The organism is Oceanisphaera pacifica (genome assembly GCF_017498065.1).
Taxonomy (GTDB): domain Bacteria; phylum Pseudomonadota; class Gammaproteobacteria; order Enterobacterales; family Aeromonadaceae; genus Oceanimonas; species Oceanimonas pacifica.
In genome coordinates, this window is record NZ_JAGDFX010000009.1 from 1 (window position 1) to 57,671 (window position 57,671).

Genomic DNA, 57,671 nt, shown 5'->3' on the forward strand with positions numbered 1-57,671 from the left:
AATTTACTTCGGCAAGAAACGAGTCTTAAATTAAGCATTAAGAAAAAGCGTTTAAAAGCAGCATTGAACGAACAGTATCTTTCAAAAGTGATTGAAATGTAAGAGTTTCCTTCATGCTCTTGCCCTGAGGTCTAAAAGAGGTTTTTATTGTAAAAGCAGGTAACAGCCTACAGGTATGTAGGTTTGCTCTTAACCATTAAAATTTCCGTTCTTAATATTGATCTTTTCGTGGATTTAGCGGGTTTTGTTGCAAAAGAGTAGTATGGGTTTGTCTTAAAAAAGAAAGTTCTTGGCAACGAAACCCGCTAAAAAATAGAGTACAGGTCTAAAAGAGATTTTTATTGTAAAAGCAGGTAACAGTCTACAGGTATGTAGGTTTGCTCTTAACCATTAAAATTTCCGTTCTTAATATTGATCTTTTCGTGGATTTAGCGGATTTCGTTGCAAAAGGCTAGTGTTTGTTTTTCTTAAAAATCTTGGTTTTATTGATTGCGCACTATTCGTTTAACGGATGCCTTAGGCCAGCTGAAGTTGATAAGCAAACCAAGCTTTAAGCCAGTGATTTTCAAGTAGTTGATTACTTGTGCTTCAGATGATTTGTGTAGGTTATTCTGAGCCTTTAATTCTAGTAGAATTTTTCCTTCGACTATTAAATCAGCCCTAAATTCGCCTACAGCATGATGTTTATAATAAACAACAAGTGATGACTCAGACGCGACGGCTAAGTCTCGTAATCCTAGTTCATGTATCAATGCATTATGATAAACGCTTTCTAAAAGCCCACAGCCTAGTTGACGGTAAACCTCAAATACAGCACCTGTGATTTTATAGACAAGTTCTTTTTCGTACATAGCAGCCTCCATGCTCTTATAGAACTATAGAAGCTAGACGCAAAAGCACAAACTTAGATACAAGCGAAGCTGCTAAAAATAGAGACTAAACCTAAACAGATTTTGCAACGAAATCAGCGAAACCCACTAAAAAATAGGGAGCAGGTCTAAAGACATTTTTGATAGTAAGAGCAGACACAAAGCTTACAGGTATGTGTTTAGCTCTTAACCATTAAAAGATTTCGCTCTTAATATTGATTTTTTCGTGGGTTTGGCGGATTTCGTTGCAAGAAAGTCTTAAATCTAACTGAAAGCTCGAAGTCAGCAGCTGGAAGGAGAGACATTAAGTCAACAAATATATGTCTTGCTCTGTACCATCAAAAATTTGTTCTTATGTTGATCTTTTCGTGGATTTAGCGGGTTTCGTTGCAAGAAAGTCTTAAATCTAACTGAAAGCTCGAAGTCAGCAGCTGGAAGGAGAGAAATTAAGTCAACAAATATATGTCTTGCTCTTACCATCAAAAATTTGTTCTTATGTTGATTTTTTCGTGAATTTAGCGGGTTTCGTTGCAAGAAAGTCTTAAATCTAACTGAAAGCTCGAAGTCAGCAGCTGGAAGGAGAGACATTAAGTCAACAAATATATGTCTTGCTCTTACCATCAAAAATTTTGCTCTTATGTTGATCTTTTTGTGGATTTAGCGGATTTCGTTGCAAAAAATTCTTTTAATCTTTTTAACTTTGAGATGTAGTAATGACACAACAAGCTAACACTCCTCCGGTTAACACCAGCCAAACACAAGAAGATGAAATAGATCTTGGCCGTTTACTTGGCCTCTTGCTTGAGGGCAAGTGGATCATTATCGCCATCACTTTTGTCGCTGCCGTCTTGGGTGTTAGCTATGCATTACTAGCCACTCCCGAATACAAAGCAAATGCCCTACTACAAGTAGAAGAAAAGTCCGGCGGCATGGCCGCTTTAGGCGATATGGGTGAGATGTTCTCCCAAAGCAGTAACGCCGAGGCAGAAATTAATATCATTAGCTCTCGCCACATACTGGGTGCGGCTATTGATGAAGTAAAACGCGACATACAAGTAGCCCCCAAGCGTTTTCCAATCGTCGGTGGCTTTGTAGCTCGTCGCCATAGCGAACCACAAGTAGCCGATGCCAGCCTATTTACCAGCTATGCTTGGGGTGGCGAGCAAATTAACGTCAGCCAATTTAACGTACCCAACAGCTTATTAGACAAAGGCCTTACCTTACGCACCACAGAGCAAGGCTTTGAATTATTAGACGAAGATGAAGAGGTTCTAGTAGAAGGCGAGCCTAATCAGTTAGCCAATAACAATGGTATAACTATTCTAGTGACCGACTTACAAGCTCGCCCCAATACTGAATTTACTATTACTAAGGTCAGCACCTTAAGAGCCATTAACAGTTTAAACTCAGCTCTGAGTGTTAGTGAAAAAGGTAAAGCGTCAGGTATTTTAGAATTAGCTCTAACTGGTACCGACCAAAAAGATATTGCCAATACCCTGAATGCCGTAGCACAGCAATATCTGTTACAAAACGTACGCAGACAATCTGCCGAAGCAGAAAAGAGCCTAGAGTTTTTATCACAACAACAACCCGAGCTTAAAGCCAAGCTAGACCAAGCAGAAGAGCGCCTTAATCAATATCGTCAGCAAAATAAATCGGTCGACTTAGGGTTAGAAACACAAAGCGTACTCACTCGACTAGTTGATCTAGAAAAACAGCTTAACGAGTTATCTTTTAAAGAATCTGAACTTAGCCGTTTATACACGCGCTCTCATCCTAGTTACCAAGCATTACTAGAGAAAAAGCAATCGCTGTTGCGTGATAAGAATGAGCTATCTGACAAAGTAGAAAACTTGCCTAACACTCAGCAAGAGATTTTGCGCTTAACTCGCGACATGGAAGTAAGCCAAGAGATTTACATTCAGTTACTTAACAAAGTACAAGAGCTAAATATTGTTAAAGCGGGCACAGTGGGTAATGTACGCATTATTGACGATGCAGTAACTGCCCTTGCTCCTGTTAAGCCGAAAAAGCCCCTTATTGCGATATTGGCCACTCTGTTAGGCGGTATGCTCGGTGTGGGTATAGTGCTGCTACGCGGCCTGCTGAATCGCGGTGTAGAAAACCCGGAAGACTTTGAACAAGTGGGCATTAACGTATATGCCAGTGTGCCTTTAAGTGTTGCACACGAAAAGAAAATGCTCAGCTTTCGTAAGCGCAAGGCTAAGCAGCAGAGCGATATGTTACTTGCAGACTACAACCCGACCGACTTGGCAATAGAGTCGTTACGTGCTCTGCGCACCAGTCTGCATTTTGCTATGTTAGAAGCCAGCAATAATATTATCGCCATTGGTGGCCCAAGCCCAAGTGTAGGTAAGTCATTTATTAGTGCTAACCTAGCGGCTATTTGTGCACAGTCTGGTCAAAAAGTATTAGTCATAGACGCCGACTTACGTAAAGGCTATATGCACACCATATTTGAGCAAACCGTAGACAGTGGTTTATCTAGCTTGCTGAGTGGCAAAAATACTTTGCCAGAAGTGATAAAGCCCACTCAGGTGGGTAATTTACACTTTATGGCTCGTGGCCAAGTACCCCCTAATCCGTCTGAGCTGTTAATGCATAGCAACTTTAAGCAGTTATTAGATAAAGTAAGCCAAGACTATGATTTGGTGATTGTTGATACACCGCCTATTTTGGCTGTAACTGATCCTGTAATTGTGAGTGCCCAAGCGGGAACCACCTTAATGGTCAGTCGCTTTGCGAAAAACCCACTTAAAGAAGTAGAAGTGGCCCAGCGCCGTTATGAGCAAAACGGCATCACTGTAAAAGGCATTGTATTTAACGCCGTAGAGCGCAAGGCTTCGAGTTACGGCTATGGTAACTACGGTTACTATAACTACGAGTATAAGTCTTAAATTCAATGTTGAATGTTGGGTGTTGAATGAAGTTCAAAAGATCAAGATGAGATCCTTTTGCCACGGAAGAACACGGAAACCACGGAAAAATAGGGATAAGATCTGAAAAAAATGTTCATGGTAAGAGCAGATACAAAGATTATAAGACAGTGTGTCTGGCCTTTATTATGATAATTTTCGCTCTTTTCGTATATTCCGTGGCAGATTTAGGTCTTAAAGACTCTTAGCAACGAAACCCATGAAAGCTGCTAAAAAGTAGGGGTAAGATCTAAAAAAGACTGTTGATGGGTAAGAGCAGACACAAAGCTTATAAGGCTGTATATTCGTTAAGTAAGTTTGTTACAAATTAATAGTCTTTAGTGTATCTAGCTATTAATCCAACATTATTTAAAGTTATCATGTAAATAACACCAAGGTCGTTTCAATGAACTTTAGAAAGCTATTAAAGTGAATAAATTTAAAAGTGGCAGTTTTATTGGTGGTGCTGGTATTTATTTGTTCTCAAATATACTTAATGCCACTATTCCTTTTGTCTTGCTCCCCATACTTACACGTTACTTAAGCCCTGAAGAATATGGCGAAGTCGCTATGTTTCAGACCTTGCTAGGTGCTCTAGGTGCGTTCGTTGGCATGACCTTTGTTGGTGCAGCCGGTAGAAAGTATTATGATGCCAACTTAGATAAGAAAGAGCTTGCTGAATTTATAGGCTCTTGTGTTCAGCTCACTATTATATTTTCACTAACTGTTTTTTTTATTATATTTTTATTTAAAGATAGTTTTTCTGGGTGGTTGTCACTAAAATCAAATTATATATTATCCGCTGTGTTTGTTGCAGCTAGTTTAGTTATCGTTAGGTTAAGATTAGGTCAGTGGCAAGTAGAAAAAAAAGCTATAAAGTACGGCACATTACAAATATCGCAAAGCATCTTTAATATGCTACTTTCATTACTATTAGTAGTAGTGTTTCTTAAAGGGGCTGAAGGTCGTATCAACGCTCAAATAATAATGAGTTTAGTTTTTTTAGCTGTTGCATTGATTTTACTAAAAAAAGATAATTTGTTAAAAGTGTTTTCTTTACGAAAAGATTATCTTACTGAAGCGTTACGATTTGGTGTTCCGCTAATCCCTCATGTAGCAGGAGCATTTTTACTAATATCAGTAGATCGATTTATTATAGGGAAAAAAATTGGACTTACTGAAGTTGGTGTTTATATGGTGGCGGTACAGCTCGTCAGTATAATGAGTTTGATTTTTGATGCAATAAATAAAGCTTATGTACCCCATTTATATGAAGTGTTAAAGAGAAATGATTTCTATGAAAAACGAAAAATAATAATATTTACTTATCTATGGTTTATTTTTATTTTATTAGGTGTAGGTTTGGTTTTTATTATAGGACCTTGGTTTGTTGTGTTTTTTGCTGGTGAAAAGTATGCTCAAGCAGGTGATGTGATTGGTTTGTTAGCTTTAGGGCAAGGATTTCGTGGTATGTACTTAACTGTAACTAATTTTATATTTTATAGTAAGAGAACAAGTGTTCTATCCACTATTACTATGGGGACTGGAGTGCTTAATGTTTTCTTGTTGATTGTGTTAATTAAGTTCTTTGGCCTTGTTGGTGCTGCAGTTGCATACTCTTTATCTATGGCTCTATTTTTCTTTTTAACATGGTGGTACTCAACTCAGTTAGTAAGTATGCCTTGGAGTTTAAGATGATCTTGAATGCTATTAAGTTTATTAGACGAGTTTTAAAAAAAATGCAACGTAAAGCTAGAGTTGTAATTGTAAAAAAGCGTTGTGGCGGTTATACCGATAGAGTTCAAGTTGGTGGTCCTACATCTCTAACGAAGAACACATTTTTAGGTGATAATGCAAACTTTAATGGCTTAGTTATTAGTGGTGAGGGTAATGTTATTATTGGAGATAACTTCCACTCTGGGCCTGATTGCTTATTTATTTGTCAAAATCATAATTTTGATAATGGAAGTGCAGTTCCATATGACTCAACTTATATTCTAAAAGATATTACTATTGAAGATAATGTTTGGTTAGGGAGTCGAGTTATAGTTCTTGGTGGAGCTACTATAGGTGAAGGGGCTATTATACAAGCAGGTAGTGTTGTTGTGTCTGATATTCCCAAATACGCTATTGCGGGTGGTCATCCAGCAAAGGTATTCAGTAGTCGAGATGTAACTCACTATGAAAAACTTAAAGCTGAGGGCAAATTTCACTAGTGTTGTATGAGCCTTGTAAAAAACTGTTTTTTTTTTGTGGTGTTTGAAATCATTAATTTTGTTAACTATATTTTTGGGACTCTATTATGAATTCTATTCTCAGTTTAATTGGTAGGGAGCAAGCGCTGTTTACTACTGATATAGAAAAAAGCGAAGAGGATTTATCTACTAAGGTAGAGGCTTCGCGATTTCTAGTATTAGGCGGTGCAGGCTCTATCGGCCAAGCAGTCACCAAAGAAATCTTCAAACGGAACCCTCAAAAGATACATGTAGTAGATATCAGTGAAAATAATCTAGTTGAGCTAGTTCGAGATCTGCGCAGTTCGTTTGGTTATATCAATGGTGACTTTCAAACATTTGCTTTAGATATTGGCTCCACTGAATACGATGCCTTCTTTAAGGCTGATGGACAGTTTGACTATGTACTTAACCTATCCGCCCTCAAACATGTGCGCAGCGAAAAAGACCCATATACTCTGATGCGTATGATTGATGTTAACGTGTTTAACACCGATAAAACTTTACAGCAGGCAATTGAAGCTGGTGCAAAAAAATACTTCTGTGTTTCCACTGATAAGGCAGCTAACCCAGTCAATATGATGGGTGCTTCAAAGCGCATAATGGAAATGTTTTTAATGCGTCGCAGCCTAGATATCAATATCTCAACTGCTAGGTTTGCCAACGTGGCTTTCTCTGATGGCTCACTTCTGCATGGCTTCAATCAACGTTTAGAAAAACGCCAACCAATAGTGGCCCCCAATGACATAAAACGTTACTTCGTGACGCCTCAAGAGGCGGGTGAATTATGTTTGATGTCATGTGTTTTTGGTGAAAATCGTGATATTTTCTTCCCTAAGCTTAGTGAAAGCTTACATCTCATCTCTTTCGCCGATATAGCAGTAAAGTACCTTAAACAAAAAGGCTATGAGCCAGTACTTTGTGCCGATGAAGATGAAGCGCGTGAATTGGCGAAAACACTACCGGAGCAAGGTAAGTGGCCTTGTTTATTCACAGGGAGCGACACCACCGGTGAAAAAGATTTTGAAGAGTTTTTTACTGACCAAGAAGTCCTTGATATGGAGCGCTTCCACAGCCTCGGCATTATAAAAAATGAAGCTGAATTTGATCAAGATTTGCTCACTGAATTTGAGGTGAGCATCAAGGCAATGAAATCTGATTTGGCCTGGGAAAAACAAGATATTGTTGAGCTTTTCTTTAACATGATTCCCGACTTTGGACATAAAGAGACCGGAAAATATCTCGATAGCAAGATGTGAGGTAATGATGCACCAGCAACTGATTAATTTTATTCGAGATACTTACGCGACCCAAGATTTTGTTCCTTTGCATGCGCCTACTTTTTTAGGTAATGAGAAAGATTATCTAGCTGAAACCATCGACAGTACCTTTGTTTCGAGTGTAGGCAAATTTGTTGATGAATTTGAGCACAGCATGCAAACGTTTACTGGCTCAACGAGGGCCGTTGCTACCGTTAATGGTACTGCTGCGTTACATGCCGCCTTACATCTGGCTGACGTTAATGCAGGAGACCTCGTTATTACGCAGGCATTAACGTTTGTAGCCACCTGTAATGCCCTTCATCATATGGGTGCTAAGCCAGTATTTATTGATATTGAACCTACGGCTTTTGGCTTGTGTCCGCAAGCTACGTCTATTTGGCTGGCTGAACATGCTGAGCTGGATGATGCGGGCTACTGTAGACATAAAGTAAGCGGAGCGGCTATTAAAGCGATAATGCCGATGCACACTTTTGGCCATCCAGTTCAATTAGATGAATTTGTGGCTATTTGTAAACTGTGGAATTTAAACTTAGTTGAAGATGCAGCCGAGAGTTTGGGAGCTTTCTATAAAGGGCAACATACTGGGACTGTGGGGCGTTTTGGTGCACTAAGCTTTAATGGCAATAAGGTAATTACTACAGGCGGTGGCGGCATGCTGCTGTGTAAAGAGACTGAAGATGGGCTACGAGCCAAGCACATAACGACTACAGCTAAAGTGCCACACTCCTATGAGTTTTACCATGATGAGCCTGCGTTCAACTATCGTATGCCTAACATAAATGCGGCGTTAGGTTGTGCGCAAATGGAACGACTTGAATTAATGCTCAATAGCAAGCGCATTTTGGCTGTTCGTTATGCTGATTTTTTTAAAGGCAGTGAATTTCGCTTTGTAAAAGAGCCTGATTATGCGCATTCTAACTATTGGTTAAATGCTGTGGTTTGCCCTAATTTAGCTAGTCGTAATGCCTTGCTCGAAACCACCAATGCTCAGGGAGTTATGACGCGCCCGGTGTGGCAGTTGATGCACCGGTTGCCCATGTTTTCCGATGCCTTACGTGGAGACTTAATACATTCAGAATGGGCCGAGGCGAGATTGGTTAACTTGCCTAGCTCACCCATTTTAGAGATTGCATGAGTAGAGATAGCATGAGAAAAATAGCAGTATTTACTGGCACTCGAGCTGAATACGGTTTGTTGTATTGGATTATTAAAGCATTAAATGAGTCTAAACAAGCTCAACTACAACTATTAGTTGGTGGCATGCATCTCTCACCAGAGTTTGGCTATACCATCAGTCAGATTGAGAAAGACGATTTTCCTATTGCCGAACGGATGGAATTTTTACTTTCATCAGACTCCCCCGTAGCTATTAGCAAGTCGATGGGGCTTGCATTAATAGGTGCTGCTGAAGCATTACAACGTCATCAACCTGATCTTGTGGTTATTTTAGGTGACCGCTTTGAATCAATGGCGGTAGCACAAGCAGCGATGGTGGCTCAGATACCAATTGCCCATCTGCATGGCGGGGAAAAAACGGAGGGCCTCATCGATGAGGCAGTTCGTCACTCCATAACTAAAATGGCCCATCTGCATTTTACTGCGACTGAAGAATACCGACAGCGCGTGATCCAATTAGGTGAACAACCGCATCGAGTATTTAACTTCGGGGCTCCCGGTATAGATAGCATTGTTCGCTTGCCATTACTTGCGAGAGCAGAGCTTTCCAACGCCATCAATTTTAAGTTAGACAGGCCTTATTTTCTCGTGACCTACCACCCGGTGACGCTGGCTAGCGACGGTGCTGCAGGCTCATTAAAAAACTTGCTAGCAGTCCTAGATGCATACCCTAATCATCAGGTTATTATTTCTTATCCAAATGCGGACACTAATGGGCGACAGCTAATAGAAATCCTTGAAGCCTATCGTGATAAGCACCCTCAACGAGTGCACTTAGTGCAATCACTAGGGCAACTGCGTTACTTGAGTGTAATGAAGCACTGCGAAGCTGTACTAGGAAACTCTTCTAGCGGCTTGATTGAAGCACCTACATTTGGAATACCCACCCTGAACATTGGCAATCGTCAAAAAGGACGGTTGTCTGGGAAAACCATCGTTCACTGTGAAGAAAGCCGGAACGCAATTAAAACTGCGATGGAGCTCATCATGGATCCTTATTTCAAAAAATGTTGTCGTCAGGCTGAAAATCCTTACGGCAAAGGAAATAGTTCAGAGAAAATTGTTGAGAGAATATTAGTTCATCCCTTGAAAGGGATAGTTTCAAAGTCTTTTTTTGATATGGTACAGAGTTAATGAAAGTTGGATTCATTGGGTGTGTTCAATCGAGCTATAGGATATTACAGACTTTACTCAACCAAAAGGTTGAAGGAATCGAAGTTGTGGCCGTAATTACAAAGTCAGAGTCTTCGGTTAATTCTGACTTTGTAGATCTTGCGCCTTTGTGCCGAGCACATGATATACCCTTTCATTATGAACAAAGCCGTGAACGGCTGGATAGTTTGGAATTTCTCCGACGATACCAGCCCGATGTTATCTACTGTTTTGGCTGGAGTTATCTACTCGATAAAGAAATGCTGAATCTGGCGCCTCTAGGTGCTATCGGTTTTCATCCTGCGCCGTTGCCTCTAGCTCGTGGACGGCACCCTATTATTTGGGCTTTGGCGTTAGGGCTGGAGCAGACGGCAGTAACCTTTTTTCGTATGGATGAGGGAGCGGATTCGGGGCCTATTATTATTCAAGAGCCAGTGACTATTGTTGCAGAAGATAATGCGGCCACTTTATATGAGAAAATACTGGATACAGCTTCATTACAAATCATTGACGTCAGCCAACAGCTGGCTACGGGTAAAGCTACATTTGTGAACCAAGATCACTCTAAAGCCACCTACTGGCGAAAACGCTCTCGTAAAGATGGGTTAATCGATTGGCGTATGCATGCTGAAGACATACACAATTTAATCCGGGCTCTGACTTATCCTTACCCAGGAGCAGAGTTTCTCTATGGTGAGAGCCCAATTAGCGTATGGCGAAGCAAGTTATCACAGAAATTATTTCCTCATTATATTGAGCCTGGTCGAATTTTGGTGGCTGAGAAAGAAAAGATGCTAATAAAGTGTGGTGGTGACAGCGCTATTTGGCTATATGACATACAACTGAACTTTCTACCCCAAAATGGAGAGTGCTTATGAAAGACGTATTGATAGTAGCCCCTCATGCTGACGATGAATCTTTGGGTTGTGGTGGTACCTTGTTGCGTCATTATGCTGAAGGAGATCGAATTCATTGGTTGTTAGTCACAGGGATGAGCCCAGAAAGCGGCTTTAGTGAAGAGAAGATTGCCATACGAAAACAAGAAATAGAAGCAGCCGCAGACCGTTACCATTTTTCATCGGTACATGAATTAAAATTACCCCCAGCTGCATTAGAAACATTACCAATGGGCAAGGTCATTGCTGGTATTAGTGATGTAATTTCTAAAATACAACCACAGCTAGTTTATACTGTGTATCGTAATGATGCTCATAGTGACCACGAAATAGTATTTGATGCCGTGATGTCGGCAACCAAAAGCTTTCGTTATCCTTTTATAAAAAGAGTTTTGGCTTACGAAACTTTATCTGAAACTGACTTTGGTATGAAACCGGAGGATGGTGGTTTTCGACCCAATGTATACATAAATATCTCAGACTATATCGAAGATAAACTAAATATTTTAGAAATTTTTGAGTCTGAAATGGGGAAGTTTCCTTTTCCTCGCAGTCGTAAAGCGCTAGAAGCCTTGGCTACTTTGCGAGGTGCTCAGAGTAACTGCCATGCTGCCGAAGCTTTTATGCTTATTAAGGAAATATTATGAGTATCAAGATTATTGCTGAAGCGGGTGTTAACCATAATGGCAGTGCCGAGCTCGCTTTCAAACTCGTGGATGCAGCTCATTCTGCTGGCGCTGATGTCGTCAAGTTTCAGACGTTTAAAGCGAAAAATTTAGTGACTCAAGAGGCTAAACAAGCTGAATATCAGACTCGCAACTCTGGTATCGCTGAGTCTCAATTCGCCATGCTTAGCCGTTTAGAATTGGACTATGATGCCCATAAAGACTTAATTGCTCACTGCAATGAACTGGGTATTGAGTTTCTTTCTACGGCATTTGATACTGAGAGTTTAGGTTTTTTAGTGACTGATCTTGGGTTAACAACGCTCAAGATTCCTTCCGGTGAGCTAACTAATGCGCCTTTTTTGTTGGAGCATGCTCGAACCGGTTGTAACTTAATTGTCTCTACTGGTATGGCTACGTTAGCTGAAGTAGAAGCGGCTTTAGGCGTGATTGCATTTGGTCTTACTGCTAACGCTGATGCACAGCCTAGTGAAATAGCTTTTGCCGAGGCTTATGCAAGTGAAGATGGCCATAAAGCGCTTAAGGAAAAAGTGACATTGTTGCATTGCACTACCGAGTACCCCGCCCCTGTTGGCGAAATTAACTTGCGAGCGATGCAGACCATGCATACTGCCTTTGGATTAACGCCAGGATATTCTGACCACAGTGCGGGCATCACAATACCTATCGCTGCCACAGCCTTAGGTGCTCAACTTATCGAAAAACACTTTACGTTAGATAAAACAATGGCGGGGCCAGATCATAAGGCATCACTAGAGCCAAATGAGTTAGCGGCTATGGTTCAAGGTATCCGCGATGTAGAACTAGCCTTGGGGCACGGTATTAAAAGCCCACAACCCTCAGAAGTTAAGAATAAACCAATAGCCCGTAAGAGCTTAGTCGCCGCTGATACGATTCAAGCTGGCGAAGCCTTTACTGTCAACAACCTGACAGTTAAGCGTCCTGGTGACGGTTTATCACCTTACTTATATTGGTCGTTATTAAATAGCACGGCGACAAAAAGCTATAAAGAAGGGGAGCAAATCAGTGACTAAACCGCTGATTATGTTGGGCGCCGGTGGGCATGCTGCTGGGTTGGCAGAAATTCTCTACGCACAGGGGCGTGTAATAACAGCTCTAGTAGCCCCCGAACCAGTGAACTCTAAAAGCCTATTAGTTGGTATTAAGCGACTCCAAAATGATGAAGACTTATTATTGCAATATTGCCCGAAAGACGTTGAGTTAGTTAATGGCTTAGGCTCATTGCCTGGTAAGGACTTGCAGTGGCAATTGTTTCAGTTTTTTAAAACTAAAGGATATAGTTTTTCTCAGGTTATATCTCATAATGCTATTCTTTCTAATAATATCGAGTTGGGAGAAGGAGCACAGATAATGGCCGGAGTTATTGTTCAGGCAGGTGTGACTATTGGAGATAACACATTACTAAATAGTGGTTGCATTGTCGAACATGACTGCAGTATTGGTCAACATAATCATATAGCACCTAGTGCAACTTTATGTGGTGGGGTGAATACAGGGATCCACGTTCATATTGGTGCTGGAGCTAATGTTATTCAATATCTGAACATTGGCGATCATGCGGTGATAGGCGCGGGTACAACTATCGCCAGAGATGTACTTGCACATCAGACGCTTATACCTGCTTGTAGTCGTAATCTTAGTTAAGGATTTGTAATGCTAGAATGGAAAAACGTCGTCTTGAATTCGGGCGCTACAATTCGTGAAGCTATGCGTATTATCGATCAAGCAGCGTTACGTATCGCATTAATCTGTGATGAAAAAGGTCATTTGCAAGGGACGATTACGGATGGTGACATACGCCGAGGCTTATTACTCGAGTGTGGTATGGAAGACTCTGCAGCCAAAGTAATGAACACTAAACCTAAAGTTGCCAAAGTGACTCATTCACGTCAGCAACGTTTAGAGCTGATGGAGAAGTGTGATCTCTTGTCTTTACCTATTGTCGATGATTTAGGTCACTTGATAGGTTTAGAAACGCTGCATACTGCTTTACAACCGGTGAAGAGAGATAATCCTATTTTTATTATGGCCGGTGGTTTTGGCACCAGATTACGACCATTAACCGATCATTGTCCAAAACCAATGTTACGAGTGGGTGATAAGCCAATGTTAGCGCATCTTATTCACCAGTTTATTGCATTTGGCTTTCATCAATTTTATATCTCAACTCATTATATGCCAGAGCAAATACGTGACTATTTTGGTGATGGCAGCGAGTGGAACGTAAGCATTAATTACGTCCATGAAGACTCTCCCCTAGGTACCGGTGGAGCATTGGGGTTATTACCTAAGACTCTGCCTCAGCTGCCATTAATTATGATGAACGGTGATGTGTTAACTAAAGTCGACTTCGTTCGTTTACTCGAACATCATGAACAGCAAAAATTTGATGCCACTATGTGTGTGCGTGAGTTAGAGCATCAGGTGCCGTTCGGCGTAATTGAAAGTAAAGATGAGCTCATTACTGATATGGTAGAGAAGCCAACTTATCGCTATAGTATTAATACAGGTATTTATGTACTCAGCCCCGAATGCGTTGCTTCTGTAAAGGCAGATACTAAAATAGATCTGCCTACCTTATTAGGACAGCGAATGGCACAACAAGAAAAAGTAGGCATCTATACTAGCTATGATTACTGGTTAGATATTGGGCGCATGAGTGATTATCAAAAAGCACAACAAGACATCAAAGGATTCTTACAGTGAATATCGCTATTATACCTGCACGAGGTGGAAGTAAGCGCCTACCAGGGAAAAATATAAAGCCACTGGCAGGTAAGCCCATGATTGCGTGGACTATTGAAGCTGCACTAGATAGTGGTGTTTTCGATCATGTGTTCGTTAGCACCGATTGTGAGAATATTGCTGCTATGTCTATGGATTTTGGTGCTGCTGTTCCTTTCCTTAGACCCCAACACTTAGCTACAGATACAGCTACAACCAATGATGTGGTTACCCACTTAGTTGAATGGTTTGAGTGTGAATATAAGAATGATGTCAGTAAAATCGCTATTCTTCAGCCAACATCTCCATTAAGAAGTGCTCAGCATATCAAAGAGGCTGTTCAGTTGATGAAAGATAAATCAGCTAGAGCCATCGTATCTGTTTGTGAGTTAGAGCATCCTATCCAGTTTTGTAATCAACTTGGTCCTAACGGCTCTATGGCTGGTTTTATTAAACCAACCGAAATCAAGCGCACACAAGATTTTGAACCTTACTATCGGTTGAATGGTGCTCTATATATTTTTGTTCGTGAGTATGTAAAAAAATTAAGTGAAATATATAGTGAAGGAACTTACTCCTATGTAATGAATGCAGCATCGTCGATAGATATAGATACAGAAGATGACTTTATTTTGGCGGAATACTACAAAACAGAGAAGTGAGCTGTTGTTTTGAATAATCTTTATATTGTTGAATCTCCACTACAAGCATTATGTGCGCTTGAAGTTTCACTAGAAAATGACAGTGAAAGCAATAGTGTTGTTGTTAGAACCTCTGGTGGTGTACGCCCTAGAAATGATAAGCAACTGTTAAGCATCATTAACAAAAGAGAGTGGCAAAAAAAGATAGTAATAGAACATCCTATATCTAAAAATCCGCTTTCTCATCATTGTAGAAATAGAGCTTTTTTATCAAGTATTGAATCTATATTTGGAAGTAAAGTAACTTCGCTTTATATCGGTGAGTTTCGATCTTCTTTTATGCACATGGTGCGAGTCGCATTGAATGCTTCAAATGTATATTTACTTGATGATGGCGCAGCTAGTATCAAAGCGATTAATAATTATATCAAGCTAGGGTATAACTACCCTTATGATAATTTTTATCCTAAAAATCTTATAAAGAAAATTATTTTTTATGTGATCTATAATAAATATATAGATGAGCATTTTTTTAATAAAAGGTTAAGAGTAGTGACTGCTTTTTCAAATGATGAGCATGTCTTTCAGCGTAAAATTAGTTTTGATAATATAAAAAAATTATTAATGAAGGATAAGTTTATTAATAGTCAGTCTGTATATTATTATGGTTCTAAGTATAGTGAGGCAGGGATCATATCTCTAGAATATGAAATGTATTTCTTAGGGCGTATACGAGACTTTTATGATAAAAGAGGTAAGAAGGTAACTTATTTTGCGCATCGTGATGAATCCGAACAGAAATTAAATTATATATCTAATACGTTAATGTTTAATGTGATAGTTCCTGATGTGACAGCTGAAGTTTATCTTCTTGAATCTGACTCACTACCTTCTGAAGTGTCGGGAGCTTATACAAGCGTATTAAATAATATAAAAGTGATATTGCCAGAAGTTCCTTTGCGTAGTTTTAAGCTTAATTCTGATGATGTTGGATTACAGTGGAGAGATGACATCGAAAACGTATATCAATATTTTAAGAAGTTAAATATTCATGTAGAAGTTTAACAAAGTTGAATATACTTCTTTGAAATGTATGATCTACTCTCAGGGCAAGAGCATGAGTGTCTACTTTACGAACACCCTACTAGTTTATTAATCGCTTAGAGCTTAAAAACCTAAGTATTAGATAAATAATAATCAAGAAATGACTATTTTTTTGTTCTTTTTTTGATTGAAAAACGTTCATGTTCTTGCCCTGTCGGCGCAGTTGATTTTATAAAAAGTGATGAATTTTTACGTGTTTTAGATTGCCAGAAAATATTTCATTAGGTAGTACTAATGCTACTAATGTAAGGCCGCTTAATCGTGTTGGTATGACACCTATTTTAGAAATGATTCAGTCAGGTGATCCTATAGATGCTAGTAAGGTTGCAGATAAACTTTTCCCCCCAAGGCTCACCTGATATATTTTTATCACATTCATTTGTTGATAGAAAAAAAGCATTATTACTGGCTAATAAAATACAGCAAACTCATGGTTTAACTGTATTTATAGACTCTGAGATTTGGGGGGCTGTATATGACTTGCTAAAAGAGGTTGACGATGAGTATTGCTTTCAAAAAATAAGCGGAACTTACTCTTATGACAAAAGAAATCAATCTACTGCTCATGTGTATATGATTTTGAGTTCAGCCCTACATGAGGTAATTGATCGTTCTGAAGCATTTATCTTCTTAGAATCTGAGAATTCATTGGTTCCTAGTATCAAAAGTACTATATCGGAAGATGATCAAGCTAAAACCTATTCACCCTGGATCCATTCAGAGTTACTGCTGAGCTCAATGATAGAAAGAAAAAAGCCTAAGCGTTATGAGCGGGTAAAAGCATTAGATTCAGCTATTGGGACCGAACATCTAACTGAGGGGAAACAGCTTAAAGTTAAACATAGTGCACCAATGGGGCACTTAATAAAAATATCACAGGATATTTTTAATGATTGGCTAGATGCCCCTGGCAGAACAGAGCATGGCTTAGATGCTTTGTATAAACTATTATCAGAAGATAACTATGGTTAAAATAACAGAATTATCAATTCATAAACATTTACAAATGCAGCAAGATATTATTAATAGAATGTCTGCAAAGAGCAGTGCAATAAAAAATTGTGCATTACTTTAGTTGCAGCAATTGTGGTTCTTGTCTTGAATAAAGATAGCAGCGTTTCTTTACTTATTGTTTTAGCGCCAATATTAATTTTCGCAGTGTTGAATGCATATTACCTTGCTCAAGAAAAACGTTTTAGAAAAAATTACAATGATTTTGTAAAAGATATATTGGGTGAGGTTCAAGAGGAGAACGGGACAGAACTACAATTTAATTCTGATTTAGTTAGTAAACTATTTAGATTGTCACCGGAAGATGATTTAAAAATATACTATTTACAGGCTTGTAGATCTTCTTCTTTGCTTGCATTTTATGGTGGTCTGATAGTAATAGTATTCCTTGTTAACTGTATTGTTTAGTACATGTAAAGTAATGAATTAGATAAAGGTTAATATGAAGTGATTGATGCTAATAAATCGAAAAGGCCGAGATAGTAGTATTAGATTAATTTAATGAAAATTATTGTAGACTCGTATGATAAACTCTTTAGCCATCTTTTTATAATAACTAGAGCTGACGGAACTTCACAGATAAAATATTTATGTTGAAAGCAGTTTTTATATCCACTTTTTTGTGGCACTTTCTAACAGCAGCAAGGCAATTTCGGCGGGAATAAATTCACTAGAGCGATAACTAGCAAATAGAATATTATCTTATTTTTAAATTGGTTTAATGGTTTTTTTCAACTTTAAGTATGCTTGAAGATAACAAGCTTACTTTCATGTTTAATACATAAAGGTTAGTTATGAAAATAACAGTAGTAGGCACAGGGTATGTAGGGCTTTCTAATGCTATGTTGTTAGCACAACATAATGAAGTAGCAGCGCTAGATATTGATCCTGAAAAAATATCCTTATTAAATAATAAGCAATCACCGATTGCCGATACTGAAATAGAAGATTTTTTAGCTAACAAATCGCTTAACTTTACAGCCATCCTAGATTCAAAAAAAGCTTATACCAATGCTGATTTTGTAATAATTGCGACCCCCACGGACTATGATCCTAAAACTAACTACTTTGATACCAGCAGTGTAGAAGCCGTAGTCAATGATGTGGCTGAGCTAAACCCCAACGCGACCGTGATCATAAAATCCACCGTACCCGTCGGATTCACAGCGCAGTTAAACTCAGCACTTAGCACTCAACACTCAAAACTCAGTATCATTTTTAGCCCAGAGTTTTTGCGCGAAGGCAAAGCTTTGCACGATAATCTATATCCGTCACGTATTATCGTAGGTGAACAGTCTGAACGTGCTCGTACCTTTGCCGACTTATTACTAGAAGGGGCGATTAAAAAAGATGCTCCTCAGTTGTTCACTGATTCAACTGAGGCTGAAGCTATTAAGCTATTTTCTAATACCTATCTAGCCATGCGCGTTGCTTATTTCAATGAGCTAGACACCTATGCGCAAACTTTTGACCTAGACACCAGGCAAATTATTGAAGGCGTAGGGCTTGATCCACGCATTGGCGATCACTACAACAACCCATCATTTGGTTATGGCGGTTACTGCTTACCTAAAGATACTAAACAGCTATTAGCTAACTATGACGAAGTACCGAGTAACTTGATCAAAGCCATTGTAGACTCAAATCGTACCCGGAAAGACTTCATCGCCGACAGCATCTTAAAGCGCCTTAACACTCAGCACTCAGCACCCAACATTAAAAGCTCACCAGTCGTGGGCATTTACCGTTTAGTGATGAAAGAAGGCTCAGACAACTTTCGTGCATCGGCCATACAAGGCGTAATGAAGCGCCTCAAAGCGAAAGGGGTCGAAGTGATAGTATATGAGCCTGTATTGAAAATGTCTCATTTTTACGGTAGTCGTGTTATCACTGATCTAGCCGAGTTTAAACAGTTATCTAACGTCATCGTTGCCAACCGCCCTGCTCAAGAACTCAAAGGCGTGTTAGAAAAAGTCTACAGCCGCGATTTATTTGGCAGCGACCTTTAAGGAAGAAACATGAAATACCTAGTCACCGGTGCAGCAGGTTTTATCGGTATGCACACTGCCAAACGGCTGTTGTAAGCAGGTGAGCAAGTGATTGGCTTAGATAACCTTAACGACTACTACGCCCCAGCGTTAAAACAACACCGCCTTGCCGAACTTACGCCTTTTACCAATTTTAGCTTTATAAAAATAGATTTGGCTGACAGGGAAGGCATCGCACAGCTCTTTAGTAATGAGCTGTTTGATTGTGTTATCCACCTAGCGGCACAAGCTGGGGGCGCTATTCCATAGAAAATCCATTTGCTTATGTAGATAGCAACCTAGTGGGCATTATGACTATTTTAGAAGGCTGCCGCCAAAACAAGGTGCAACACTTGGTTTACGCCTCGCCCAGCTCGGTGTATGGAATGAACGCCAAAATACCCTTTAGCGAAGATGACCAGGTAGACAACCCTGTATCACTTTACGCCGCCACTAAAAAGTCTAACGAGCTAATGGCGCACAGTTATTCTAAACTGTACGGCATTCCCACTACTGGCTTACGTTTCTTTACTGTGTACGGCCCAGCAGGCAGACTTGACATGATTCCTTGGTTATTCACTGAAGCCATTTTAAAGGGCGAGCCCATTAAAGTATTCAACTAAGACAAAATGTTATGCGACTTCATCTATATAGACGACATAGTCGAAGGCGTTATCCGCATAGCTGCCAAACCACCCGAACAAAAAAGCGAAACCATACCCTATGCTTTGTATAATATCGGTAATAACGAACTCATCGAACTCGCCCGTTTTATACAAGCCATAAAAACCGCCTGCGGCAAAACAGCAGAAAAAATAATGCTGCCCATGCAACCCGGTGACTTGAAAAGAACCTATGCAGATACCCAAAAGCTAGAAGATGAAGTAGGCTACAAACCGAAAATGGATGAAGGGATAGAGAAGGTTTGTGGAGTGGTATAAAAGTTATAAAAATTAACTACTAATATAATATGGATCTCTTTTCGCTTCACCTTAACGTTTATTTGTAGATAATTTTAATTTGAGTTTATGAAATGAAAAATAAAAAAGAATCATTGTTGATAGTCACACCTAGCTTTAAAGGTGGTGGTGCTGAAAAAGTAGCAGTTAACCTTGCGAATCAATACGCAAATGACGGCATTGATGTAACTTTGCTAGCAGTAAATAAAGAAGGGCCATATCGTAAACAGGTGGCAAGCAATGTTAAGATTGTTGACCTTAATTGTTCAGGCATTATTCATTCTTTATTTGCCGTGTTATTTGTACTAAGAAAATTAAAGCCTATAAAAGTTCTTAGTATGATTAGAGAAACGAATATTTCTGTTGGTTTTTCTAGATTTTTTATTAAAATTAATCGTGTTGTTTTTAGAGAAGCTAATACATTAAATCATATCTATAAGTCTCCATGGTATAAGAGGTTGGTGTGGTACCTATTACTGAAGTTTTCTTATACGCAATGTGATGCTTTAGTTTCAAACTCAGAAGGTACTAAAGCACACTTACTAAAAAATAATATCATAAAGTCAGAAAAAATAACAGTTGTTGATAACCCAGTGTTGCCTAATAATGTTGACGAGTTATTAAAAGAGCCAGTAGATGAAGAGTGGCTTAATAATTCAGAATTTAAAGTTGTTTTAAATGTTGGGCGTTTGCATGAGCAAAAAAATCAGAAGATACTTATTCATGCATTTTCTATTGTAGCTAAAGAGCTTGATGAGGCAAGGCTAATAATACTTGGGGAGGGAGTAGAAAGGAAAGCACTAAATAAACTTGTAAAGAACTTAAAGCTATGCTCGAAAATTAAAATTTTACCTTTTCGTGATAACCCCTACCCATATTATAAAGGTGCTACACTATTTGCTTTATCTTCAAATTACGAAGGCTTTGGAAACGTCATCGTGGAAGCACTTTCAAGCGGAAATCCAGTTGTAAGCACAGCTTGTGAAGGTGGGCCTAGAAGTATTTTAAAAAATGGAGAGTACGGAGTGCTCGTGGAGCCTGAAAATGTTATTAAAATGGCAGAAGCAATAAAGTTGATTTTTCTTAATAAAGAAGCTTTTCCATCAAAGCTGTTAAAAGCAAGAAGTAATGAGTACTCAGTAAGCGTAATCTCAAAAAAATATTGGGATGTTATTGGTTGCAAAAGTAAATAAAAACTACACTGCAAAGCAATAATTTATTAAAGCTAATAGTTTTCAGTTTTTGGATTCTATTAGACGGTTTTCTAATATCCGTGCAAATAGTAAGAGATGGAAATCATAAACTTGCTTAATTTACTTCGGCAAGAAACCAATCTTAAATTAAGTGTTAAGAGCAAGCGTTTAAAAGCAGCCTTGAACAAATAGTATCTTTCAAAAGTGATTGAAATGTAAAAGTGTCCTTCATGCTCCAGCCCTGCTTTGAAACGAAATAAAAAGCATATGGTATAACAGAGCATCGGATGTTATAAGTTTATTGATTGTTTTTAATTCAAAATTGTATTTTGAGTTTGAGCGTTAAGAAAAAGCGTTTAAAGGCAGCCTTGAACGAACAGTATCTTTCAAAAGTGATTGAAATGTAAGAGTTTCCTTCATGCTCTTGCCCTGAGTATTATGGGTAATTAGGTAGTAGAGACAGGGCAAGATCATGAAAAACCCTTATGTAGCAAGGCTTACAGCGAGGTGTAATTTTGAACGTAACAGCCACTTTGTACCTTAAATTGCATCTTTATTAAAGAAAAATAGTTTATTTATACGATCGCTTTGACGATAAATGCTACCTGTGATCATATACTGTCTTTTCAATGGGAATTCTCGCCATGAATGGACCCAACCTTTTGAACTATCTGGCTATTATTATACAAGATGGTGAATTGGGATTTGTGAGTTGTGAATGGTGTTAGCCTATAACTTAAACTCTTAGGCTTAGTGTGTGCCCTGCTTTCTCTATGTGGTCTTAGTATCAGACTTTAATCTTAAGTGGTTGCAACAACACGGAGACTTCGTATTAAGAAAATAAAGGGTGGTATTCCTGTGCCTGTTTTCTATACGATTGCTCGTGTGATGAGCATGATCTCAGCGAAGCAGCTACAAAATAGCTTTGCTGCGTGGGTGAGAGATTGCCATATAGCGACCGAAGGTGAAGTGATTGCTATCGATGGCAAGAGTCTCGCGGCACTTATAACAAAGATCGCAGGAACGGTATCATCCATATGGTGAGTGCGTTTAGTGCTGCTAATAAGGTCGTATTAGGACAAGTTAAAACAGCTGAAAAAAGTAATGAGATCACCGCTATTCCTGAGTTGTTAGAGCTGCTAAACATCCGAGGGTGTTTGATTACCATCGATGCTATGGGTTGCCAGAAAGCCATTGCTAGGAAGGTTGTAAGTAAAGAGGCAGACTATCTACTGTCGGTTAAAAGCAACCAACCAAGCCTAGAAGCTGCGTTTGATAACTACTTTAAACTCGAGATGCTCCAACGTGAAGATGGCGATACCTATAGTACAAAAGAGCAAGGGCATGGTCGGGTAGAAACAAGGTTATGCTTGGTCAATGACGACCTGTCGGTACTCGGTGATATTGCCTTTGAGTGGCCAGAGCTTAAAACAATGGGCATTGTTGCCACCATACGGCAAGAGAAAGGCCAGCCAGCGACAGGCATTACGCTTCGCTATTACATTAGCTCCGCTCAGTTAACATCAAAAGAGTTATTAGAAGCTAGCCGAGCTCATTGGTCTATAGAATCGCAGCTGCACTGGCGATTAGATGTTGGCATGCGTGAGGATGAATGCCGGATCAGGCGTGAACAAACAGGAGAAAACTTTACTGCGATACGACATATTGCGCTGAACTTACTTAGCGCGGACACGAGTTTTAAAGCCGGCATTAAACGAAAGCAAAAACGAGCAGGCCGAAATAATGAATACCTATCGCGAGTCCTTGCAGGGTAAGGGCTTTCGTAATCTTGCCCTGGAGAAAGGCCAGCCAGCGACAGGCATTACGCTTCGCTATTACATTAGCTCCGCTCAGTTAACATCAAAAGAGTTATTAGAAGCTAGCCGAGCTCATTGGTCTATAGAATCGCAGCTGCACTGGCGATTAGATGTTGGCATGCGTGAGGATGAATGCCGGATCAGGCGTGAACAAGCAGGAGAAAACTTTACTGCGATACGACATATTACGCTGAACTTACTTAGCGCGGACACGAGTTTTAAAGCCGGCATTAAACAAAAGCAAAAACGAGCAGGCCGAAATAATGAATACCTATCGCGAGTCCTTGCAGGGCAAGGGCTTTCGTAATCTTGCCCTGATAGTAGAGAGAGTTTAACATAATAATTTTTTATTATGTTAAAATTGCTATAAGTATGTAAAGGAGAGAGTGTGTGATCAGTGTTATCATGGGTGTAAATAAAGTTGACAGTTATTTGCTGACGTCAATAAATAGTATTTTGCAACAGACATTAAAGAATTTTGAGTTTATTATAATAGTCAACGGTGTAAACAGCGATGCAGTAGCTTTATATATAAACGAACATGTGAGTGATAGTAGGATCGTTATTTTAAAGTCTGATATTGCGCAGTTAGCTTATGCTCTTAATTTAGGCATTGATCATGCTAAATATAAATATATTGCTAGAATGGATGCTGATGATATCTCTGAACCCGATAGGCTAGAAAAACAATTAAAGTTCTTAATAGATAATGAATTAGATTTGGTTGGTACTGATTCTACCTTAATTGATAAAAATGGTAAGGTGCTTGGTAAGCGTATAACCGAGAAAGGTAATAATATAAACAATAAAATATCTTATAAAAATTGCTTCGTTCACCCTTCAACTATGTACAAAAAAGAAACTATATTAAAGCTTAGAGGGTATAATTCTGGTTTTAATTCTGAGGATTATGACCTTTGGCTCAGAATGAAGAGATCAGATATTCGCTGGGGTAATATGAACGCATGTCTTTTTAGGTATAGAGTACATGAGGACGCATCTCAGGGGAGAATATTAGGTTATGCGGAAGTTGCTGGTTATTCTGTAAGAGAGTTTATCTTACATAAAAATATAAGTAATTTACTTGCTGCAGGGTTAAGCGTAATAAAATCTTTTTTTAGGGGGAGATAATGTTGCGATGAAAAGTATAAAATATGTTATTCAACTTATTTAGTTTACTGTTGATTCTTAAATTAAGTGTTAATTATTTTTAGATTAGTATAAATATTTAACCTGTCATAATCTATATGGTTTTTTATGATGACATCTAGGTTTGTTATTAACTTTATATCGTTTTTTGTTTTTGGTGTAATTTCAGTTTGGCTATTCACTGAAGTGACCGTAAAGGCGGAAACGTATGATTCATTAGTTTACTATTATTTTTATAATATAATATCAGATAAAGGACTTCTTGATTTTATACTTGAGCATTACGATTCGGCAGGTAAAGTCGAGCCTGGTATTTATATCTTTTATAGTTTTTTTCCCAGTGATCTTTCAGTTTATAGTTTCGTTTTTATAAATTACTTTATCATTCTTTTTTTCTGCTATTTTCTATATTTTTCGTTATCTTTTTTTCAGGTTAAGAAAGATTTTTTGTCTCCTTTTTTTGTTATTCTGTTGATTTTTTATTGGTATCCAAACTATATGAGTTTATTATGGTTTTGGAGAAACTTTTTAGCTGTTTTAGTAATGAGTGCAGCTGCGTTTTTTATTTTTAATCGCCGTAACTTTACTGGTTTTTTTGGTGTGGTTTTATCGTTACTATTTCATTATTCGTCGATTTCTTACTTGGTGGCTTTGCTTTTTTCACAGCCAGTTGTAAGGGCGTGTAAAATATTTAACATATACTTTTCGGTTTTTCTTGCTTTTGCAATAGGCGCTTTTTTTGGAGTTTTTATAAGTTTTTTTATAGGTTTCTTAGCGTTCTTTGCAAGTGGAAGTGGGGAATGGACAGCAAACAATAATCTTGTTGGGGGGGTTGTTGTACTGTATATGCTTTCTATACAGCTGTGTTTTTTATCCTGTGCAAATAAAATAAAAAAGCATTATAATATTTATTTGTTTTTATTATGTATTATGTTTTTTGTTAGTGGTGTTTCGTTATCTTTTTTTAATAATTATTTTGTTGTTAATAGATTATTGTTGATGACATCTATTCTTTTTGTACCATTATTTGTATTATACAGAACGTACCTGACTAAACTCTTACTTTTATTGGTTTCCATGTTGCTTTTATTAGGTGTGTTAATGACGTCTAAATCATTGTATGGCTATCTTGTTTTTAGTAATTAGATAAACTAATTTATGCTCTTAGTAATAAACGGTATTCAGTATCTGAGGTTATATGCAAAGTCAGAGAAAAAGCATGAAAAAGGCGTTGATTCAACAAGCTAGCAGTCATTAGTTTAATCTAGCACCTTTCTTTTTATTGGCGTGTATGATCAGATAACACTCTTTATATATTGAGAGTTCGCCATGATAATCAATACTTTCGTCACGCACTTCGCCGATATCACCGACCCTCGTCAACTAGGAAAAGTTGATCATAAACTTTTTGATATCATACTGTTAATGATATTAGCTGTGGTGTCTGGCGCAGAAGGCTGGGAAGATATTGAAATGTTTGGTGAAGAGCGTTTCGATTGGTTGAAGTTGTATGGCGATTTTGACTTACTTTATCAAACAAGGGTATACCCACTTATGATACCATCGCCCACGTAATTAGCCGGATTGATCCTAAGAAATAACATTAATGATAGCGAGGTGGCCAAGCTAAGATAGACCTGTGAAGAGTAAGGAATAAATATAGGGCTAAAACATAGTCATCTTGTCGTGTACTTGTTGTCCGCCTCACTCTTAACACTTCACCCCTTGCAGTGTTTGATAACCAATTTAAATTACACGCTGCACTTGAGAAGCACTTCCCAATTTCTAAGCTATATCAATACCAGCGAGACAGCTTTGAAACGAAAGAAAAAGCCTATGGTGGAACAGAGTACCGGACGTTATAAGTTTATTGATTGTTTTAATTCAACATTGTATTTTGAATTTGAGCGTTAAGAAAAAGCATTTAAAGGCAGCCTTGAACGAACAGTATCCTTCAAAAGTGATTAAAATATAAGAGTTTCCTTCATACTCTTGCCCTGGGGTTTCCTTCATTCTTTTGCCCTGCGCATTAGTGACTTCACAAAAAAGGCGCTAAAATGAACAGTAAAGTTATTATAATTGGCACTACTGCTAGTGGTATACTTGGTTTTAGGAAAGATATTATTAAATCGTTGACTGCTAGCGGTCATAAGGTATATGCGTTTGCTATCAATTATACAGATGAGCAAAAAGCGCAGGTTGTTCAGTTGGGGGCAATTCCTGAGGAATATACACTGAACCGTACAGGTATGAATCCGCTTGCTGATCTTTTGGCTACATTACGGTTGGCTAAAAAGATAAATAAAATAAAACCTGATCTTGTTTTTTCTTATTTTTCTAAACCCGTTATTTTTGGTACTCTAGCTGCTCGCTTGGCAGGAGTGAAAAAAATATTTGGTATGTTAGAGGGGCTGGGCTACACATTTACCAACCAGCCTGAAGGTTTATCTAAAAAGGCAAAGCTTTTACAAAGCGTTCAAATTTTACTTTATAAGTTAAGTTTTCGTTTTTTAGATAAAGTTATTTTTCTAAATCCAGATGATCCAAAAGATCTTGTAATAAAAAACAATATAAAAGTAAAAAAATTCGCAGTGCTAGGCGGGATTGGTTTAGATCTTAAACAATATCCTTATATAAAGCCAAGCCAGAAGGCGGTTTCATTTATTTTTATTGGTCGACTATTGAAAGAAAAAGGTATTAATGAATTTATCACTGCCGCTAAGCTAGTAAAAGTTATATACCCTGATGTTATTTTTACTGTTCTTGGTGGACTGGATGAGGGAAATCCGGGCGGGTTGCAGAAAAATGATATTGAACTGTTAGTGAGTACCGGTGTTATTGATTATCTAGGGCAAGTGACTAATGTTGCTGAACGTATTGCTCAAGCCAGTGTGTTTGTTTTGCCATCGTATCGTGAAGGGGTACCTCGCAGTACCCAAGAGGCGATGGCGATAGGTCGACCGGTGATCACTACAGATATGCCGGGTTGTAGAGAAACCGTTGTCGATGGTGTAAATGGCTTTTTAGTTAAGCCTTGGGATCCTCAGGCACTTGCAGAAAAAATGATTTACTTTATTGAAAATCCTGATCAAATAGAAACTATGGGGCTAGAAAGTTATCGTATGGCGCAAGAAAAATTTGATGCTGAAAAGGTTAATAAAAAATTAATGGGATTATTGGGGTTATGATTAAACGTTTTTTTGATATTGCTGCTTCGTTATGTGGCTTGATTATTTTAAGCCCTGTGATTGCTATTGTGGCGTGGAAGATCCGTAAAAACCTAGGATCTCTTGTGTTATTTCGCCAAACTCGACCCGGTAAAGACGGCCAACCGTTTGAGATGATAAAATTTAGAAGCATGCGCGATGCGGTAGATGCCAGTGGTAATCCACTACCCGATAGTGAGCGGATGACGCCTTTTGGTGCTATGTTGCGATCAAGTAGTCTAGATGAGCTACCTGAACTGTGGAACGTATTAAAAGGCGATATGAGTTTAGTAGGGCCTCGGCCACTGCTTATGGAGTATTTACCACTGTATGATGCTGAACAATATCGTCGCCATGAGGTTCGCCCTGGTGTAACGGGTTGGGCGCAGATTAATGGTCGTAATGCCATTAGCTGGGAAGACAAGTTTAAACTTGATGTTTGGTACGTAGACAACCAATCATTGTGGTTAGATATTAAAATTTTGTTTTTAACGGTAAAAAAAGTATTTATTCGTGATGGTATTAGTGCTGAAGGCGAAGCGACCATGAGTAAGTTTGCCGGCTCTCATGATAATGACAGTCAGAGCTCTACTCATGAATAAGTTGGCTATTCTAGGCGCGAGCGGCCATGGCAAAGTGTTAGCCGATATGGCTGAGTTAATAGGGTGGCAAAGTGTCACCTTTTTTGATGATGCATGGCCAACAGTGGTGCACAATGGCCACTGGTCAGTAGTAGGCAATACTGATGCTTTATTACAGCAGCTGTCTAGTTTTGATGGCGTCATTGTAGGGATTGGCAACAACGCGATTCGTTTAGATAAACAAGCACTACTAACAGCACATTGCGCACCGTTAATTAGCTTAATACACCCATCGGCACAAATAAGTCGTTATGGTTATATTGGTGTGGGTACGGCAATTATGGCTAGTGCCACTATAAACCTAGACTGTGATATTGGCGCAGCATGCATTATTAACACTCATGCCAGTATTGATCATGACTGCCAACTAGCAGACGGCGTACATATTAGCCCCGCGGCGGCATTAGCCGGCGGTGTGATAATAGAGCGCGGTGCTTGGATAGGGATAGGCGCTAACGTACGCCAGTTAATCACTATTGGTGCCAATGCTTTAGTAGGAGCCGGGGGGGTAGTAGTGAAGCCAGTATTGCCAAACACCTGCGTTGCCGGCAATCCCGCAAAAATTTTAAAACAGTGTTGAATTATAAGTTTTGAAAGGCATTTTGTAGTCGTAGCTAAAGCGCGGAACTACAGTAGTACGACTGGTTAGTTCTTACCCTTAAAATGGTTTTTCCGTGTTCTTCTGTGGATTCCGTTGCAGATTGAATGTTTGTCTTCGTTGTTTATTCAACATTCAAAATTTAAATAAGGTTTTCTATGCTAAATACTCCCTTCTCTCCTTGGCCGTCTTTTACTACTGAAGAAGGCGATGTGGTTCGTAATGTGTTGCTGTCAAATAAAGTAAACTATTGGACGGGCCAAGAGTGTCGTTTATTTGAAAAAGAGTTTGCGACCTTTGCTGATAGTGAATATGCAGTGGCATTAGCTAACGGTACTTTGGCGCTAGATGTAGCGTTAAAGGCATTAGAGGTCGGCGAGGGCGATGAAGTGATTGTTACGCCGCGCACCTTTTTAGCCTCGGTGTCTTCTATTGTTACGGCGGGTGCTACGCCGGTGTTTGCCGATGTAGACTTAAACAGTCAAAACATAGAAGCCGAGCAGGTTGCAGCTGTGTTAACGCCTAACACCAAGGCGGTAGTAGTAGTGCATTTGGCGGGTATGCCGGCTGAAATGGACGCCATAATGGCACTTAGCGAGCAGCATGGTTTTTATGTGATTGAAGACTGTGCCCAAGCGCACGGTGCTAAATATAAAGGCAAATCTGTGGGCAGTATTGGTCATATTGGTGCTTGGAGCTTTTGCCAAGACAAAATAATGACCACCGGCGGCGAAGGTGGCATGGTCACCACTAACGATGATGCGTTATGGCGAAAAATGTGGGGCTATAAAGATCACGGTAAAAGCTATGCCGCAGTGTATGAGCGCGAACATGCACCAGGTTTTAGATGGTTGCACGAAAGCTTTGGTACTAACTGGCGCATGACAGAAATGCAGGGTGCCATTGGTCGTATTCAGCTAACTCGTATGAGTGACTGGACTAAGGCGCGCCAAGCCAACGCTAAACGCATTGATGAGGTTAGCGTTGGCTTTAGTGTGGTGCGCACCGTAGCTGTGCCAGAGCATATGGAACACGCTGAATATAAGCACTATTTATTTATAAACCCAGAGCAGTTAGCAGAAGGTTGGACTCGCGATCGCATAGTAGAAACTATGGTAAGCGAGGGTGTGCCGTGCTTTCAGGGCAGTTGCTCTGAGGTGTATTTAGAAAAAGCCTTTGATGGTACCAATTTTAGACCAGCCGAGCGTTTAGCTAATGCTAAATTGCTAGGCGAAACCAGCTTAATGTTTTTAGTGCACCCCACATTAACTGAAGCTGAAATGAGTAAAACCACGGCAGTGTTAGCTGATGTATTAGCTAAAGCACAAAGCTGAAGTCCAAAGACTCAAGATATTTGCAACGGAACCCACGGAAGAACGCGGAAAAATTAGGCTGAGATAAGGTCGAAAAAGCTCTTATTGGTAAGCCCTTAACTACTTAATAGACATTTTCAGGTTTTATCTTTATTGTTCCGCGGGTTTCGCGGATTCCGTTGCCAATGTTTTTATTACTGTTTTTTAGTTTTTAAGAGCTATGTATTTAGCTGGGAGCTTGGTGCTGGGCGCCGGGAGCTATGTTCTTCAGAAAGGCTTTAACCTATGAATGACGCGATTAGATGGTTGTTTAAACAGCCGCGTTCTATAAAACGTATTATCAGCCTATTGTTAGATGCCCTCTTTATTAGTCTTGCTTTTTGGGCGGCGTTTATATTGAGACTAGAAGAAGTGGCTATGCTGGGCTCGATACAACACTGGGTAGTATTGTTGGCGACCATACCCGTTACTTTAGTGTGCTTTGTGCGTTTGGGGCTTTATCGGGCTGTATTGCGTTATTTGGGTTATCACGCCATTGTCACTATGTTTTTAGGTACTGTTTTGTCAGCTGGAGCCATGGTGCTGGCAGCCTATTACTTAGATGTTGCCTTACCTCGTACCGTACCTATTATTTATTGTGCTTTGGCTCTGCTGTTGTGTGGTGGGGCGCGAACTTTAGCGCGAGCTTTGTATAATCAAAGTACTAAGCGTTTAAAAACACCAATTATTATTTATGGTGCGGGTTCATCGGGGCGGCAACTTAATACCAGTTTATTGCATGGTAATGAATATAGGGCGGTAGCATTTGTAGATGATAACCCTCAGTTGCATAACGTGATGCTGCAAGGGTTAACTGTTTTTCCTGCAGAAGAATTAGCCAATATTATTGCTCGCTTTGGGGTACAAAAGCTGTTGCTGGCTATGCCCAGTATGTCGCGCCAACGCCGCCGCGACATTATTGATAGCTTAAGTGAACTTTCGGTAGAAATGCTGACCATTCCTGGTATGGCAGATTTAGTGAGTGGTAAGGCTAAAGTTAACGAGCTGCAAGAAGTAAGCATTGAAGACTTGTTAGGGCGTGACCCAGTCGCGCCATTTCCTGAGTTGATTAGCGCCAACATTAAACAAAAAGTAGTGATGGTGACGGGGGCCGGTGGCTCTATTGGTTCTGAGCTATGCCGACAAATTGTACAGCAACAGCCGAAAGTTTTAGTGCTGTTTGAAATGTCTGAATTTGCTTTATATCAGATCGATCAAGAGCTGACTAACTGGTGTCGTGACACAAACTGCTGTATTCGAATTATTCCTGTAATGGCTTCGGTACAACGGCAGAACCGTCTAGAAGCGGTAATGCGTGCCTTTGATGTGCAAACTGTGTATCACGCAGCAGCCTGCAAACACGTGCCGTTAGTGGAATATAACGTGGTAGAAGGGGTGCGCAACAATGTGTTTGGCACTTGGCGAGCCGGTGAAGCAGCCATTAACTGTGGCGTAGAAACCTTTGTACTTATTTCTACCGACAAAGCAGTGCGGCCAACTAATGTGATGGGCACCAGTAAACGCTTAGCCGAGTTAGTGTTGCAAGGTTTAGCACTGCGCCAACAAAATACACGGTTTTGCATGGTGCGCTTTGGTAACGTATTGGGTTCGTCTGGCTCGGTCGTCCCTTTGTTTAAAAAACAAATTCGGGCTGGCGGGCCTATTACGTTAACCGACGAAAATATTACCCGTTACTTTATGACCATTCCCGAGGCTGCACAATTGGTAATTCAAGCCGGTGCCATGGGCAAAGACGGTGATGTGTTTGTGTTAGATATGGGTGAACCAGTACGCATTATTGATTTAGCACGTAAGATGATCCGCTTAATGGGTTTTGAAGAAAAAACAGAGCAAAACCCGAGCGGAGATATTGCTATTAAAGTAACAGGGCTACGCCCAGGCGAAAAACTGTATGAAGAGTTATTAATCGGCGGCGATGAAACCCAAACTCAGCACCCACGTATTCGTTCGGCTAATGAAGTGAGTTTGCCGTGGCACGAGATGTTGAGTTTACTTGATGAGCTAGATAGAGCCTGCGAGAAGTATGACCAAGAGACTATCCGCAGCTTGTTGTTGAGTGCACCAGCGGCGTTTAACCCACAAAGCGGAATTTGCGATGTTGTTTGGAATGAAGGGAAACAGCAGCGCCCAGCGCCCAGCGCCCAGCGCCCAGAAAATCAAAGTTCAGAGCAACAGACTACTGCCTACTCCTAGTGCGGCGTAGAAGTTCAAGGGCCAGTGAAGTGCCAAGCGTTATGTCTTCATGTTTTAATCTTTCTTGGCGCTGGTAGCCGGGCGCCGGGCGCTTTATTTCAGGAGTTTAAATGACAATTTTAGTAACAGGTGGGGCGGGTTATATTGGCTCGCATACCTTAGTAGAACTGCTAAATGCAGGCCAGCAGGTGTTGGTGTTAGATAACTTATGTAACGCATCTAAAGAGTCGTTGCGCCGGGTTGTCAAGATCACCGGCAAGCAGCCGGAGTTTATTGAAGGCGACATTCGTGATGCCGTTTTGTTAGATACGCTATTTAGCGAACACAGCATTGATGCCGTGGTGCATTTTGCCGGTTTAAAAGCGGTAGGTGAGAGTGTTGAGCAGCCGTTGCGTTATTACGATAACAACGTAAACGGTACGCTAGTGTTGGTGAACGCCATGCAGAAGGCTGGAGTATTTAAGTTAGTGTTTAGCTCATCGGCCACCGTGTATGGCGAGCCACAGCAGATGCCGATTACCGAAGACTTTACGGTGGGTGGTACCACTAACCCCTATGGTACCTCTAAGTTAATGGTGGAGCAGGTGCTGCAAGATGTGGCTAAGTCTGACGCGCGTTGGTCAATTGCTTTGTTGCGCTACTTTAATCCGGTAGGGGCGCACGAGTCTGGCCTGATTGGTGAAGACCCTAACGGTATTCCTAATAACCTATTACCCTATATTTCTCAGGTAGCGGTAGGGCGTTTAGCTGAGCTGTCTGTGTTTGGTGACGATTATGCCACCCCCGATGGTACAGGCGTGCGTGACTACATTCACGTGGTGGATTTAGCTCTAGGTCATTTAAAAGCATTGTCTCGTATTGCCGAGCATAGCGGCGTGAGTATTTATAACCTAGGTACCGGGCAGGGTTACTCGGTGTTAGAAATGATTAAGGCGTTTGAGCAAGCCAGCGATAAGCCAGTGCCGTTTAATGTGGCTCCGCGCCGCGCCGGTGACATAGCCGAGTGCTGGGCAGATGCAAGCAAGGCTAAACAAGAACTAGGCTGGCAAGCCGAGCGCGGGCTTAAGCAAATGATGACAGACGCCTGGCGCTGGCAGGCGAAAAATCCGCAAGGATTTGGGGAGTAACTACTTTTTGCAACGGAATCCACGGAAGAACGCGGAAAAACTAAGATAAGATCTGAAAAAGCTTTTAATGGTTAAGGTCTTAGCTACTAAATATTTACTTTCAGATTTTATTTTTATCGTTCAGTGGGTTCAGCGGATTCCGTTGCTAATGGTTGTAAAGCTACTTGCAACGGAATCCACGGAAGAACGCAGAAAAATTAAGATAAGATCTGAAAAAGCTTTTAATGGTTAAGATCTGGTTAGTGGTGATTGTGAACTAGTCGTTTTACGGTGGCTTTGGGCCAATTAAAGTTGATTAATAACCCGAGCTTCAAGCCGGTTATCTTTAGATAGTTGATCACCTGTGCTTCAGAGGCTGGATTTAAAGTTGTTTGAGCCTTTAGCTCTAAGAGTATTTTACCTTCTACAATAAGATCTGCTCTGTACTGGCCTACTTCATGGTTTTTGTAGAGAGCAATAAGTGGAACTTCGGATTTTACTGCTAGTCCTTGTTGGGTAAGCTCATATGCTAAAGCTTTATGATAAACAGTTTCTAGAAAACCATGGCCTAGTTGACGATATACTTCAAAAACTGCGCCACGGATCTTGTATGTAAGCTCTTCTTCATACATAGCAGCCCCCTTGCTTTATGCTTAGTCAAACTATAGTTCATTTTGCAACGGAACCCGCGGAAGAACGCTGAAAAATTAAGCTGAGATAAAGTCGAAAAGAGCTCTTAGTGGTAAGATCTTAACCACTAAATATTCACTTTCAGATTTTATCTCTATCGTTCCGTGGATTTCGCGACTTCCGTTGCTAATGTGGTGGTTTTAAAACTACTAACAACGGAACCCGCGGAAGAACACGGAAAAATTAAGCTGAGATAAGGTCGAAAAGGGCTCTTATGGGTAAGATCTTAACTATTAAATATTCACTTTCAGATTTTATCTCTATCGTTCCGTGGGTTTCGCGACTTCCGTTGCTAATGTGGTGGTTTTAAAACTACTAGCAACGGAACCCACGGAAGAACGCGGAAAAATTAGGCTGAGATAAGGTCGAAAAGGGCTCTTATGGGTAAGATGTTAACCATCAATATTCACTTTCAGATTTTATCTCTATCGTTCCGTGGGTTCAGTGGATTCCGTTGCTAATAAATTTATTTAAAATAAAAATAATTAGAGAGTATGTGGATGGGGTTATTAGAGCAGCCGGCGTTTTTGGCTTTGCAGAAGATGAAAGCGCGAGAGCGGGCGTTGAGTTTGAGTGGGCGGTTTGCAGGTGATGCAAACCGCTTTTCTGCGTTTTGTGTGCCCTTTGGCCAGCAGATGCAAATAGATTTCTCTCGTCAGCATTGGTCGAGTGAAGTTAAAGCGCAGCTGTGTGCGTTGGCGCGCGATATGGATGTAAACTCGGCCATTAATGGCTTGTTTGCTGATAATCAGTTTAACCATACTGAAGGGCGTGCTGTGTTACATACTGCGCTGCGTATGCCGGCCGGTGAGTCTGTTACCTTTCAAGGTAGTAATGTGGTGCCGTTAGTGCACAAGGTGCTGGCGCGTGTAAAGGCGTTTTGCCAGCAAGTGCACTCTGGCAAATGGTTGGGCTTTAGCGGTAAAACCATTCGTGATGTAGTAAACATTGGTATTGGTGGTTCAGACCTGGGCCCCGCTATGGTGACTGAGGCGCTAGCCTGTTATCAGAAACAAGGTATTCGCGCGCATTTTGTATCGAATATGGATGGTGCTCAGCTGGCGCAGGTGCTTAATAAAGTCGATGCCGAGCGTACCTTGTTTATTGTGTCGTCTAAAACTTTTACCACAGACGAAACCATGACCAATGCTCATGCGGCGCGCGAATGGTTATTGGCCGCTTGTGGTGACGAGGCGCAAATAAGTAAACACTTTGTGGCGGTATCGACCAATGCGAAAGCAGTGCAAGCGTTTGGCATAGATGCGGCACAAATGTTCGAATTTTGGGACTGGGTAGGCGGGCGATTTTCTTTGTGGTCGGCCATTGGTTTGCCCATTGCACTTACCTTAGGCTTTGCGCGGTTTGAGCAATTGTTAGCCGGTGCCCATGCCATGGATATGCATTTGCGTGATACTCCCTTTGAGCAGAATATTCCGGTATTAATGGCCTTGTTGAGTGTTTGGAATATTAATGTGCTGGGGTTAAATAGCGAGGGGGTGTTTCCGTACTGCCAAGATTTAAAACGTTTTCCGGCCTTTTTGCAGCAGTTAAATATGGAGTCTAACGGCAAGGGCGTGAATAACCAGGGTGAAAAGGTAAGCTATAACACAGGCCCTGTTATTTTTGGTGAAGTGGGCACCAATGGCCAACATGCGTTTTTTCAGTTATTGCACCAAGGCAGCCAAGCGGTGCCGGGTGATTTTATTGGCTTTGCGCGCTCAAGTTATGATTACCCAGTGCATCACCGTAAGTTGCTGGCCAATATGCTGGCGCAGGCCGAAGCCATGGCGTTTGGCAAAAGCTATGCTCAAGTAGCGGCAGAGCTAACCGCTGAGGGCAAAACTGAAGCCGAAGTAGCTAAGTTAGCCCCTTATAAGGTGATGGAAGGTAACAGACCCAGCACCACTATTTTGTGTGATGAGCTAACGCCTTACAACTTAGGTGCACTCATTGCCATGTATGAGCACAAAACCTTTGTGCAAGGCGTACTGTGGAACATTAATAGTTTTGATCAATGGGGCGTAGAGCTGGGTAAAAAGCTGGCGGCAACATTAATTGACGACCTAGCGGATGAGACTGAAACTACAGCCCATGATAGTGCGACCAATGGACTGATTGCACTTGTAAAAGAATGGAAGAGCTAAGTGCAATGTTGAATTATGAATGTTGGATGTTGAATTAAGGTCAAAAGATCAAGACTCTTTGCCACGGAATACACGGACCCCACGGAAAAATAGGGGTAAGATCTGAAAGGAACTTTTTATTGGTAAGGGCGAGAGATAGCGCCCAGCTACTAGCACCCAAGATACAGAGACAATGTTGGATTATGAATGTTGGATGTTGAATTAAGATCAAAAGATCAAGATAAAATACTTGGCAACGAAATCCACGAAAACCGCTAAAAAATAGGGATAAGATCTGAAAAGAGGCTTTCTTATTGTGAGGGCAACACAAAAGCATCCTTGTTGGTAGAAGCCGCTTTAGCTGGCTGGTGGCGCGAGGCGGCACGTTCTAACTTTTGCCACGGAATCCACTGAATCCACGGAAAAATAGGGATAAGATCTGAAAAAAGACTGTTCTTGGTAAGAGCAGACACAAAGCTTATAAGACAGTGTGTTTAGCATTTACTATGATAATTTTCGCTCTTATGGCGATCTTTTCGTGCTTATCTTAAACAGAGAGTCGCGGGTTTCGTTGCACAAGAGGTTTGGTGTTGTGCTTATCCCTAGATTGAACACCGAATAATACAATTGAAGTAGTTAGAGTGCTAAAATAATAACCTGTTATTATTCATCGAGTAGGAAGCCAAATGCTTAAGCAATTGAATGTAAAAAACCTAACATTGTTTCCTGGAGAGCATGTGCTTGATTTTTCAGGCGGTTTAAACGTGTTTGTTGGAGAGAATGGCTCGGGTAAAACTCATTTGATGAAAATGGCATACTCACTTGTTGCTACCAGCGAGGAAGCTGGCCGCAGACCTGCCCAAGGCGTACCGACCAAAACTTATCTGCAAAAAGCTTATGCTGATAAGTTACTGGGGGTGTTTAAGCCTGATGCGTTGGGACGTCTAGCCAGCCGTAAACAAGGCCGTGCACGGTGTGAGGTGGCACTGGATTTTGCTGAAGCAGATTATAATGTGAGCATTAACTTTGCCACCAACGCGCAAAGTGATGTTCAAATAGAGTGCTTACCTAAGCAGTGGATTGAAAAGCAAGCATTGTTTATTCCAACCCGCGAGCTGATGACTATCTATCCCGGTTTTGTGACGTTGTACGATATGCATTATGTGCCGTTTGAGGAGACATGGCGTGATACCTGTATCCATTTAGGCGTGCCACAGCTTAAAGGCCGCCGTGCTACTGCGATGAATGCGTTGCTAGAGCCCCTTGAAAAGGCTATGGGCGGGAAGGTATTTCTTGATAAAAGTGGTCGATTTTATTTAAGTGTTCCCGGTGCTGGCAATATGGAAATGCAACTAGTATCAGAAGGCTTGCGTAAGTTGGCAATGTTAGCTCAACTGATTGCTAATGGAGTTTTGCAAGAGAACGGCTACGTTTTTTGGGATGAGCCTGAATCTAATTTAAATCCAAAGCTTATCAAACTCATTGCGGAAGTCATTTATTCACTCGCTACTAATGGTATTCAGGTTTTTATTGCTACGCATTCATTATTTTTATTGCGAGAGCTAGAGATAATTACTGAGAAGAATGAATCGAAATGCTTCACTCAGCGTTATTTTGCATTAAAATCAGAAGATGAAAGTGTAAGCATAGAACAGGGCGACTCTCTTGAAGATTTACAAACGTTGGTGATGTTAGATGAAGCACTTCAACAATCTGATCGCTACTTGGAGTTGTAATGGAGATTCAAGAAGGAGCTTTGACTTTTAAATTTGATACGGCGAATGGCTCACTAGCTAGTCAATATGATGAGTGGAATTTTTACTGTAAGCAATTTATTACTATAGCTACTGGTACTAAAGCTGTTGATTTTATTTATTTCGATAATCCAGATAAAACATGTTGGCTTATTGAAGTTAAAGATTACCGCCACCCAGAGACAGTGAAAATAAAACCGAGTGAGTTAGGTGAAGTTGTCGCTATGAAGGTGCGTGACACTTTAGCTGGGCTTACTGCTGCTAGGTTTAGTGCTAACGATGCTCAAGAAAAGTTATTGGCAAATAAACTATTAAAAGCTAACAGAATTAAAGTGGTTTTGCACATGGAACAAAATAAAAGAAGAGATAAATATATAGATCCTGCAGATGTACGACAGAAGCTTAAGCAGAAACTAAGATCTGTAGACACGAACCCAAGTGTTGTGGATAAAAATAAAATGAAAACTAACATGAAATGGACTGTAAAGTAGCCAATTAATTTCAACAAGAGCTTCCGTGTTCATCGGTTGCAAGAAGGCTTAGTGTTGAATGTTGAATTAAGGTCAAAAGATCAAGATAAAATATTTTGCAACGGAATCCGCTAAATCCACGAAAAGATCACCATAAGCGAAAGTTATCATAGTAAAGGCCAAACACACTGTCTTATAAGCTTTGTGTCTGCTCTTACCATGAATAGTCTTTTCAGATTTGATCACTATTTTTCTGCGTTCTTCTGTGGGTTCCGTTGCAAAAATAGGTTTTGGAGTTTTTATGAATGAAGTATGGAAGGGGCCAGGCCGTTGGGTGCTGGCTCTTTTTTTTGTTTGGGCTTTAGTTGGCCAACATGTTTTTATTCACCACTTAGGGGGGAGCGATTTAGATTTGCCCTTTAATGCCATTAGTTGGTTGTTTGTGGGCGCCGTGTTTATTGCCGGCGCTGTGGTGTTGCATTCTCGCCTAGCGGCTGGTGAACAAATACAGGTTAGCAGCAGTGCGCTGTGGAATTGGTTTTCGTTTGCCACGGTATTGCTGTGGCTACCTTGGTTGTTTGCATTGGCTGCAGATTTGGTAAGCCTTGGGTTAAACATGCAAGCGGCTTATTGGCAGGCGTTGCCGCGCTTGTTGGGGGTGAGTGCTGGGCTGTTGTTGTTTTGGGTGTTACAGCAGTGTCAGTTTAATGCTAGGCAGCGCTACTTTTTACTGTGTACTTTGTTGTTATTGGCAACAGTGCAAATTGGTTTTGGGTTAGTGCAGTTTTTTGTATTGCCCGCAGATAACTGGTTTATGTTTAACACTAAAGTGCGCTTCCCCTACGGCATTTTTATGCAGCGTAATGTGATGTCGAGCTTTGTTGGCTCGGGCGTATTGCTGGCGCTGTATTTATTAGTACGCCGCTCTGGTGGTACCGGGCGTGAGCATTGGCGCTGGTGGTTATGGTGCTCGGCGGTAGCGGCGGCGGGTTTGGTGTTGGTGGTATTACTGCAAAGTCGCGCTGGGCTATATAGTTTGCTAGCCGGTTTGTGCTTGTTATTGCCGGTATGTTGGATGCGCTTAACCAGCCGATTGCAACGCACAGTGCTGCTCGCCTTGGTGGTGTGCGGAGCAGGAGCAGGCTTGGCGCTACTCGTGCATTTTGACTTGCACCGTAGGGCTTTGGCTGTGTATGGCGAGCTAGGAGTGCGTTATGAAATTTGGCGTACTACTTTAGGGTTAATAGCGCAAAATATCTGGCTAGGTGTGGGTTATGGCCAGTTTGAGCCTGCTTATTATGCCGAAGCAGGGCGAGTGTTTGCTGCTAGCGGAGTGATGCCCGAGATGGGGGGTAATTTACATCACCCCCATAACGAGATTTTAATGTGGTGGCTAGAAGGGGGCGTGATCACGCTGCTGGCGTGGGCCTTGTTAGCTTGGGGAGTGCTGGGCGTATTGTGGCGGTTAAGCATGGGTGAGCGTTTGGCCATGGTGGCGTTATGTTTGCCGCTGTTTGCTCATTTAATGTCGGAATATCCAATGGGACATTCGAGTGTGCATTGGATTTGGCTGCTGGTGGTGGTGTGGTATTTTGACTGCGAAAGTAAAAGCTTGAAGCTGGAAGCTGGAGAGGAGATAGCTTTTAGCTTAAAGCCGGAAGCTGGAAGAAGTAGAAAAATTAAGCTTGCTGCTGTTGGGTTGTTGGTGATTGGTTGTGGCGTTGTGTTGTATATGGCGACGGGGTTACAAACGGGGTATCAGTTAACGCAGTATCAGCGGGGGCACTTTAGTGAGCCTAAGCAGTTAGACGCGGTATCAAACCCTTGGTTTTGGGGCGACCGGCAGGCTTTGTATCGTAATAGTCGGTTATTAACCTTAGCTATTAAAGAGCAAGATTTAGCGGCTGTTCAAGAATACCTGGTGTGGTCTACGGCCATTACCGCGCGGCTGCCACGCACTACGCTGTTGCATAATCATCTAGTGGCCCTGTTTGTGGCAGATCAGCTTGCGCCACAAGGGCAGAGTGCAAGTGATGATTGGCTGGCGCAATTGCAGTTAAATTATCCACGCCAGCGCTTGTTTAAAGAAGCCGCACTAACCAAGATAAAAACACAGCTTGCGACAGGTGAAGTGCCCCGAATATTTCAACATCTAACGCCACCGGTAGGGTCGGCAACTTATTATTAAGCAAGTTATAAGGCCGAGAGCTGGAAGCAGAAAGGGCGATGTTAAATGACTGCTTATCGCTATGCTCCTCGCAATAATCACCACACTAAATTTTGAGTGAGGAGGATGTTAAGCCTCTTATGTCATCCTCCTCACAGATTTATTTTAGCCCGTCCTTTTCACCATCATCTCACTCTTTACGGCTCTATGTTAGTTAGTCCCTCTAACTAACATAGAGCCTTACCCTTGCCGTTAGGGTTTTAACCTAACGGCAAATCCCGTAAACTTACGCACCTTTGCTTAAAAACTGCTTTGCATAACGCAAGCGGTTTTTGCATGCGTGAACATTAAGTGCGGCCGTGGGGGAATGGCCAATGGAACCCTACGGGCGGTAGCGTCGCTACAGCACAGTTTATTTTTCTTGTTTAGGTGTAGTGTCGATGAAGATTCTAATTACGGGTGGTGCAGGTTTTATTGGATCTGCTGTGGTACGCCACATTATCAATAACACGCAAGATGTGGTTATTAACCTCGATAAATTGACCTACGCCGGTAATTTAGAGTCGCTTAAGTCCGTTTCTGACTCTGAACGTTATCATTTTGTGCAGTTAGATATTTGTGACCGTGCTGGGCTAGACAAGGTATTTGCTGAACAGCAACCCGATGCAGTCATGCATTTAGCCGCAGAAAGCCATGTAGATCGCTCTATTACGGGCCCAGCAGAGTTTATTCAAACCAATATAGTTGGCACTTATAATCTGTTAGAAGCCGCTCGTGCTTATTGGAACGAGTTAACTGACGCTAAAAAAGCCAGCTTTCGTTTTCATCATATTAGTACCGACGAAGTGTACGGTGATCTTCCTCATCCTTCGGATGAGAGTGTTGAGTACGAGAAGAGCAATGTTGAATGTTCAATGTTGAATGCTGAATTAGATCAAAATAATTCAAAGTTCAAAATTCAAAATTCAAAATTGCCGTTGTTTCTTGAAACGACGGCTTACGCCCCTAGCAGCCCTTACTCCGCTAGTAAGGCTAGCTCCGATCATCTTGTGCGTGCTTGGTTGCGTACTTATGGTTTTCCTACCCTTATTACCAACTGCTCTAACAACTACGGGCCGTATCATTTTCCCGAAAAACTGATCCCGCTGGTGATCTTAAAAGCATTAGCAGGTAAGTCTCTCCCTATTTATGGTAAGGGCGATCAAATTCGCGATTGGTTGCATGTAGAAGATCACGCCCGTGCACTCTACAAAGTAGTAACAGAAGGCGAAGTAGGAGAAACCTACAACATTGGCGGCCACAATGAAAAAACCAATCTAGAAGTGGTACAGGCCATTTGCAATATTTTGGATGATGCTTTTCCAATTCAAAATTCAAAACTTAAAATTCAACATTACCAAGAGCTCATCACTTATGTTAAGGATCGCCCAGGCCACGATCGCCGTTACGCGATTGATGCTAGTAAAATAGAGCGCGAACTGGGCTGGACGCCTCAAGAAACGTTTGAATCTGGCATACGCAGCACAGTGCAGTGGTATTTAGACAATGAAGACTGGGTTACCAACGTACAAAGTGGTGCTTATCAAACTTGGATGAGCCAGCAGTACGGAGCCGAATAATGCACATATTATTGTTGGGTAAAAATGGCCAAGTAGGGTGGGAGTTACAACGTGCTTTAGCACCCCTAGGCACAGTAACGGCGCTAGATCGCCATTCAATTGATTATTGTGGTGATGTGAGTCAATTGGAGCAACTGTCTCGTACTATAAGTGAGTTAAAGCCCGATATTATTGTGAATGCTGCGGCCTATACGGCAGTAGATAAAGCAGAGTCAGACACTGAATTGGCTCAGTGTATTAATGGCGATGCGCTAGCTGTGCTAGCCAAAGAAGCAGAAGCATTAGGGGCTTGGTTGATTCATTATTCAACCGACTATGTTTTTAATGGCAGTGGCAATACGCCTTGGCAAGAGCAAGATACCCCTGCACCACTTAATGTGTATGGCGCTACTAAGCTAGCCGGCGAGCAGGCAATTCAGGCCCATTGTTCACGTTATTTAATTTTACGTACTAGCTGGGTGTATGCCGGTCGTGGCGCTAATTTTGCCAAAACAATGTTGCGCCTTGCTAAAGAGCGCAGCGAGCTAGGAGTAATAGAAGATCAAATAGGGGCACCGACCAGCGCCGAGCTAATTGCCGATTGCACTGCACATGCCATTCGCACATTAGTGCAGCATACAGCAGCGCCAAATGAATTAGCAGGTATTTATCATTTAGCGGCCAGCGGCCAAACTAGCTGGCATGACTATGCTGCATTCGTTTTTACGCAGGCACGCCTACAAGGTGAAACGCTAAGCTTAACCAAGCTTAACGCAATTGCGAGTGCCGATTACCGCACACCAGCACCGCGGTCGCTTAATTCTCGCCTTAACACCACTAAATTTAGTACCGCTTTTAATTTGGTATTACCGCCTTGGCAACAAGGAGTAACCCGCATGTTAACTGAAATTTTGGAGCAAAAATAATGGCTGCTCGTAAGGGTATTATTCTGGCCGGAGGCTCAGGCACTCGGCTTTATCCGGTCACTATGACGGTAAGTAAACAATTACTGCCGGTATATGATAAACCCATGATTTATTACCCACTCAGTACGCTAATGCTGGCAGGTATTAAAGACATTTTAATTATTAGTACGCCGCAAGACACACCACGCTTCAAGCAACTGCTAGGAGACGGCAGCCAGTGGGGCCTTAACCTGCAATATGCCGTACAAGAAAACCCAGACGGTTTAGCGCAAGCCTTTATTATTGGTGAAGACTTTATTGGTGACGATAATTGTGCATTGGTATTGGGCGATAATATCTTTTTTGGCCACAACCTACAGCCACAATTAGAGCAAGCCAGTAATGAACAAAGTGGTGCAACTGTGTTTGCTTATCATGTACAAGATCCCGAGCGTTATGGGGTGGTTGAGTTTAATGAACAGGGACAAGCCCTGAGTTTAGAAGAAAAACCAACTGTGCCTAAAAGTAACTATGCCGTTACCGGGTTATACTTTTATGATAATCAAGTTGTTGAAATTGCTAAAAATATTAAACCATCGGATCGCGGTGAATTAGAAATTACCGACGTTAACAAGATATATCTTGAACGTAATCAGCTGGCCGTAACAACCATGGGCCGTGGTTATGCATGGTTAGACACGGGCACCCACGAAAGCTTAATGGAAGCCGGCAGCTTTATTCAAACCATAGAGCAACGCCAAGGCTTAAAGGTGGCCTGCCCAGAAGAAATCGCCTATCGCAAGGGCTTTATTAATGCCGAGCAAGTACAAAAGCTGGCACAGCCGTTAGCTAAAAATGCTTATGGTCAATATTTATTAAACCTGATCAAGCCGGGGTATCGTGCATGAATGTCATTAAAACAGCTATTTCTGACGTATTGATTCTGGAGCCGAAAGTATTTGGCGATGATCGTGGCTTTTTTTATGAAAGCTTTAACCAGCAGCAATTTGAACAAGCAGTAGGTTATAGCGTTAATTTTGTACAAGATAATCACTCTCGCTCAAGCCAAGGCGTATTACGCGGCTTACATTATCAACTAGTACCTCATGCACAAGGCAAGTTAGTTAGAGTGGTGCAAGGTGAAGTGTTTGATGTAGCGGTAGATATTCGTAAAAGCTCACCAACTTTTGGGCAATGGGTGGGAGTTAACTTATCTGCAGAAAATAAGCGACAGCTATGGATACCCGAAGGCTTTGCACATGGCTTTGTCACCTTAAGCGACAGCGCCGAGTTTTTATATAAAACCACTAATTACTATGCGCCAGAAAGTGAACGCTGCATTATGTGGAATGACGCTAGTTTAAATATTGAATGGCCACTAGAGCAAACACCAACGTTATCAGGTAAAGATGCAGTAGATAGCTCGTTTGAAGATGCAGACTTTTTTATATGATTATTCAGTATCAAGCTAGTGTTGCTGAATATCAGAGGCTGTTTGATTACCGTCGATGCTATGGGTTGCCAGAAAGCCATAGCTAAGAAGGTTGTAAGCAAAGAGGCTGATTATCTACTGTTAGTTAAAAGCAACCAACCGAGCCTAGAAGCTGCGTTCGATAACTATTTTAAACTTGAGATGCTCCAACGTGGAGACGGCGATACCTACAGTGCAAAAGAGCAAAGGCATAGTCGGGTAGAAACAAGGTTATGCTTGGTCAATGACGACCTCTCTGTACTCGGTGATATTGCCTTTGAGTAGCCATAGCTTAAAACAATGAGCATTGTTGCCACCATACGGCAAGAGAAAGACCAACCAGCGACAGGCATTACGCTTCGCTATTACATTAGCTCCGCTCAGTTAACATCAAAAGAGTTATTAGAAGCTAGCCGAGCTCATTGGTCTATAGAACCGCAGCTGCACTGCACTGGCATTAGATGTTGGTATGCGTGAAGGTGAATGCCGGATCAGGCGTGAACAAGCAGGAGAGAATCTTTGTTGCGATACGACATATTGCGCTGAACTTACTTAGCGTAGACAACAGTTTTAAAGCCGGTATTAAAAGAAAGCAAAAACGAGCAGGCCGAAATAATGAATACCTATCGCGAGTCCTTGCAGGGCAAAGGCTTTCGTTATCTTGCCTAGCCCTTGAACGAACAGTATCTTTCAAAAGTGATTAAAATATAAGAGTTTATTCTCTTACTCTAGCCCTAGTCCGCATCACCCTTGTACACCGCTTTCATCTTGTCCCTAAATCCACTAGAATATACTGGTTTTGCAATTACGACCTTTCGCAAAATACGAATGGTTTGCAGGCATAACTTGTACTTATACTTGGCCGTGGGGAATGGCCTAATGAGCGGTAGCGTGCCCAAATCAAAATTATTCTTTCTTCCCGTCAACTTTATCTAGAAGATGTCCATGAACCAGACACCACAAAAGCAGGATGCTCAGTTTAGCCAGTCCCACTATCAGTCCTCCTACCACGATGATGCGATTTCGTTCGTTGATTTAGCTAAAATACTAGTGAAACGTTGGAAGTTAATGGTAGCTATCTTCGTTGTTGTAGTTGCTGTAGGCTCTTTTTATGCATTTACGCTTGCAAAAATGTACGAATACACCAGTGTTTACAGTGTCGCTGAGACAACAGTAGGTAAAAAGTTGGAGCCTATGACAGGCTTACAATCTAAGATCAAAAATGTTTATCTACCACAGCAAGTCAGAACCTTATTACAGCAGGAAAGCTTACCGTCGCTTCCTTTTAATATGAATATTAGCAGCCCCAAAGGCTCAGCTTTAATTGTACTTACTAGTAAATCTTCAGAAGTTAATAAGGAATTAGTGACTGCTTTACACAGTTCTATTTTGAAGCAGCTTAAAACAGAACAAGATAATCAGGTTGCCAGAAGAGTCGATTTTTTACAACAGCGCATAGCTTCTACAAAACAGAAATTCGAGGCTTTAAATAATGCTGATTCACCGAAAGAAAGTGAACTTGCTGCGAGTCTAATGACCACCATTGACAGTCTTGAATTGGCAGTTGCAAATTTCAATCCCAGTAGCATAAAAGCCAAGGCAATCCAAAGCTTGAATGCTAAAGGTACGAGCAAAAAATTAATTATGGCATTATCTATAGTATTTGCTAGTTTTTTAGCAGTATTAGGCGCATTTTTTAGAGAGTTTTATAGTCAGGTATATTACAGCCTACAGAAAGATAAAAAAAGCTCACATATATAAGACCATATCAATGTAACAGCTTAATAAGGCAATATGATGAATAATCCTAGTACAAGGCCGTGAAAAAACCTTATGTAGCAAGGCTTACAGCGAGGTATGATTTTGAATATAACAGCCACTTTGTACCTTAAATTGCGTCTTTATTAAAGAAAAATATGTTATTTATACGATTGCTTTGACGATCAATGCTATCTGTGATCATGTACTATCTTTTCAATGGTAATTCCCGGCATGAATGGACTCAGCCTTTTGGACCACTTGACTATTATTAATGACCCTCGCCAGCAGTGGAAAGTAGAGCATAAGCTGTCGGATATCTTGTTTCTTGCCATTGTTGCGGTGATTGACGGTGCTGAAGGTTGGGAAGAAATAGAGGACTTTGGCGTTGACCATTTAGAGTGGCTGCAACAATACGGAGACTTCGCCTTACGTTGATAAACAAGGGCATTCCCGTACAAGACACGATTGCTCGTGTGATGACAAGTGAGAGCTAAGTGGACTAGCTAAGATAAACTGGTGAAGAGTAAAGCGGAAAATCTCTAACAGCTGAAAAGAGAGCTGACTAGGATGAGCTAGTGAAGTGGTAGATGGACAACACTTGAACCTACTATTCCCTATTTTCCACTCCCTAGCTACGCTTTAATTTGTTTGTTTTTCTCGTCCCTTAACTCTTTACACTTCACCCATTGCCGTCTTTTAAGCGATACCGACAGTACAAAGGAGCAAGGGCATGGTCGGGTAGAAACAAGGTTATACTTGGTCAATAACGACCTCTCGATACTTGGTGATATTGCCTTTGAGTGGCCAGAGCTAAAAACAATGGGTATTGTTGCCACCATACGGCAAGAGAAAGGCCAACCAGCGACAGGCATTACGCTTCGCTATTACATTAGTTCAGCACAGTTAACCTCGAAGCAGCTTTTAGAAGCTAGCTGAGCTCATTGGTCTATAGAATAGCAGCTGCACTGGCGATTAGATGTTGGCATGCGTGAGGATAAATGTCGGATCAGGCGTAAACAAGCAGGAAAAACTTTGCTGCGATACGACATATTGCGCTGAACTTACTTAGCGCGGACACCAGTTTTAAAGCCGGCATTAAACGAAAGCAAAACGAGCAGGCAGAAATAATGAATACCTATTGCGAGTCCTTGCAGGGCAAGGGCTTTCGTAATCTTGCCTTGCCCTTGAACGAACAGTATCTTTCAAAAGTGATTGCAATGTAAGAGTTTCCTTCATGCTCTTGCCCTGTCTATACAAGTTACTGGCCGGGATAAGTTATCAGATTGGTGTTTTTTTCCACAGCGGTATATGAGGAAAATTGGTTTTGGATGCCGTACTTTGCTGCTCGATTTTCCGGGCGTAGAGTGCATGGTCGATCATGATATGGCGGTTTTGGTTCGTGATCAGGAGAAATTAAATTCAGCACTGGGAGGTTAGGGCAAATGGCTAGATTCGATTCTAAAGCCGTATTTGGTTGTAATGTGGGAGAGATGTCGTGATTCGGTACGGGCTGGATAATCCTCCGTTGCTAGCGCTCTATTATCTTTTCATTTCTTTTATCGTTGCTTCGATTTTTGGGGAGGGGAATGCAGCCTTCTACGTGGGTAGCCTCTCGTTTATGTTGGTGGTTTTGGTGCTGATAATGTACCAGGCTGGCTCACGACAGATGGTTAACCTCCACTTCCTTTTTCTCTGCTTGGTTCTGGTTCCATTACTGTTTTGCGGCCCATTCGAGCAGTACAGTCTTTATATGCGTTTTTTGGCACTGGAATTCTTGCTACTCTTCTTTCTGTTCACAGAGTTCAGAATTTCTCTTGAGGCATTTTCCCGCTGTTTAAACCTGAGTTATTTACTGTTTCTCATACTATCTTCCCTAGACTGGTTGGGTTTGGTATCTCTGGTACCCGATGATACTAAGAACAGCTTTTTTATATCCGTTGGCAGTTATACCATTGAGACCCTTTACGGTCTCGGAGGAAGTACTGCCGACATCGACTCTTATAGTGGACTGCTGCTGTTATGGAACCTGTTTATCAACCGAGGGGGGCGTTTCCGCTTGGTGATGATCGGCCTAAGTGCTGTGGCCATGATCCTGACTTTCCGTTTTACACCCATGGTGGCTTTATTGGCTGCTTGCCTTAGCTACTTGTTTGTATGGAACAGGTTTTTGGCAATATTGGCGCTGCTCCTAGCTATGTCTGGCTTTATTATTGTACTAGTGATTTTGCAAATTAACCCTGTTGCACAGGTTCCGTTTATGCCAGATACAGATTGGTACAGCCTGCTCTGGAAAGCAACCAATGCACGTAGCTCGATCTGGTTGAGACAGATTCACTATTATTTGACAGAGTTTCAATTATCCAGCTTATTTTATGGTCCGCTTGATGAGCGGATGACGGTCGACTTTATTGATGGGAACGGTCGTTATCACATGAGCAATTACAATCCGCATAATACTTATCTGGCGATGCTATTCCGTTCAACCGTGATATTTTCGATCTTTTATGCACTTTACCTTTGGGGAACATTAAGGAAAGCACGAAGAAACACATTTCCGTTACTTTTTTTTATCTCCATCGCTGCCTACACTAATACACACATCATAGGATTGCAGAACCCAGTTTATTTGCTGGTGATCATGTATATTTTGATAGCGGTACCACAAGGTCAATTTTCAGATGGTTATTTTATACTACCAAAAAAGAGAGTTTACGCTGCAGGTTTTTAACTATTTCTGAAAGGTCAATCCTAATATTGAATTTTTTTCAAAAAGTGTCATTTGCTCAACAAGAACCCCAGTGTTCGTTTTTATTTACCGTTTAGCCACATCATCTATGATAGTTTTTTAATATATCGGTAAGGTTCTAGTTGGTTGGATAAAAAAGGTTACGTCTACTTTTTTATTTGGGAAATGCCGTTTTTATTCCTATAAGTACCGTAGTATTAAGTCATTTAGAGTGTTGCGAGATTAGTAAGTGTGACATATTAGGCGACTTGTACTCGACTTTGCAATTCAATAATAGAATTCAATAGTAGCTAGCAATCTAGCGCGGATCATCAGAAGATTGTAGAAGGAATTATGCAGGATAGCGAATCAGTTTTATGTTTACATCAAGGTTCGGAGCTCTATGGCTCTGATCGTAGTTTTCTTTCGGCAGTACAGGCTTTAAGTGAAGGTAGTCAAAAGGTCGATGTAATCTTGCCGGTTGATGGCGAGTTGGCAGCCGAGTTCAGAAAAATTCCGGGACTTGGGCTGTCCTTCTATGACAAAGGGATCTTGCGCAAGCGTGAGCTGCTACGCCCTTTTTCCTTCGTCTGGCAGCTTGTGTTAGGTGTGCTGTTTTATCTGCGCACCTTTTCTGCCCATCGGATTATCTACATAAATACAGTAGTGATGTTCTCTGCACTGGTTGCAGCCTGTTTCTATCGCTTTTCCAGTCAACGAATCATCTGCCATGTACGGGAGATCCCAGGGCGGGCACAGCTGCTGCTCTTTCGCATGCTATTTCGGCTTGCCGGCGTAGAGCTGATCTATAACTCCGAGGCTACTCGCGAGGCCTTTGGTATGGCGGGACAGGTAATATATAACGGCGTGACCGCCGTGAGGGCTCTCTCGCCAGAGGAAAGCTCGATCGGTGTTGATGAACCGCTCCGATTACTTCTGATCGGGCGTATTAATCAGTGGAAGGGGCAGGACTTTTTTATTGAAGCTTTGGGGACCCTCACTATGGAGCAGCTCCAGCGTACAAGAGTACGCATCGTCGGTAGCCCATTTGAGGGATATGAATACTTGCTCGATACTCTAGCAGCTCGTATTGAAGCTCTTGGGTTGGAGGACATTATCGAAATGGTGCCGTTTTGCCCGGACCCTTCGGCACATTACCAATGGGCCGATTATGTGGTGGTGCCTTCGACCAACCCTGAGCCGTTCGGGCGCGTTGCCATCGAAGCTTTTTCCTTCGGTACACCGGTGATCGCAGCGGCGCATGGTGGGCTACTGGAGATAGTCGAATCGGGTAAGTCCGGCCTACTGTTTAGTGCGGCGAGTGTACCTGAGCTTGCCCAAGCACTGGTCGATGCTTTCGAAATGCCGGCTGATGATTATGCCCAGCTGAGCCAGAATGCTTTGAAGCGTTTCGAGAGCAAGTTTTCTCTAGCTATTTACAAGGCTCAAATTCGAGCCTTATTTTTTGACGAGCTTTAGGTTTTTATATGAGATCTCTGTTTATACTGGGTATCCGCGGTATACCTGCCCAACATGGTGGCTTTGAGACTTTTGCCGAAAAACTATCCCTTTATCTTGTAGAGAAAGGTTGGCAGGTTACTGTTTATTGCCAAGAAGATAGTGAGGGATCAATTTATGAGTCTCAATGGCAAGGGGTGAAGCGAATTCATATTCCAGTTAAGCGTGGCGGTGCAGCAGGTACTGTGATATTTGATTGGAAAGCAACACGGCATGCGCTTAGTCAACAAGGACTGTTTTTAACGCTGGGTTATAATACTGCCTGTTTTAATTTAATGCAGCGGCTAAAAGGTCAGACTAATGTCATTAATATGGATGGTATTGAGTGGCGCCGAGATAAATGGGGTTGGATAGCTAAAACTTGGTTTTGGTTAAATGAACGTGCAGGATGCTGGATAGGTAATCATCTGGTAGCCGATCATCCCAAAATTAAAGAGCATTTAGCTACACGGGTAAATGCTGATAAAATTACTATGATCCCTTATGGTGGAGACGAGGTTGTTAGTGCTGACAAAACATTGCTTGAGCCTTACGATTTAGAAGTAAATCAGTTTTCAGTGATTATTGCTCGTCCAGAACCTGAAAATTCATTCTTAGAAATGGTGCGCTCATTTAGCCTTAGTAAACGTAATCATAAACTGGTTGTGCTTGGAAACTTCACCCCAGAGGTTAATAGTTTTCATCGTTCTGTAATAGAGGCTGCGTCAGATGAGGTTATTTTTCCTGGTGCAATTTATGAGGCCTCGGTGGTACAAGCATTGCGATTTTATGCTCGTTTTTATCTTCACGGACATCGTGTAGGAGGAACAAACCCTTCATTAGTAGAAGCACTTGGCGCTGGATGTGCTGTAATTGCTCACGATAATCATTTTAATCGCTGGGTGGCAGGTACGGGCGCGGTGTACTTTCAGGATGAACAGGCTTGTGCCGAATTATTTGACAGCTTGCTGGCTGATACCAATCGTCAAGCTGAGATGAAATCTGCTAGCAGTACTCAATTTTATGAATATTTTACTTGGCAGCAGGTTCTTGCGGAGTACGAGCAGCTACTCCTATCATGGTATTCTAAAAAAGATATTAATTAATTTTTTGTAACTGAGATTTTCATGTCAAAAAAAACTAGTAAAATAACAGATCATTATCCAGCTCAGTTTATAATTCCAATATTTGATGCTGTTTTTTTATTAGTAGGTGCTCTACTAGCGAATGCATTACGATTTGATAGTGTAGATCTACATGATCGTTATTGGCTAGCATTGATAATTATAATACTGGTTGTCACCTTCATTAATAACTCAGTAGGAGCTTATGATCGTTGGCGTATTACTAAAACGTCTACCTTGTTAATTAGACAATTGTTAATATGGCTGATAGTTGGTGTGCTTATAACATCAGTTATATATATCACTCAGTCTGCTGAGCGATATTCAAGATTATGGATTGGACTGACATTAGTCATTTCTTTTATTTTGTCCGGTACCATGCGAGTTATTATTCAATTGCTGTTACGCCGTGCAAGATTACAGGGGCGAGCATTACGCTCTGTTTTTTTAGTTGGCCCCAGTACTAATATTAAATTAGTTGGTAAAGGCATGCGTGGCGCGCCAACCGAAGGATATTGTATTGCTGGGGTACATCGTTTAAGAGATATAGAAATAAACAATGAAGATTTAGCAAAGCTTGCTCATCGGGTAGCAGAATCTGGTGCACAAGAAGTGTGGATTTGTGTTCCCTTAGAGATGGGGGCTTTAGTGCGCTCTGTTTTTTACGCATTACGTCATCAAACTGTAGAAGTGCGCTTTATTCCTGAATTTAAAGATATGCAGTTGTTAAATCATAGAATGAGTGAGGTGGCGGGGCAGTTTTCTTTCGATTTAAGTATAACCCCAATGAGTGGTTTATCGCTGTTAATTAAAAGATTAGAAGATATAGTGCTTGGGGCGCTGATTAGTGTATTAATACTCCCTATATGTTTAGTGGTTGCTGTACTAATAAAGTTAAGCTCGCCGGGGCCTATTCTGTTTAAACAATATCGAACAGGGGTGAATGGTAAAAAATTCAAAGTTTATAAATTTAGAACGATGAAGGTGCACCAAGAAAGTAGTGGTCAAGTAACTCAAGCTAGCCGACAAGATCCCAGAATTACGCGTGTAGGAGCCTTTTTAAGGCGTACTTCACTAGACGAACTACCCCAGTTTTACAATGTGTTGCAGGGGCGCATGTCTATTGTGGGGCCTCGGCCTCATGCCCTTGCTCATAATGAACATTATAAAGAGTTAGTTGAGTCTTATATGAAGCGTCATAAAGTAAAGCCTGGTATTACCGGCTGGGCGCAAGTTAATGGCTTTAGGGGCGAAACAGATACTATCGAGAAAATGGAAGCTCGAGTTGAGCACGATCTCTGGTACATCAATAATTGGTCTTTATGGCTAGATTTAAGAATTATTTTTTGGACTATCTTTAAAGGCTTTATCAATAAAAATGCATATTGAACGGCAAACTGACCTTAGTACTTATACAGCCTTAACAGATATGGGCTTTGCTCGACGTTTAACGAGCTTAGCCGTTTTTTTAATGGGGGCGTTGGCCTTAGTGGTCGACAGTGGTTATAGCATTGGGCCGGCATTGCTTTTGTTAGCGAGTGTGAGTTTGCTGTGGCGCCGACCAGCACTAAATTTGCAAGCAGAAGACAAGTGGGTGTTGGCTGCTCTTGCCGGTTATAGTTTGTTATTTATTATTCAGCTATTTTTGGAAAGGGCTGACTCTAGCGCATTTGAACGGCCCAGTCGCTTTATGTTTGCTGTGCCGGTGTTATTGTTTGTGTTGGCGTACCCGCCTAAGTTAAGTTGGTTATGGAGTGGCCTAATTATTGGCTCGTTTTTTACGGGTTGTTGGGCTATTTGGCAAAAGTTGGTGTTGGGTGTTGAGCGAGCTACTGGTTATACCTATGTGATTCAATTTGGCAATATTAGTATGCTGTTTGGGTTGTTTTGTTTGGCGGGATTAGGCTGGGCAGTAATGCAGCCGAATGCCAAACGCTGGGTATTGTTACTGTTATTAGGTGCCGTTTTTGGTGCGCTGGGATCTTTATTATCTGGCAGCCGTGGTGGTTGGATAGGCTTACCCTTTGTGTTTTTAGTGCTATACCGGGCTTATGGTAACTTGTTATCTGCTAAGTTACGGCTTGGTATAATTGCAGGGTTATTGGCACTGGTTGCTTTGGTCTATTTTGTGCCACAAACCGGTGTGCAGGCAAGGGTACAACACGCATTTAATGACATTGAGTTATATGTAAGTGGTGAGAATAAAGCGACCTCGCTAGGGGCACGGTTTGAAATGTGGCAAGGAGCATTAATCTTGATCGCAGAAAAACCATTTACCGGCTGGGGCTGGAATGGCTATCGCCAAGGTATGCAAGAGCTAGTCGATAATGGCAAGGTGATTCCGTTTGTCGTAAATAATCATGCGCATAATGAGTACCTAGACAACTTTGCCCGTCGTGGCATTTTAGGTTTATTATCGTTATTAGCATTATATTTAGTGCCGTTGCGCTTGTTTGCTCGGCACTTGACTGAGCCTAATTTAGAGTTGCGCGCATTGGCGACTGCAGGAGCTATTTTGCCTGTGGCTTTTATGGATTTTGGTTTGTCGCAGGTGTTTTTTGGCCATAACAGCGGTGTAATGGTTTATGCTTTTTGGTTAGTTGTGCTGTGGAGTACGTTACGCGCTTATGAACAGCGTTTGCCTACATTAGCACAGCCTTAACCATTAGCTTGTTAACTTAGCTGTTTAACTAAAGTGGGCACATTACAAAAGCACTGAGCCTTAGGGTTGAGTGCTTTTTTGCTTTCACTTTTGTTTTCTCTGTCGCTTGGCGTTACAATTTTAGCCCGTTATTAAGCTGTTCCACCGTCGCCCTGCGCTGCAAGTTCGCATTACACACCGGGCGCCAACCCATAGAGACAAGATTCTAATGAGCAATATCGTCATAAAAACCCCGGAAGAAATAGAAAAAATGCGCGTGGCTGGTCAACTGGCTGCTGACGTACTAGAGATGATTGAAGAGCATGTAGCTGTGGGGGTAACCACAGAGAAGCTTGACCAAATTTGTCATGACTTTATTGTGAATGAGCAGCAGGCTATTCCTGCGCCACTGAACTATCATGGTTTTCCTAAGTCAATTTGTACCTCAGTCAACCACGTTATTTGCCACGGTATTCCGGCGGATAAAAAGCTCAAGGATGGCGACATTATTAATATCGATGTAACTGTGATCAAGGACGGCTATCACGGTGACTCTTCAAAAATGTTTTTTGTTGGCAAGCCCAGCGTTATGGCCGAGCGCTTATGCCGCGTTACCTTAGAGTGCTTAGAAATAGGCATTAAAATGGTGCGCCCTGGCATGCAGCTCGGTGATATTGGTGCGGCCATTCAAAAGCATGCTGAAGATCATAACTATTCAGTAGTGCGTGAGTTTTGTGGCCACGGCATTGGCGCCGAGTTTCATGAAGACCCTCAAGTATTGCACTACGGTAAACCCGGCACCGGCGAAACCTTAGCTGCGGGCATGTGCTTTACTATAGAGCCCATGATTAACGTAGGTAAGCGCCACAGCAAGATGCTAAAAGACGGCTGGACGGTGATCACCAAAGACCGCAGTTTAACCGCGCAATACGAGCACACTTTGTTAGTAACCGAAGACGGCTGCGAAATTTTAACCCTGCGTAAAGATGATACCTTGCCGAGGTTTATCACGCCAGAAAACAGCCTGTAAGCATTGGGTCTCGACCTAAAACACCAAACCTAAATCTGCCACGGAATACACGGAACCCACGGACAAAAAAGCAAACATCAATATTTTTATTGGTATTACCCGTGCTCTTCTGTGTATTGTGTGGCAATAAAGGTCTCATCTTTATGACCTTACAATAAAAAGCTTTTTTTAGATCTAATCCCTATTTTTTCGCGGGTTTAGTGGATTTTGTTGCAAGAAGGTTTTTAGCCTTATCGTTAAATATTTATAGCTTTTAGCGCCTGTTTTGTGGTATAAAACGCGCCGTAACTGTAAAGGAAAGTGTTGGTTTTTGACTGATAACTGACCGCTTATAGCTTACCGCTATGTTTAACGCTTTGGGCGTTAAACGAACTAACCTTTTTAACACACACACACATCGGCACATGCTCTAGGGTGCTCTTTTGAGTTGGAGACATGGGATGTGTGGAGGCCTAACCCACTACACTTATTTGAGGAAATCATGGCACAAGTTTCTATGCGCGACATGCTGAAAGCCGGCGTTCACTTTGGTCACCAGACTCGTTACTGGAACCCTAAAATGAAGCCGTACGTTTTTGGCGCTAGCAACCGAGTTCACATTATCAACTTAGAAAAAACCGTTCCTATGTTCAACGACGCGTTGAACTACTTAGGCAGCGTTGCTTCTAAGAAAGGTAAAATTCTGTTTGTTGGTACTAAGCGCGCAGCGTCTGAAGCTGTTAAAGAAGCCGCTACCAAGTGTGATCAGTTCTACGTTAACCATCGCTGGTTAGGTGGCATGCTGACCAACTGGAAGACTGTTCGTCAGTCAATTAACCGTTTAAAAGAGTTAGAAACTCAGTCTGCAGACGGTACTTTTGACAAGCTGACCAAGAAAGAAGCGCTAATGCGTTCTCGTGAAATGGACAAGCTAGAGAAGTCTTTGGGCGGTATCAAGAACATGGGCGGTCTGCCAGACGTATTGTTTGTTATAGACGCCGATCACGAGCACATTGCAATTAAGGAAGCCAACAACCTAGGTATTCCTGTAGTGTCAGTAGTAGATACTAACTCTAACCCGGATAACATCGATTATATCATTCCTGGTAATGATGATGCGATTCGTGCCGTTCAGTTATACCTGAGCTCGGCTGCTGATGCTGTTGTTGCTGCTCGTGCGCAAGACTTGGCCGTGCAAGCTGAAGACAGCTACGTCGTAGAAGAGTAATAAAGCAAAAAGCTTAGGCTTGCTTCTTTATTAACCATACGAAAGTGATGGATTAACAGGGGCCAAGTGCCCCTGTTTTCTTGTAGACTAAGATTGAGGATATTGATGATGGCAACTGTTACCGCGGCCATGGTAAAAGAACTGCGCGAGCGCACTGGCGCTGGCATGATGGATTGTAAAAAAGCCCTAACTGCAGCCAATGGCGACATTGAGTTAGCAATTGAAGACATGCGTAAGTCTGGTCAAGCAAAAGCCGCTAAAAAAGCCGGCCGTATTGCTGCTGAAGGTGTGATCCTGATGCGCCAGTCTGGCAACACTGCTGTTATAGTTGAGCTAAACAGTGAAACTGACTTTGTTGCTAAAGATGCGGGTTTCCGTGCCTTTGGTGAAAAAGTAGCAGACATTGCATTGGCTAATAAAATTAATGACTTAGACGCATTAAAAGCGGCTGAGTACGAAAACGGTGAGAACGTTGAAACAACGTTGATTAACCTGATCGCGAAAATTGGCGAAAACATGAGCCTGCGTCGTGTTGAGTTTGTTGAAGGTGACAACCTAACTACTTACTTACACGGCACCCGCATTGGCGTTATCGCTAACTTGAAAGGCGGTGATGAAGAAGTAGCGAAAGATATTGCTATGCACATTGCTGCTTCTAACCCACAGTTTGTTAAGCCTGAAGACGTGTCTGCCGACGTGGTAGCTAAAGAGCGTCAAATTCAAGTAGACATTGCTGTTAACTCTGGCAAACCACAAGAAATTGCCGAGAAAATGGTTGAAGGTCGCATGAAGAAGTTTACCGGTGAAATCTCTCTAACCGGTCAGCCTTTTGTTAAAGATCCTTCTATTACTGTAGGTGAGCGCTTGAAGCAAGCGAACGCCGACGCTATTAGCTTTGTTCGCTATGAAGTGGGTGAAGGTATTGAGCGTGCAGAAGAAGATTTTGCTGCAGAAGTTCAAGCGCAAATTGCCGCTTCTAAAGCTTAATAACGGCTGAATGACGATGAATTAAACCGCGACTTTGGTCGCGGTTTTTCTATAATCAGGAATCAAAAGCATGAGCAATCCTAAACCTGCCTATAAACGTGTTCTTCTTAAACTGAGTGGCGAAGCGCTGCAAGGGGAAGAAGGCTTTGGTATTGACGCCGTTATTTTAGAACGTATGGCGCAAGAGATTAAAGAGTTGTCTGAGCTGGGCGTGCAAGTAGGCGTTGTTATTGGTGGTGGTAACTTGTTTCGTGGTGCGGGTCTTGCCGAGGCGGGAATGAACCGCGTGGTGGGCGACCACATGGGTATGTTGGCAACCGTGATGAACGGCTTAGCAATGCGCGATGCCTTGCACCGTGCTTATGTGAATGCCCGTCTAATGTCTGCCATTACGCTAGAAGGCGTGTGCGATACTTATAATTGGTCTAATGCCATTGGTTTGTTACGCAAAGGCCAAGTGGTGATTTTTTCTGCGGGTACCGGTAATCCGTTTTTTACCACAGATTCTGCTGCGTGTTTACGTGGC

Annotated in this window: 45 protein-coding genes and 7 pseudogenes (1 of these 52 running past the window's edge); 50 read left to right on the forward strand and 2 right to left on the reverse strand. The window is 41.6% G+C overall.

Features of this window, described 5'->3' with window-relative positions:
* Window positions 1-482: 482 nt before the first annotated feature.
* Window positions 483-851 carry a GxxExxY protein gene (locus J3U76_RS08720; RefSeq protein ID WP_208005591.1) on the reverse strand — a complete coding sequence of 123 codons (369 nt, stop codon included), beginning with the start codon at window positions 849-851 and terminating at the stop codon, window positions 483-485.
* 731 nt (window positions 852-1,582) lie between these two features.
* Here J3U76_RS08720 and J3U76_RS08725 point away from each other — a divergent pair.
* The 29 genes and pseudogenes from J3U76_RS08725 (at window position 1,583) to galE (ending at window position 33,016) form a co-directional block, all read left to right on the forward strand.
* Window positions 1,583-3,787 (forward strand): polysaccharide biosynthesis tyrosine autokinase, encoded by a 2,205-nt coding sequence (locus J3U76_RS08725; RefSeq protein ID WP_208005592.1) that lies wholly within the window; start codon window positions 1,583-1,585, stop codon window positions 3,785-3,787.
* 447 nt (window positions 3,788-4,234) lie between these two features.
* Window positions 4,235-5,503, forward strand: a complete 1,269-nt coding sequence (locus J3U76_RS08730; RefSeq protein ID WP_208005593.1) for an oligosaccharide flippase family protein — start codon at window positions 4,235-4,237, stop codon at window positions 5,501-5,503.
* Window positions 5,500-6,021 (forward strand): acyltransferase, encoded by a 522-nt coding sequence (locus J3U76_RS08735; RefSeq protein WP_243454161.1) that lies wholly within the window; start codon window positions 5,500-5,502, stop codon window positions 6,019-6,021. The genes J3U76_RS08730 and J3U76_RS08735 overlap by 4 nt, the downstream gene beginning before the upstream one ends.
* Before the next feature lie 86 nt (window positions 6,022-6,107).
* Window positions 6,108-7,298 carry a UDP-N-acetylglucosamine 4,6-dehydratase gene (locus J3U76_RS08740; protein WP_208005595.1) on the forward strand — a complete coding sequence of 397 codons (1,191 nt, stop codon included), beginning with the start codon at window positions 6,108-6,110 and terminating at the stop codon, window positions 7,296-7,298.
* A 4-nt stretch (window positions 7,299-7,302) separates the two neighbouring features.
* The gene (locus J3U76_RS08745) at window positions 7,303-8,457 is read left to right on the forward strand and encodes a LegC family aminotransferase (protein ID WP_243454162.1); all 1,155 of its coding nucleotides are present in this window, start codon (window positions 7,303-7,305) and stop codon (window positions 8,455-8,457) included.
* Between the two features lie 11 nt (window positions 8,458-8,468).
* On the forward strand, window positions 8,469-9,632 hold the full coding sequence (gene neuC / locus J3U76_RS08750) for a UDP-N-acetylglucosamine 2-epimerase (RefSeq protein ID WP_208005596.1): 1,164 nt from the start codon (window positions 8,469-8,471) through the stop codon (window positions 9,630-9,632).
* On the forward strand, window positions 9,632-10,528 hold the full coding sequence (locus J3U76_RS08755) for a methionyl-tRNA formyltransferase (protein ID WP_208005597.1): 897 nt from the start codon (window positions 9,632-9,634) through the stop codon (window positions 10,526-10,528). Before neuC ends, J3U76_RS08755 begins: the two co-directional genes overlap by 1 nt.
* On the forward strand, window positions 10,525-11,193 hold the full coding sequence (locus J3U76_RS08760) for a PIG-L deacetylase family protein (protein WP_208005598.1): 669 nt from the start codon (window positions 10,525-10,527) through the stop codon (window positions 11,191-11,193). The genes J3U76_RS08755 and J3U76_RS08760 overlap by 4 nt, the downstream gene beginning before the upstream one ends.
* A complete protein-coding gene (gene neuB, locus J3U76_RS08765) occupies window positions 11,190-12,266 on the forward strand; it encodes an N-acetylneuraminate synthase (protein WP_208005599.1) in 1,077 nt (358 codons plus the stop codon). The genes J3U76_RS08760 and neuB overlap by 4 nt, the downstream gene beginning before the upstream one ends.
* Window positions 12,259-12,897 (forward strand): NeuD/PglB/VioB family sugar acetyltransferase, encoded by a 639-nt coding sequence (locus J3U76_RS08770; RefSeq protein ID WP_208005600.1) that lies wholly within the window; start codon window positions 12,259-12,261, stop codon window positions 12,895-12,897. Before neuB ends, J3U76_RS08770 begins: the two co-directional genes overlap by 8 nt.
* A gap of 9 nt (window positions 12,898-12,906) precedes the next feature.
* Complete coding sequence (locus J3U76_RS08775) at window positions 12,907-13,959, forward strand: nucleotidyltransferase family protein (RefSeq protein WP_208005601.1); 1,053 nt, start codon at window positions 12,907-12,909, stop codon at window positions 13,957-13,959.
* Entirely contained in the window at window positions 13,956-14,639 is a 684-nt protein-coding gene (locus J3U76_RS08780; RefSeq protein ID WP_208005602.1) for a cytidylyltransferase domain-containing protein, read from the forward strand. Before J3U76_RS08775 ends, J3U76_RS08780 begins: the two co-directional genes overlap by 4 nt.
* Before the next feature lie 9 nt (window positions 14,640-14,648).
* Complete coding sequence (locus tag J3U76_RS08785) at window positions 14,649-15,683, forward strand: polysialyltransferase family glycosyltransferase (protein WP_208005603.1); 1,035 nt, start codon at window positions 14,649-14,651, stop codon at window positions 15,681-15,683.
* A gap of 351 nt (window positions 15,684-16,034) precedes the next feature.
* Window positions 16,035-16,694: a hypothetical protein gene (locus J3U76_RS08790; RefSeq protein WP_208005604.1), complete on the forward strand. Its 660-nt coding sequence runs from the start codon at window positions 16,035-16,037 to the stop codon at window positions 16,692-16,694.
* 126 nt (window positions 16,695-16,820) lie between these two features.
* The gene (locus tag J3U76_RS08795; protein ID WP_208005605.1) at window positions 16,821-17,141 is read left to right on the forward strand and encodes a hypothetical protein; all 321 of its coding nucleotides are present in this window, start codon (window positions 16,821-16,823) and stop codon (window positions 17,139-17,141) included.
* 386 nt (window positions 17,142-17,527) lie between these two features.
* A complete protein-coding gene (locus tag J3U76_RS08800; RefSeq protein WP_208005606.1) occupies window positions 17,528-18,742 on the forward strand; it encodes a nucleotide sugar dehydrogenase in 1,215 nt (404 codons plus the stop codon).
* Window positions 18,743-18,751: 9 nt separating this feature from the next.
* Window positions 18,752-19,717 (forward strand): annotated as a pseudogene (locus tag J3U76_RS08805) (NAD-dependent epimerase/dehydratase family protein).
* 76 nt (window positions 19,718-19,793) lie between these two features.
* On the forward strand, window positions 19,794-20,912 hold the full coding sequence (locus tag J3U76_RS08810) for a glycosyltransferase (RefSeq protein ID WP_208005607.1): 1,119 nt from the start codon (window positions 19,794-19,796) through the stop codon (window positions 20,910-20,912).
* A gap of 799 nt (window positions 20,913-21,711) precedes the next feature.
* Window positions 21,712-22,687, forward strand: a pseudogene (locus J3U76_RS08815) (ISAs1 family transposase); the annotation flags it as partial.
* 34 nt (window positions 22,688-22,721) lie between these two features.
* Window positions 22,722-23,036: pseudogene (locus J3U76_RS08820) on the forward strand (ISAs1 family transposase); the annotation flags it as partial.
* A gap of 83 nt (window positions 23,037-23,119) precedes the next feature.
* The gene (locus J3U76_RS08825) at window positions 23,120-23,860 is read left to right on the forward strand and encodes a glycosyltransferase (protein ID WP_208005609.1); all 741 of its coding nucleotides are present in this window, start codon (window positions 23,120-23,122) and stop codon (window positions 23,858-23,860) included.
* A 129-nt stretch (window positions 23,861-23,989) separates the two neighbouring features.
* The gene (locus J3U76_RS08830; protein WP_208005610.1) at window positions 23,990-25,024 is read left to right on the forward strand and encodes an EpsG family protein; all 1,035 of its coding nucleotides are present in this window, start codon (window positions 23,990-23,992) and stop codon (window positions 25,022-25,024) included.
* A gap of 183 nt (window positions 25,025-25,207) precedes the next feature.
* Window positions 25,208-25,476 (forward strand): annotated as a pseudogene (locus J3U76_RS14620) (transposase family protein); the annotation flags it as partial.
* A 459-nt stretch (window positions 25,477-25,935) separates the two neighbouring features.
* Window positions 25,936-27,066 carry a glycosyltransferase family 4 protein gene (locus tag J3U76_RS08840; RefSeq protein ID WP_208005612.1) on the forward strand — a complete coding sequence of 377 codons (1,131 nt, stop codon included), beginning with the start codon at window positions 25,936-25,938 and terminating at the stop codon, window positions 27,064-27,066.
* Window positions 27,063-27,686: a sugar transferase gene (locus tag J3U76_RS08845; RefSeq protein ID WP_208005613.1), complete on the forward strand. Its 624-nt coding sequence runs from the start codon at window positions 27,063-27,065 to the stop codon at window positions 27,684-27,686. Before J3U76_RS08840 ends, J3U76_RS08845 begins: the two co-directional genes overlap by 4 nt.
* Complete coding sequence (locus tag J3U76_RS08850) at window positions 27,679-28,305, forward strand: acetyltransferase (RefSeq protein WP_208005614.1); 627 nt, start codon at window positions 27,679-27,681, stop codon at window positions 28,303-28,305. Before J3U76_RS08845 ends, J3U76_RS08850 begins: the two co-directional genes overlap by 8 nt.
* Before the next feature lie 176 nt (window positions 28,306-28,481).
* Window positions 28,482-29,657, forward strand: a complete 1,176-nt coding sequence (locus tag J3U76_RS08855; protein WP_208005615.1) for a DegT/DnrJ/EryC1/StrS family aminotransferase — start codon at window positions 28,482-28,484, stop codon at window positions 29,655-29,657.
* Between the two features lie 264 nt (window positions 29,658-29,921).
* Complete coding sequence (locus J3U76_RS08860; RefSeq protein ID WP_208005616.1) at window positions 29,922-31,889, forward strand: polysaccharide biosynthesis protein; 1,968 nt, start codon at window positions 29,922-29,924, stop codon at window positions 31,887-31,889.
* A 110-nt stretch (window positions 31,890-31,999) separates the two neighbouring features.
* Entirely contained in the window at window positions 32,000-33,016 is a 1,017-nt protein-coding gene (galE, locus tag J3U76_RS08865; RefSeq protein WP_208005617.1) for a UDP-glucose 4-epimerase GalE, read from the forward strand.
* A gap of 239 nt (window positions 33,017-33,255) precedes the next feature.
* Here galE and J3U76_RS08870 read toward each other — a convergent pair whose 3' ends face one another.
* Window positions 33,256-33,627, reverse strand: a complete 372-nt coding sequence (locus tag J3U76_RS08870) for a GxxExxY protein (RefSeq protein WP_208005618.1) — start codon at window positions 33,625-33,627, stop codon at window positions 33,256-33,258.
* 558 nt (window positions 33,628-34,185) lie between these two features.
* On the opposite strand from J3U76_RS08870, the gene pgi reads away from it, so the two are divergent.
* From pgi to pyrH, 21 genes and pseudogenes are all read left to right on the forward strand, one after another.
* A complete protein-coding gene (pgi, locus tag J3U76_RS08875; protein ID WP_208005619.1) occupies window positions 34,186-35,829 on the forward strand; it encodes a glucose-6-phosphate isomerase in 1,644 nt (547 codons plus the stop codon).
* 665 nt (window positions 35,830-36,494) lie between these two features.
* Complete coding sequence (locus J3U76_RS08880) at window positions 36,495-37,544, forward strand: AAA family ATPase (protein ID WP_208005620.1); 1,050 nt, start codon at window positions 36,495-36,497, stop codon at window positions 37,542-37,544.
* Window positions 37,544-38,053 carry a cysteine--tRNA ligase gene (locus J3U76_RS08885; protein ID WP_208005621.1) on the forward strand — a complete coding sequence of 170 codons (510 nt, stop codon included), beginning with the start codon at window positions 37,544-37,546 and terminating at the stop codon, window positions 38,051-38,053. The genes J3U76_RS08880 and J3U76_RS08885 overlap by 1 nt, the downstream gene beginning before the upstream one ends.
* Before the next feature lie 280 nt (window positions 38,054-38,333).
* The gene (locus J3U76_RS08890; RefSeq protein ID WP_208005622.1) at window positions 38,334-40,220 is read left to right on the forward strand and encodes a PglL family O-oligosaccharyltransferase; all 1,887 of its coding nucleotides are present in this window, start codon (window positions 38,334-38,336) and stop codon (window positions 40,218-40,220) included.
* A 419-nt stretch (window positions 40,221-40,639) separates the two neighbouring features.
* Window positions 40,640-41,818, forward strand: coding sequence for a dTDP-glucose 4,6-dehydratase (locus J3U76_RS08895; protein WP_208005623.1), 1,179 nt, complete (start codon window positions 40,640-40,642; stop codon window positions 41,816-41,818).
* Window positions 41,818-42,723, forward strand: a complete 906-nt coding sequence (rfbD, locus tag J3U76_RS08900) for a dTDP-4-dehydrorhamnose reductase (RefSeq protein WP_208005624.1) — start codon at window positions 41,818-41,820, stop codon at window positions 42,721-42,723. The genes J3U76_RS08895 and rfbD overlap by 1 nt, the downstream gene beginning before the upstream one ends.
* Window positions 42,723-43,610, forward strand: a complete 888-nt coding sequence (gene rfbA / locus J3U76_RS08905; RefSeq protein WP_208005625.1) for a glucose-1-phosphate thymidylyltransferase RfbA — start codon at window positions 42,723-42,725, stop codon at window positions 43,608-43,610. The genes rfbD and rfbA overlap by 1 nt, the downstream gene beginning before the upstream one ends.
* Entirely contained in the window at window positions 43,607-44,155 is a 549-nt protein-coding gene (gene rfbC, locus J3U76_RS08910) for a dTDP-4-dehydrorhamnose 3,5-epimerase (protein ID WP_208005626.1), read from the forward strand. Before rfbA ends, rfbC begins: the two co-directional genes overlap by 4 nt.
* A 15-nt stretch (window positions 44,156-44,170) precedes the next feature.
* Window positions 44,171-44,877, forward strand: a pseudogene (locus J3U76_RS14480) (ISAs1 family transposase); the annotation flags it as partial.
* Between the two features lie 241 nt (window positions 44,878-45,118).
* Entirely contained in the window at window positions 45,119-45,934 is an 816-nt protein-coding gene (locus tag J3U76_RS08920; protein ID WP_208005628.1) for a Wzz/FepE/Etk N-terminal domain-containing protein, read from the forward strand.
* A 231-nt stretch (window positions 45,935-46,165) separates the two neighbouring features.
* Window positions 46,166-46,357, forward strand: a pseudogene (locus J3U76_RS08925) (transposase family protein); the annotation flags it as partial.
* A gap of 288 nt (window positions 46,358-46,645) precedes the next feature.
* Window positions 46,646-47,105, forward strand: a pseudogene (locus J3U76_RS14485) (ISAs1 family transposase); the annotation flags it as partial.
* Window positions 47,106-47,429: 324 nt separating this feature from the next.
* Complete coding sequence (locus J3U76_RS08930) at window positions 47,430-48,662, forward strand: hypothetical protein (RefSeq protein ID WP_208005629.1); 1,233 nt, start codon at window positions 47,430-47,432, stop codon at window positions 48,660-48,662.
* Window positions 48,663-49,013: 351 nt separating this feature from the next.
* Window positions 49,014-50,138 carry a glycosyltransferase family 4 protein gene (locus J3U76_RS08935; protein WP_208005630.1) on the forward strand — a complete coding sequence of 375 codons (1,125 nt, stop codon included), beginning with the start codon at window positions 49,014-49,016 and terminating at the stop codon, window positions 50,136-50,138.
* 8 nt (window positions 50,139-50,146) lie between these two features.
* Window positions 50,147-51,262, forward strand: a complete 1,116-nt coding sequence (locus J3U76_RS08940) for a DUF1972 domain-containing protein (RefSeq protein WP_208005631.1) — start codon at window positions 50,147-50,149, stop codon at window positions 51,260-51,262.
* 21 nt (window positions 51,263-51,283) lie between these two features.
* A complete protein-coding gene (locus tag J3U76_RS08945) occupies window positions 51,284-52,669 on the forward strand; it encodes an undecaprenyl-phosphate glucose phosphotransferase (protein WP_208005632.1) in 1,386 nt (461 codons plus the stop codon).
* Window positions 52,659-53,942, forward strand: a complete 1,284-nt coding sequence (locus J3U76_RS08950) for an O-antigen ligase family protein (protein ID WP_243454163.1) — start codon at window positions 52,659-52,661, stop codon at window positions 53,940-53,942. Before J3U76_RS08945 ends, J3U76_RS08950 begins: the two co-directional genes overlap by 11 nt.
* A gap of 208 nt (window positions 53,943-54,150) precedes the next feature.
* Entirely contained in the window at window positions 54,151-54,951 is an 801-nt protein-coding gene (gene map / locus J3U76_RS08955) for a type I methionyl aminopeptidase (protein ID WP_208005633.1), read from the forward strand.
* Window positions 54,952-55,432: 481 nt separating this feature from the next.
* Entirely contained in the window at window positions 55,433-56,158 is a 726-nt protein-coding gene (gene rpsB / locus J3U76_RS08960; RefSeq protein ID WP_208005634.1) for a 30S ribosomal protein S2, read from the forward strand.
* Window positions 56,159-56,266: 108 nt separating this feature from the next.
* Window positions 56,267-57,145 (forward strand): translation elongation factor Ts, encoded by an 879-nt coding sequence (gene tsf / locus J3U76_RS08965; protein ID WP_208005698.1) that lies wholly within the window; start codon window positions 56,267-56,269, stop codon window positions 57,143-57,145.
* 70 nt (window positions 57,146-57,215) lie between these two features.
* Window positions 57,216-57,671 carry the 5' portion of a UMP kinase gene (gene pyrH / locus J3U76_RS08970; protein ID WP_208005635.1) on the forward strand. It continues 273 nt past the right edge of the window, so 456 of the gene's 729 nt are visible here — the first part of the coding sequence; it begins with the start codon at window positions 57,216-57,218; its stop codon lies off the right edge, out of view.

What these genes read in the sequence shown, in the direction of transcription:
- J3U76_RS08935 (WP_208005630.1), top strand. Translation starts at nt 49,014, where the DNA reads ATGCAGGATAGCGAATCAGTTTTATGTTTACATCAAGGTTCGGAGCTC.
- J3U76_RS08760 (WP_208005598.1), top strand. Translation starts at nt 10,525, where the DNA reads ATGAAAGACGTATTGATAGTAGCCCCTCATGCTGACGATGAATCTTTG.
- J3U76_RS08725 (WP_208005592.1), top strand. Translation starts at nt 1,583, where the DNA reads ATGACACAACAAGCTAACACTCCTCCGGTTAACACCAGCCAAACACAA.
- J3U76_RS08880 (WP_208005620.1), top strand. Translation starts at nt 36,495, where the DNA reads ATGCTTAAGCAATTGAATGTAAAAAACCTAACATTGTTTCCTGGAGAG.
- galE (WP_208005617.1), top strand. Translation starts at nt 32,000, where the DNA reads ATGACAATTTTAGTAACAGGTGGGGCGGGTTATATTGGCTCGCATACC.
- J3U76_RS08740 (WP_208005595.1), top strand. Translation starts at nt 6,108, where the DNA reads ATGAATTCTATTCTCAGTTTAATTGGTAGGGAGCAAGCGCTGTTTACT.
- neuB (WP_208005599.1), top strand. Translation starts at nt 11,190, where the DNA reads ATGAGTATCAAGATTATTGCTGAAGCGGGTGTTAACCATAATGGCAGT.
- J3U76_RS08845 (WP_208005613.1), top strand. Translation starts at nt 27,063, where the DNA reads ATGATTAAACGTTTTTTTGATATTGCTGCTTCGTTATGTGGCTTGATT.
- rfbC (WP_208005626.1), top strand. Translation starts at nt 43,607, where the DNA reads ATGAATGTCATTAAAACAGCTATTTCTGACGTATTGATTCTGGAGCCG.
- J3U76_RS08810 (WP_208005607.1), top strand. Translation starts at nt 19,794, where the DNA reads ATGAAAAATAAAAAAGAATCATTGTTGATAGTCACACCTAGCTTTAAA.
- rfbA (WP_208005625.1), top strand. Translation starts at nt 42,723, where the DNA reads ATGGCTGCTCGTAAGGGTATTATTCTGGCCGGAGGCTCAGGCACTCGG.
- J3U76_RS08920 (WP_208005628.1), top strand. Translation starts at nt 45,119, where the DNA reads ATGAACCAGACACCACAAAAGCAGGATGCTCAGTTTAGCCAGTCCCAC.
- J3U76_RS08870 (WP_208005618.1), bottom strand. Translation starts at nt 33,627, where the DNA reads ATGTATGAAGAAGAGCTTACATACAAGATCCGTGGCGCAGTTTTTGAA.
- J3U76_RS08895 (WP_208005623.1), top strand. Translation starts at nt 40,640, where the DNA reads ATGAAGATTCTAATTACGGGTGGTGCAGGTTTTATTGGATCTGCTGTG.
- J3U76_RS08840 (WP_208005612.1), top strand. Translation starts at nt 25,936, where the DNA reads ATGAACAGTAAAGTTATTATAATTGGCACTACTGCTAGTGGTATACTT.
- J3U76_RS08890 (WP_208005622.1), top strand. Translation starts at nt 38,334, where the DNA reads ATGAATGAAGTATGGAAGGGGCCAGGCCGTTGGGTGCTGGCTCTTTTT.
- tsf (WP_208005698.1), top strand. Translation starts at nt 56,267, where the DNA reads ATGGCAACTGTTACCGCGGCCATGGTAAAAGAACTGCGCGAGCGCACT.
- J3U76_RS08720 (WP_208005591.1), bottom strand. Translation starts at nt 851, where the DNA reads ATGTACGAAAAAGAACTTGTCTATAAAATCACAGGTGCTGTATTTGAG.
- J3U76_RS08800 (WP_208005606.1), top strand. Translation starts at nt 17,528, where the DNA reads ATGAAAATAACAGTAGTAGGCACAGGGTATGTAGGGCTTTCTAATGCT.
- J3U76_RS08735 (WP_243454161.1), top strand. Translation starts at nt 5,500, where the DNA reads ATGATCTTGAATGCTATTAAGTTTATTAGACGAGTTTTAAAAAAAATG.
- J3U76_RS08790 (WP_208005604.1), top strand. Translation starts at nt 16,035, where the DNA reads ATGCTAGTAAGGTTGCAGATAAACTTTTCCCCCCAAGGCTCACCTGAT.
- J3U76_RS08950 (WP_243454163.1), top strand. Translation starts at nt 52,659, where the DNA reads ATGCATATTGAACGGCAAACTGACCTTAGTACTTATACAGCCTTAACA.
- neuC (WP_208005596.1), top strand. Translation starts at nt 8,469, where the DNA reads ATGAGAAAAATAGCAGTATTTACTGGCACTCGAGCTGAATACGGTTTG.
- J3U76_RS08755 (WP_208005597.1), top strand. Translation starts at nt 9,632, where the DNA reads ATGAAAGTTGGATTCATTGGGTGTGTTCAATCGAGCTATAGGATATTA.
- J3U76_RS08885 (WP_208005621.1), top strand. Translation starts at nt 37,544, where the DNA reads ATGGAGATTCAAGAAGGAGCTTTGACTTTTAAATTTGATACGGCGAAT.
- rpsB (WP_208005634.1), top strand. Translation starts at nt 55,433, where the DNA reads ATGGCACAAGTTTCTATGCGCGACATGCTGAAAGCCGGCGTTCACTTT.
- J3U76_RS08940 (WP_208005631.1), top strand. Translation starts at nt 50,147, where the DNA reads ATGAGATCTCTGTTTATACTGGGTATCCGCGGTATACCTGCCCAACAT.
- J3U76_RS08775 (WP_208005601.1), top strand. Translation starts at nt 12,907, where the DNA reads ATGCTAGAATGGAAAAACGTCGTCTTGAATTCGGGCGCTACAATTCGT.
- rfbD (WP_208005624.1), top strand. Translation starts at nt 41,818, where the DNA reads ATGCACATATTATTGTTGGGTAAAAATGGCCAAGTAGGGTGGGAGTTA.
- J3U76_RS08830 (WP_208005610.1), top strand. Translation starts at nt 23,990, where the DNA reads ATGACATCTAGGTTTGTTATTAACTTTATATCGTTTTTTGTTTTTGGT.
- J3U76_RS08860 (WP_208005616.1), top strand. Translation starts at nt 29,922, where the DNA reads ATGAATGACGCGATTAGATGGTTGTTTAAACAGCCGCGTTCTATAAAA.
- J3U76_RS08945 (WP_208005632.1), top strand. Translation starts at nt 51,284, where the DNA reads ATGTCAAAAAAAACTAGTAAAATAACAGATCATTATCCAGCTCAGTTT.
- pgi (WP_208005619.1), top strand. Translation starts at nt 34,186, where the DNA reads ATGGGGTTATTAGAGCAGCCGGCGTTTTTGGCTTTGCAGAAGATGAAA.
- J3U76_RS08745 (WP_243454162.1), top strand. Translation starts at nt 7,303, where the DNA reads ATGATGCACCAGCAACTGATTAATTTTATTCGAGATACTTACGCGACC.
- J3U76_RS08850 (WP_208005614.1), top strand. Translation starts at nt 27,679, where the DNA reads ATGAATAAGTTGGCTATTCTAGGCGCGAGCGGCCATGGCAAAGTGTTA.
- J3U76_RS08855 (WP_208005615.1), top strand. Translation starts at nt 28,482, where the DNA reads ATGCTAAATACTCCCTTCTCTCCTTGGCCGTCTTTTACTACTGAAGAA.
- map (WP_208005633.1), top strand. Translation starts at nt 54,151, where the DNA reads ATGAGCAATATCGTCATAAAAACCCCGGAAGAAATAGAAAAAATGCGC.